The 54,211-nt window shown below is 37.0% G+C and carries 49 protein-coding genes, 3 tRNA genes and 1 pseudogene; 47 read left to right on the plus strand and 6 right to left on the minus strand.

The genetic code is table 11. The features are described 5' to 3' along the window. Positions 1-8: 8 nt before the first annotated feature. The 16 genes from JG537_RS08615 to JG537_RS08690 all read left to right on the plus strand — a co-directional run bounded on the left by JG537_RS08615 (position 9) and on the right by JG537_RS08690 (position 13,480). Positions 9-82: transfer RNA gene (locus JG537_RS08615), tRNA-Asn, on the plus strand. Between the two features lie 149 nt (positions 83-231). Further along, positions 232-708 carry a sigma-70 family RNA polymerase sigma factor gene (locus JG537_RS08620; RefSeq protein ID WP_199544946.1) on the plus strand — a complete coding sequence of 159 codons (477 nt, stop codon included), beginning with the start codon at positions 232-234 and terminating at the stop codon, positions 706-708. Positions 709-942: 234 nt separating this feature from the next. Further along, positions 943-1,209, plus strand: a complete 267-nt coding sequence (locus JG537_RS08625) for an ACT domain-containing protein (RefSeq protein WP_021141631.1) — start codon at positions 943-945, stop codon at positions 1,207-1,209. Positions 1,210-1,220: 11 nt separating this feature from the next. Beyond that, positions 1,221-2,558, plus strand: a complete 1,338-nt coding sequence (locus JG537_RS08630; RefSeq protein WP_093816022.1) for a PFL family protein — start codon at positions 1,221-1,223, stop codon at positions 2,556-2,558. A gap of 218 nt (positions 2,559-2,776) precedes the next feature. Continuing rightward, positions 2,777-3,481, plus strand: coding sequence for a histidine phosphatase family protein (locus JG537_RS08635; RefSeq protein ID WP_199544948.1), 705 nt, complete (start codon positions 2,777-2,779; stop codon positions 3,479-3,481). Then, positions 3,465-4,235: a M15 family metallopeptidase gene (locus JG537_RS08640; protein ID WP_132869749.1), complete on the plus strand. Its 771-nt coding sequence runs from the start codon at positions 3,465-3,467 to the stop codon at positions 4,233-4,235. Before JG537_RS08635 ends, JG537_RS08640 begins: the two co-directional genes overlap by 17 nt. Continuing rightward, a complete protein-coding gene (locus JG537_RS08645; protein ID WP_199544950.1) occupies positions 4,232-4,822 on the plus strand; it encodes a glycoside hydrolase family 73 protein in 591 nt (196 codons plus the stop codon). Before JG537_RS08640 ends, JG537_RS08645 begins: the two co-directional genes overlap by 4 nt. 134 nt (positions 4,823-4,956) lie before the next feature. Next, positions 4,957-5,991 carry a heat-inducible transcriptional repressor HrcA gene (gene hrcA, locus JG537_RS08650; protein ID WP_132869223.1) on the plus strand — a complete coding sequence of 345 codons (1,035 nt, stop codon included), beginning with the start codon at positions 4,957-4,959 and terminating at the stop codon, positions 5,989-5,991. Between the two features lie 45 nt (positions 5,992-6,036). After that, positions 6,037-6,576, plus strand: coding sequence for a nucleotide exchange factor GrpE (gene grpE, locus JG537_RS08655; protein WP_132869224.1), 540 nt, complete (start codon positions 6,037-6,039; stop codon positions 6,574-6,576). A gap of 89 nt (positions 6,577-6,665) precedes the next feature. Then, the gene (gene dnaK, locus JG537_RS08660) at positions 6,666-8,495 is read left to right on the plus strand and encodes a molecular chaperone DnaK (RefSeq protein WP_074870077.1); all 1,830 of its coding nucleotides are present in this window, start codon (positions 6,666-6,668) and stop codon (positions 8,493-8,495) included. Between the two features lie 353 nt (positions 8,496-8,848). Further along, positions 8,849-9,991, plus strand: a complete 1,143-nt coding sequence (gene dnaJ, locus JG537_RS08665; RefSeq protein WP_132869225.1) for a molecular chaperone DnaJ — start codon at positions 8,849-8,851, stop codon at positions 9,989-9,991. A gap of 61 nt (positions 9,992-10,052) precedes the next feature. Continuing rightward, on the plus strand, positions 10,053-10,823 hold the full coding sequence (locus tag JG537_RS08670; protein ID WP_132869226.1) for an alpha/beta fold hydrolase: 771 nt from the start codon (positions 10,053-10,055) through the stop codon (positions 10,821-10,823). 114 nt (positions 10,824-10,937) lie between these two features. Beyond that, a complete protein-coding gene (gene truA, locus JG537_RS08675) occupies positions 10,938-11,687 on the plus strand; it encodes a tRNA pseudouridine(38-40) synthase TruA (protein WP_074482805.1) in 750 nt (249 codons plus the stop codon). After that, complete coding sequence (locus JG537_RS08680) at positions 11,677-12,444, plus strand: bifunctional hydroxymethylpyrimidine kinase/phosphomethylpyrimidine kinase (RefSeq protein ID WP_199544951.1); 768 nt, start codon at positions 11,677-11,679, stop codon at positions 12,442-12,444. The genes truA and JG537_RS08680 overlap by 11 nt, the downstream gene beginning before the upstream one ends. Next, positions 12,431-12,898, plus strand: coding sequence for an ECF transporter S component (locus tag JG537_RS08685; protein WP_199544953.1), 468 nt, complete (start codon positions 12,431-12,433; stop codon positions 12,896-12,898). The genes JG537_RS08680 and JG537_RS08685 overlap by 14 nt, the downstream gene beginning before the upstream one ends. 18 nt (positions 12,899-12,916) lie before the next feature. Further along, positions 12,917-13,480 carry a TIGR01440 family protein gene (locus tag JG537_RS08690; protein WP_199544955.1) on the plus strand — a complete coding sequence of 188 codons (564 nt, stop codon included), beginning with the start codon at positions 12,917-12,919 and terminating at the stop codon, positions 13,478-13,480. 49 nt (positions 13,481-13,529) lie between these two features. Here JG537_RS08690 and JG537_RS08695 read toward each other — a convergent pair whose 3' ends face one another. Continuing rightward, positions 13,530-14,372: a mechanosensitive ion channel family protein gene (locus tag JG537_RS08695; protein ID WP_199544957.1), complete on the minus strand. Its 843-nt coding sequence runs from the start codon at positions 14,370-14,372 to the stop codon at positions 13,530-13,532. A 173-nt stretch (positions 14,373-14,545) separates the two neighbouring features. On the opposite strand from JG537_RS08695, the gene tig reads away from it, so the two are divergent. The 11 genes and pseudogenes from tig to JG537_RS08750 all read left to right on the plus strand — a co-directional run bounded on the left by tig (position 14,546) and on the right by JG537_RS08750 (position 25,017). Further along, positions 14,546-15,829 (plus strand): trigger factor, encoded by a 1,284-nt coding sequence (gene tig, locus JG537_RS08700; RefSeq protein WP_074482811.1) that lies wholly within the window; start codon positions 14,546-14,548, stop codon positions 15,827-15,829. Positions 15,830-16,023: 194 nt separating this feature from the next. Then, complete coding sequence (gene rpoE, locus JG537_RS08705) at positions 16,024-16,596, plus strand: DNA-directed RNA polymerase subunit delta (protein WP_074482812.1); 573 nt, start codon at positions 16,024-16,026, stop codon at positions 16,594-16,596. A gap of 280 nt (positions 16,597-16,876) precedes the next feature. Then, positions 16,877-18,481: a CTP synthase gene (pyrG, locus tag JG537_RS08710; protein WP_132868813.1), complete on the plus strand. Its 1,605-nt coding sequence runs from the start codon at positions 16,877-16,879 to the stop codon at positions 18,479-18,481. A 127-nt stretch (positions 18,482-18,608) separates the two neighbouring features. Next, positions 18,609-19,538 carry an alpha/beta hydrolase gene (locus JG537_RS08715; protein WP_199544959.1) on the plus strand — a complete coding sequence of 310 codons (930 nt, stop codon included), beginning with the start codon at positions 18,609-18,611 and terminating at the stop codon, positions 19,536-19,538. Positions 19,539-19,597: 59 nt separating this feature from the next. Further along, positions 19,598-19,683 (plus strand) — tRNA-Leu (locus tag JG537_RS08720). Positions 19,684-19,909: 226 nt separating this feature from the next. Continuing rightward, complete coding sequence (locus tag JG537_RS08725; protein ID WP_199544961.1) at positions 19,910-20,791, plus strand: class II fructose-bisphosphate aldolase; 882 nt, start codon at positions 19,910-19,912, stop codon at positions 20,789-20,791. 124 nt (positions 20,792-20,915) lie between these two features. After that, positions 20,916-20,988, plus strand: a tRNA-Thr gene (locus tag JG537_RS08730). A 174-nt stretch (positions 20,989-21,162) separates the two neighbouring features. Next, positions 21,163-21,351: a 50S ribosomal protein L28 gene (gene rpmB, locus JG537_RS08735; protein WP_002885786.1), complete on the plus strand. Its 189-nt coding sequence runs from the start codon at positions 21,163-21,165 to the stop codon at positions 21,349-21,351. 115 nt (positions 21,352-21,466) lie between these two features. Beyond that, positions 21,467-21,832, plus strand: coding sequence for an Asp23/Gls24 family envelope stress response protein (locus tag JG537_RS08740; protein ID WP_003063261.1), 366 nt, complete (start codon positions 21,467-21,469; stop codon positions 21,830-21,832). After that, entirely contained in the window at positions 21,832-23,496 is a 1,665-nt protein-coding gene (locus tag JG537_RS08745; protein WP_132869944.1) for a DAK2 domain-containing protein, read from the plus strand. The genes JG537_RS08740 and JG537_RS08745 overlap by 1 nt, the downstream gene beginning before the upstream one ends. A gap of 299 nt (positions 23,497-23,795) precedes the next feature. Next, a pseudogene (locus JG537_RS08750) lies at positions 23,796-25,017 on the plus strand (MFS transporter). A gap of 4 nt (positions 25,018-25,021) precedes the next feature. On the opposite strand, the gene JG537_RS08755 reads toward JG537_RS08750, so the two are convergent. Next, the gene (locus JG537_RS08755) at positions 25,022-25,894 is read right to left on the minus strand and encodes an Rgg/GadR/MutR family transcriptional regulator (RefSeq protein WP_199544963.1); all 873 of its coding nucleotides are present in this window, start codon (positions 25,892-25,894) and stop codon (positions 25,022-25,024) included. A gap of 196 nt (positions 25,895-26,090) precedes the next feature. Between JG537_RS08755 and ilvD the strand changes: the two genes are divergently transcribed. From ilvD to JG537_RS08785, 6 genes are all read left to right on the plus strand, one after another. Then, positions 26,091-27,812, plus strand: coding sequence for a dihydroxy-acid dehydratase (gene ilvD, locus JG537_RS08760; RefSeq protein WP_199544965.1), 1,722 nt, complete (start codon positions 26,091-26,093; stop codon positions 27,810-27,812). Positions 27,813-27,942: 130 nt separating this feature from the next. Beyond that, positions 27,943-29,646: an acetolactate synthase large subunit gene (locus tag JG537_RS08765; protein WP_199544967.1), complete on the plus strand. Its 1,704-nt coding sequence runs from the start codon at positions 27,943-27,945 to the stop codon at positions 29,644-29,646. Beyond that, positions 29,639-30,124 (plus strand): acetolactate synthase small subunit, encoded by a 486-nt coding sequence (gene ilvN / locus JG537_RS08770; RefSeq protein ID WP_132868801.1) that lies wholly within the window; start codon positions 29,639-29,641, stop codon positions 30,122-30,124. Before JG537_RS08765 ends, ilvN begins: the two co-directional genes overlap by 8 nt. 70 nt (positions 30,125-30,194) lie before the next feature. Then, positions 30,195-31,217 carry a ketol-acid reductoisomerase gene (gene ilvC / locus JG537_RS08775; RefSeq protein ID WP_132868800.1) on the plus strand — a complete coding sequence of 341 codons (1,023 nt, stop codon included), beginning with the start codon at positions 30,195-30,197 and terminating at the stop codon, positions 31,215-31,217. Between the two features lie 107 nt (positions 31,218-31,324). Next, positions 31,325-32,575 (plus strand): threonine ammonia-lyase IlvA, encoded by a 1,251-nt coding sequence (gene ilvA / locus JG537_RS08780; protein ID WP_199544969.1) that lies wholly within the window; start codon positions 31,325-31,327, stop codon positions 32,573-32,575. A 258-nt stretch (positions 32,576-32,833) separates the two neighbouring features. Further along, a complete protein-coding gene (locus JG537_RS08785; RefSeq protein ID WP_199544971.1) occupies positions 32,834-33,718 on the plus strand; it encodes an SPFH domain-containing protein in 885 nt (294 codons plus the stop codon). Positions 33,719-33,798: 80 nt separating this feature from the next. On the opposite strand, the gene JG537_RS08790 is transcribed toward JG537_RS08785, so the two are convergent. From JG537_RS08790 to JG537_RS08800, 3 genes are all read right to left on the minus strand, one after another. After that, positions 33,799-33,918 carry a putative metal homeostasis protein gene (locus JG537_RS08790; RefSeq protein WP_199544978.1) on the minus strand — a complete coding sequence of 40 codons (120 nt, stop codon included), beginning with the start codon at positions 33,916-33,918 and terminating at the stop codon, positions 33,799-33,801. 154 nt (positions 33,919-34,072) lie between these two features. Continuing rightward, positions 34,073-34,813, minus strand: a complete 741-nt coding sequence (locus JG537_RS08795) for an amino acid ABC transporter ATP-binding protein (RefSeq protein WP_132869579.1) — start codon at positions 34,811-34,813, stop codon at positions 34,073-34,075. Continuing rightward, complete coding sequence (locus tag JG537_RS08800; protein WP_132869578.1) at positions 34,813-36,384, minus strand: ABC transporter permease subunit; 1,572 nt, start codon at positions 36,382-36,384, stop codon at positions 34,813-34,815. Before JG537_RS08800 ends, JG537_RS08795 begins: the two co-directional genes overlap by 1 nt. A 136-nt stretch (positions 36,385-36,520) precedes the next feature. Between JG537_RS08800 and JG537_RS08805 the strand changes: the two genes are divergently transcribed. The 9 genes from JG537_RS08805 (at position 36,521) to sufB (ending at position 46,647) form a co-directional block, all read left to right on the plus strand. Continuing rightward, positions 36,521-38,413 (plus strand): DUF2207 domain-containing protein, encoded by a 1,893-nt coding sequence (locus JG537_RS08805; protein ID WP_199544980.1) that lies wholly within the window; start codon positions 36,521-36,523, stop codon positions 38,411-38,413. 51 nt (positions 38,414-38,464) lie between these two features. Next, positions 38,465-39,304, plus strand: coding sequence for an undecaprenyl-diphosphate phosphatase (locus JG537_RS08810; RefSeq protein ID WP_132869576.1), 840 nt, complete (start codon positions 38,465-38,467; stop codon positions 39,302-39,304). 102 nt (positions 39,305-39,406) lie between these two features. Continuing rightward, a complete protein-coding gene (mecA, locus tag JG537_RS08815) occupies positions 39,407-40,171 on the plus strand; it encodes an adaptor protein MecA (protein ID WP_199544982.1) in 765 nt (254 codons plus the stop codon). A gap of 1 nt (position 40,172) precedes the next feature. Beyond that, a complete protein-coding gene (locus JG537_RS08820; RefSeq protein WP_132869968.1) occupies positions 40,173-41,336 on the plus strand; it encodes a glycosyltransferase family 4 protein in 1,164 nt (387 codons plus the stop codon). A 113-nt stretch (positions 41,337-41,449) separates the two neighbouring features. Then, complete coding sequence (gene sufC / locus JG537_RS08825) at positions 41,450-42,220, plus strand: Fe-S cluster assembly ATPase SufC (RefSeq protein ID WP_132869443.1); 771 nt, start codon at positions 41,450-41,452, stop codon at positions 42,218-42,220. A 74-nt stretch (positions 42,221-42,294) separates the two neighbouring features. Continuing rightward, positions 42,295-43,557, plus strand: a complete 1,263-nt coding sequence (gene sufD / locus JG537_RS08830) for a Fe-S cluster assembly protein SufD (protein WP_132869442.1) — start codon at positions 42,295-42,297, stop codon at positions 43,555-43,557. Between the two features lies 1 nt (position 43,558). Next, positions 43,559-44,791, plus strand: coding sequence for a cysteine desulfurase (locus tag JG537_RS08835; protein ID WP_199544984.1), 1,233 nt, complete (start codon positions 43,559-43,561; stop codon positions 44,789-44,791). Further along, positions 44,778-45,224 (plus strand): Fe-S cluster assembly sulfur transfer protein SufU, encoded by a 447-nt coding sequence (gene sufU, locus JG537_RS08840; protein WP_199544986.1) that lies wholly within the window; start codon positions 44,778-44,780, stop codon positions 45,222-45,224. Before JG537_RS08835 ends, sufU begins: the two co-directional genes overlap by 14 nt. A 4-nt stretch (positions 45,225-45,228) precedes the next feature. Then, positions 45,229-46,647, plus strand: a complete 1,419-nt coding sequence (gene sufB / locus JG537_RS08845; RefSeq protein WP_199544994.1) for a Fe-S cluster assembly protein SufB — start codon at positions 45,229-45,231, stop codon at positions 46,645-46,647. 68 nt (positions 46,648-46,715) lie between these two features. On the opposite strand, the gene pbp3 is transcribed toward sufB, so the two are convergent. Then, entirely contained in the window at positions 46,716-47,948 is a 1,233-nt protein-coding gene (pbp3, locus tag JG537_RS08850; RefSeq protein ID WP_199544996.1) for a D-alanyl-D-alanine carboxypeptidase PBP3, read from the minus strand. Positions 47,949-48,137: 189 nt separating this feature from the next. Here pbp3 and JG537_RS08855 point away from each other — a divergent pair, with 189 nt between their 5' ends. The 5 genes from JG537_RS08855 (at position 48,138) to JG537_RS08875 (ending at position 53,852) form a co-directional block, all read left to right on the plus strand. Continuing rightward, entirely contained in the window at positions 48,138-49,793 is a 1,656-nt protein-coding gene (locus JG537_RS08855) for a peptide ABC transporter substrate-binding protein (protein ID WP_199544998.1), read from the plus strand. Positions 49,794-49,904: 111 nt separating this feature from the next. Further along, entirely contained in the window at positions 49,905-50,819 is a 915-nt protein-coding gene (locus JG537_RS08860; RefSeq protein WP_006530948.1) for an ABC transporter permease, read from the plus strand. Positions 50,820-50,830: 11 nt separating this feature from the next. After that, the gene (locus JG537_RS08865; protein ID WP_132869232.1) at positions 50,831-51,862 is read left to right on the plus strand and encodes an ABC transporter permease; all 1,032 of its coding nucleotides are present in this window, start codon (positions 50,831-50,833) and stop codon (positions 51,860-51,862) included. An 11-nt stretch (positions 51,863-51,873) separates the two neighbouring features. Further along, positions 51,874-52,920 (plus strand): ABC transporter ATP-binding protein, encoded by a 1,047-nt coding sequence (locus JG537_RS08870; RefSeq protein ID WP_199545000.1) that lies wholly within the window; start codon positions 51,874-51,876, stop codon positions 52,918-52,920. After that, complete coding sequence (locus JG537_RS08875; protein ID WP_132869234.1) at positions 52,920-53,852, plus strand: ABC transporter ATP-binding protein; 933 nt, start codon at positions 52,920-52,922, stop codon at positions 53,850-53,852. The genes JG537_RS08870 and JG537_RS08875 overlap by 1 nt, the downstream gene beginning before the upstream one ends. The last annotated feature ends 359 nt before the right edge of the window (positions 53,853-54,211 follow it).

Genomic DNA, 54,211 nt, shown 5'->3' on the forward strand with positions numbered 1-54,211 from the left:
AGCATTTATCCGCCATAGCTCAGTTGGTAGTAGCGCATGACTGTTAATCATGATGTCGTAGGTTCGAGTCCTACTGGCGGAGTTTTAAAGCGGTAGACGTAATGAGCAACCTTCGGGTTGCTTTTTTTGTGGCTTTAGGTATGATTTGGACATTTTTGTCATGTTCCTTTTTGACTTTTCCTTTTATAATGAATGTACCTTTAAGGGAATAATAAAAGGAGAAATGGATTAATGGATTTTGAAGCATATTTTCAAACGGTTTTACCAATTGTTTTAAAATTAAGACGTCACTACTTTGTAAAACTCTGGGATTATGAGGACTGGATACAAGAGGGACGGATTGTCTTCTTCCAACTCTTGCAGGCTCACCCTGATCTTTTTATCAATGAGGGGAAACGATACACTTATTTTAAAACAAAATTTTCAAATCATGTTAAGGATACTATCAGACATCAGGAGTCCTTTAAACGTAAGTTTAATCGTATGCCTTATGAGGAAATTGGTGAAATCAGTCATTCTGTGCCACAAGTTAGTTTTTTAGAAGTAGCTGATTATGTGGCCTATCGAGATAGTTTAGCTCGTTTGCGTGCAAGCTTGGGAGAAGAAGCCAAAGAGAAGTTAGCTAAGGTTATTCGTGGGGAACGATTTGAAGGGAAGAAAGCTTTTTTAACCGAAATTGCCCCTTACTTTGCGGATTTTAAACCATAAGTATCAATTGAAAAAAGATCAGAGATTTCTGATCTTCTTTTTTTTATTCTGCTTGGAAGAATGATTGGTAGAGTGCTCGCACGGCTTCTTTTAGATAGATTTATCAACAAAAACAGAATATTTGTCTAAAAATATCAAAAATAATTCGCTTTTAGCGAATTATTTTGCTAATTAAATGGAATTTTTCAGAAAATTGTGGTAAAATTGAACAAATATTAGTTTTGGAGGCTTCTCATGAAAGCAATTATTACTGTTGTCGGAAAAGATAAAGCAGGTATTGTAGCAGGTGTTTCAGCTAAAATTGCTGAATTTGGTTTGAATATTGATGATATTTCTCAGACTGTTTTAGATGATTTCTTTACAATGATGGCTGTTGTTTCATCTGATGAAAAACAAGATTTTACAAAATTACGTTCTGAATTTGAAGCTTATGGAGAAACTTTGAACGTCAAAATTAACATTCAAAGTGCAGCGATTTTTGACGCCATGTACAATATTTAAGGAGGCTAATTGTGGATATTAGACAAGTTACTGAAACGATTGCAATGATTGAAGAGCAAAATTTCGATGTTCGTACAATTACTATGGGAATTTCTCTTCTTGATTGTATTGATCCTGATATTAACAAAGCTGCCGATAAAATTTACAAAAAAGTTGTCGAAAAAGCTGGTTCACTCGTAAAAGTTGGTGATGAAATCGCCGCCGAACTTGGTATTCCGATTGTAAATAAACGTGTTTCTGTAACACCAATCTCAATTATTGGTGCTGCAACTGATGCGACAGATTATCTTCCTCTTGCCCATGCTTTGGATAAAGCTGCACATGAAATTGGTATTGATTTCATTGGTGGATTTTCTGCTTTGGTTCAAAAAGGTTACCAAAAAGGTGATGAAATTTTAATTAATTCTATTCCTCGTGCACTTGCTGAGACAGAAAAAGTATGTTCATCAGTCAATATTGGTTCAACAAAATCAGGTATTAATATGACAGCAGTTGCTGATATGGGACGTGTGATTAAAGAAACTGCTCAATTGTCTGATTTAGGCGCTGCGAAATTAGTTGTGTTTGCCAATGCGGTTGAGGATAATCCTTTCATGGCTGGTGCTTTCCATGGTGTTGGTGAAGCGGATGTTGTCATTAATGTCGGTGTTTCTGGTCCTGGTGTTGTCAAACGTGCTCTTGAAAAAGTTCGAGGTGAAAGCTTCGATGTTGTTGCAGAAACTGTTAAGAAAACAGCCTTCAAAATTACTCGTATCGGTCAATTAGTTGGTCAAATGGCTAGTGAACGTTTAGGGGTTAAATTTGGTATTGTTGACCTTTCACTTGCTCCTACACCAGCTGTTGGGGATTCTGTCGCTCGTGTTCTTGAAGAAATGGGACTTGAAGCAGTTGGTACTCACGGTACAACTGCAGCTCTTGCGCTTTTGAATGACCAAGTTAAAAAAGGTGGAATCATGGCTTGTAACCAAGTCGGTGGTCTATCAGGTGCTTTCATTCCAGTTTCTGAAGATGAAGGAATGATTGCTGCTGTTCAAAATGGTTCTCTTAATTTAGAAAAACTTGAAGCTATGACTGCTATCTGTTCTGTTGGTTTGGACATGATTGCTATTCCTGAGGATACACCTCATGAAACAATTGCTGCTATGATTGCTGATGAAGCGGCTATTGGTGTCATTAACCAAAAAACAACAGCTGTACGTATTATTCCAAAAGGTAAAGAAGGCGATATGATTGAATTTGGTGGTCTTCTCGGTGCCGCACCTGTTATGCGTGTTAATCACAATTCATCTGCTGATTTTATTCATCGAGGTGGACAAATTCCTGCGCCGGTTCATAGCTTTAAAAACTAACTTGTTGATTATTTTCAGTCATATAATATCTAGGGTAGAAAGATTTACTACCCTAGTTTTTTGTCTGAAAGGCTTCATCATTTTCTTAATCAAGATTGTGTTTTGAAGAAAGAAGCAATGAAAAAATATGATATAATAAAGTGGCATTAAGGTCTTAAAATTAATGTTGATTTTGTTATAGCTATCCCTGTTTGTTTCTAGTTTTTAGGAGGAAGCCAATGGTAAAAACAAGGTTGTATATTGCTCGTCATGGTAAGACAATGTTTAACACAATCGGTCGTGCGCAAGGGTGGAGCGATACTCCGCTGACGACTGAAGGTGAAAGTGGTATTCAGGAACTTGGTGTCGGATTAAAAGACGCTGGTTTAATATTTAAAGAAGCTTTTTCGAGTGATAGTGGGCGAACTTTGCAAACAATGGAAATTATTCTGCGAGAGTGTCATCAAGAAGATATTCCTTACACGCGTGATAAACGAATTCGCGAGTGGTGTTTTGGTAGTCTAGATGGTGGTTACGATGGTGAATTGTTTAATGGTGTTCTTCCTCGTGTTTTTGACAAGGATATGACTAAGCTCACTTATGAAGAATTGGCAGAAGGTATTTATAAAGTTGATACTGCTGGTTGGGCTGAAACCTGGGAAGTATTGAGTAGTCGGATTCTAGAAGGATTTACGGCTATCGCTAAAAAAGTTGAGGCATCAGGTGGTGGTAATGCCATTGTAGTTAGTCATGGCATGACTATTGGTACTTTTTTGTGGCTGGTAGATCCTACGACACCAAGAGGTTTGGGAATAGATAATGGTAGTGTGACAATTGTTAGTTTTGAGAATGGCAAATTTATTATTGAATCGATTGGAGATGTCAGTTATCGTCTCAGAGGTCGACAATTATTAGAAGAAAGAAAAGATGAGAAAAAAGCGTAGTTTACCAACCTTAATTTTAGGGTTATTAATTATTATCATTTTTGTTGCTGGAATTTTTATTTTTGTCCAAGGTGACCGATTAACACTAGGTAGAAATACTAAAAGTACTTCTGTGAGTCAAAATGTCTCTACGAAGTCTTCTTCAGTAACTGCTAAAACGAAAACATCTGATTTACCTAATGTTTCAAGTGATGATTGGGCATTGGTTTTGGTTAATCGCAATCATGTTACACCAGAGATGGATCCAGATTTGACACAAATTGACAACATTACTGTTGATTCACGTATTGCTGACAATGTTCGTAGTTTCTTAGCTGCAGCGCAAGCTATTGATGCTAATGAACATTTGATTTCTGGCTATCGAAGTGTTGCTTATCAAGAAGAATTGTTCAATTCATACGTTTCACAAGAAATGTCAGCTGATCCGAGTCTGACACAATCTGCTGCGGAGGACTTGGTTAAAACCTATTCTCAACCAGCAGGTGCTAGTGAGCATCAGACGGGACTTGCAATGGATATGAGTACAGTTAATTATCTCAACCAAAGTGATACTGACGTTGTTGAAAAAGTGAAAACTATCGCACCTGAATATGGATTTGTTCTTCGTTTTCCAAAAGGAAAAAGTGAGTCAACAGGTGTTGATTATGAAGATTGGCACTTCCGTTATGTTGGTAAAGAATCAGCAAAATACATGACTGATAATAATCTTAGCCTTGAAGAATACATTGCTTTGTTGAAGGAGAATAAACGATGAAATCTCGATTCTCTTTTGTTCAATTTCTTGTATTTTTGGCTGTTTTGGTTCTAGGTATTTTTTCACCGCTATATGCTCACCAAGCAACACCTAGTGCAAATAAAACACAAAAAGTTTCCTATAATAAGTCGGAATTTTTTGCTGACATTGCACCAACGGTTCAAGAAGTGGCAGAAGCTTATGGCGTGCGTCCGTCATTGGTGATGGCACAAGCAGCGTTAGAATCTGATTATGGTCAAAATTTGCTAGCTGTAAAATATCATAATCTCTTTGCTGTTTCTGCGCAGCCAGGAAATAAACCTGTGACTTTGAAATACAAACGTTATTTTGTCAATGAGTGGCAAACTGAAATTGGCCAATTTGCTGTTTATAAATCTTGGGATGATGCTATTTACGATTATTTTGATTTGCTGAAATCAGGTAAAATTCGCAATAGCGAGGGTGCTTATGATATTATGGTTTCTAATAAAGGTTATAAGAAACCTGCACAAGCATTACAGGATATGAACTTTAGTACAGACCCTAATTATGCTAGTAAATTGATTAATATTATTGAAGAAAATAGCTTAACGACATACGATAAATAACAGATTAGCACTCTATCAAAAAGAGTGCTAATTTTTTATGCTTTTTCCTTGACACTGCTTTTTAGAGGAGTATAATAGAATTATAAATTAGCAGTCGAGGTAAATGAGTGCTAAAAGTGGAAAGGGGCGAGGTTATGATTACGCAACGTCAAAGTGAAATTCTGAATCTAATCGTCGAATTATTTACGCAGACGCATGAACCTATCGGCTCTAAAACTTTGCAAGCTACTATTGATTCAAGTAGTGCCACGATTCGTAATGATATGGCTAAACTTGAGAAATTAGGTCTGCTTGAGAAGGCTCATACGTCTAGTGGACGAATGCCGAGTGCTGCTGGATTTAAGTACTTTGTTGAGCATTCATTGAGTCTTGATAGTATTGATGAACGTGATATTTATCAAGTGGTTAAGGCCTTTGATTTTGAAGCTTTCAAACTTGATGATATTTTACAAAAAGCTAGTCAGGTTTTGGCTGATATGACTGGTTATACATCAGTAATTTTGGATGTTGAGCCAGCTCGTCAAAAATTAACAGCTTTTGATATTGTTCAGCTATCAAGTCATGACGCTTTAGCTGTCTTGACCTTAGATGAATCCAAACCAGCAACTATTCAATTTGCTATTCCAAAGAACTTTATGTTAAAGGATTTGGTAACCTTGAAAGAAATCGTTGATGAACGTTTGCTAGGTCGCACGGTTATGGATATTCATTATAAGTTACGAACAGAAATTCCACAGGTTTTGCAAAAATACTTTACAGTCACGGATAATGTTTTAGATTTGTTTGACTATATTTTTGCAGAATTGTTCAGGGAATTAGTTTTTGTAGCTGGTAAGGTTAATTCGCTTGATTATGCAGATTTAGAAACTTATCGTTTCTTGGATGATGATCAAAGAGTGGCAGTTGCTCTTCGTTCTTCGATGAAAGAAGATGAAATTGCTAATGTTCAAGTTGCGGATAGTCAAGAACCAGCTTTAGCTAATGTGACTGTTTTGACACATAAGTTTCTGATTCCTTATCGTGGATTTGGGCTTCTTAGCTTAATTGGTCCTATTGATATGGATTATCGTCGAAGTGTTAGTCTGGTCAATGTTATCGGGCGTGTTTTAGCGATGAAACTTGGTGATTACTACAGATATCTTAATAGTAATCACTACGAGGTCAACTAAGTTTAGTAATTGAATTAAATTGATAAAAAGATAGGGAGGGACACAGTGTCAGAAGAAATCAAAAATGAAGAACTTCAAGAAGAAGTTGAAGTCACTGATGTTGTGACTGAAGAAAAAGTAGAAGAGCAGCCTCAAGAAGATGCTCAGAATGAAGAATTGCAAAAAGCACTTGAGCGTGCTGAGGATTTTGAAAATAAATACCTTCGTGCGCATGCTGAAATGCAAAATATTCAACGTCGTGCTAACGAAGAGCGTCAACAATTGCAAAAATATCGTTCACAAGATTTAGCTAAAGCAATCTTGCCAAGTTTGGATAATTTGGAACGAGCACTTGCTGTTGAAGGTTTGACTGACGATGTTAAAAAAGGTCTTGAGATGACACGTGACAGCTTGGTTCGTGCACTTAACGAAGAAGGTGTCGAAGAAGTTGTTGTTGAAAACTTTGACCACAATTTGCATATGGCGGTTCAAACACTTCCAGCGGATGATGAACATCCAGTGGATAGCATTGCTCAAGTTCTTCAAAAAGGTTATAAACTTCACGAACGCCTATTGCGTCCGGCTATGGTTGTTGTTTACAACTAATTATTAGTAACAACGACTTGACCGCAATGTCGTTAAACTATAACTGAAAGCATAAAACGATAAATTCATAATAAAAAGAGGGATAGAACATGTCTAAAATTATTGGTATTGACTTAGGTACAACAAACTCAGCTGTTGCAGTTCTTGAAGGAACTGAATCAAAAATTATCGCAAACCCAGAAGGTAACCGTACAACTCCATCAGTTGTTTCATTCAAAAATGGTGAAATCATTGTTGGTGATGCTGCAAAACGTCAAGCAGTAACTAATCCAGATACAGTAATCTCTATCAAATCTAAAATGGGTACTTCTGAAAAAGTATCTGCAAATGGTAAAGAATACACTCCACAAGAAATCTCAGCAATGATTCTTCAATACCTTAAAGGTTATGCTGAAGATTACCTTGGTGAAAAAGTGACAAAAGCAGTTATCACAGTTCCTGCATACTTCAACGATGCTCAACGTCAAGCAACTAAAGACGCTGGTAAAATTGCTGGTCTTGAAGTAGAACGTATCGTTAACGAACCAACTGCAGCTGCTCTTGCATATGGTCTTGATAAAACTGATAAAGATGAAAAAATCTTGGTATTTGACCTTGGTGGTGGTACATTCGACGTATCTATTCTTGAACTTGGTGATGGTGTCTTTGACGTACTTGCTACAGCAGGTGATAACAAACTTGGTGGTGATGACTTCGACCAAAAAATCATTGATTGGTTAGTTGCTGACTTCAAGAATGAAAATGGTATTGACCTTAGCCAAGACAAAATGGCTCTTCAACGTTTGAAAGATGCTGCTGAAAAAGCTAAAAAAGATCTTTCAGGTGTTACTCAAACACAAATCTCACTTCCATTCATTACTGCTGGTGCTGCTGGACCTCTTCACTTGGAAACAAGCCTTTCACGTGCTAAATTTGATGATTTGACTCGCGACCTTGTAGAACGTACTAAAACTCCAGTTCGTCAAGCACTTTCAGATGCAGGTCTTTCAATCTCTGAAATCGATGAAGTTATCCTTGTTGGTGGTTCAACACGTATCCCTGCCGTTGTTGAAGCAGTTAAAGCTGAAACTGGTAAAGAACCAAATAAATCAGTTAACCCTGATGAAGTAGTTGCTATGGGTGCTGCTATCCAAGGTGGTGTTATCACCGGTGATGTTAAAGACGTGGTCCTTCTTGACGTAACTCCATTGTCACTTGGTATCGAAACTATGGGTGGTGTCTTCACAAAACTTATTGACCGTAACACTACAATCCCAACTTCAAAATCACAAGTCTTCTCAACTGCTGCTGATAACCAACCAGCTGTAGATATCCACGTTCTTCAAGGTGAACGTCCAATGGCTGCTGATAACAAAACTCTTGGTCGTTTCCAATTGACTGATATCCCAGCTGCACCTCGTGGTATCCCTCAAATCGAAGTAACATTTGATATTGATAAAAACGGTATCGTGTCTGTTAAAGCTAAAGACCTTGGTACTCAAAAAGAACAACACATCGTTATCCAATCTAACTCAGGTTTGACTGATGAAGAAATTGAAAAAATGATGAAAGATGCAGAAGCTAACGCAGAAGCTGATGCTAAACGTAAAGAAGAAGTTGATCTTCGTAACGAAGTTGACCAAGCTATCTTTGCAACAGAAAAAACAATCAAAGAAACTGAAGGTAAAGGTTTCGATACAGAACGTGATGCTGCCCAAGCTGCTCTTGATGAATTGAAAGCTGCTCAAGAAGCTAACAATCTTGAAGATATGAAAGCTAAACTTGAAGCTCTTAACGAAAAAGCTCAAGCTCTTGCAGTTAAAATGTACGAACAAGCTGCTGCAGCACAACAAGCAGCACAAGGTGCTGAAGGTGCACAATCAACTGATTCATCAAACAATGGCGATGACGTTGTAGACGGCGAATTCACTGAAAAATAATTCATTTAAGAGATGTTACGAGTGAGTTTCCAAACTTACTCTAACAATCTTTAGTGACTTACTGGCTGGATGAGGCTGGTATGCCTCATTTCTCGGTAGGTTATAAAAATTCAGAGGTTGCAAAACATCAACCTCTGTTTTTGGATAAATAGAGAAGCTATTGAATTATTTTGAATGATGAAGAAAGGAAAAGTGTTCAGAAATGAACACGGGCTGAAAAGGCGTAAAAGTTATTTTATATATTTGAATACGCCTACGACTCTATGAAAAAAGATAAACTTTACCTAGATGCAAGCATCGTCGGACGGTTTCCTATTTTTCTTTGAGTCGCTTAACAGCTTAATATCATAATTATGAACAATACAGAATTTTACGATCGTTTGGGTGTGTCTAAAGATGCTTCGCAAGCTGAAATTAAAAAAGCTTATCGAAAAATGTCTAAAAAATATCACCCAGATATTAATAAAGAACCTGGCGCAGAAGAAAAATATAAAGAAGTTCAAGAAGCTTACGAGACTCTAGGTGATGAACAAAAACGTGCTGCTTATGACCAATATGGTCCTGCTGGAGCTAATGGTGGCTTCGGTGGTGGAGCAGGCGGTGGCTTTGGTGGCTTTGATGGCGGTGGTTTCGGTGGCTTTGAAGACATCTTTTCAAGTTTCTTTGGCGGAGGCGGCGGTATGCGAAATCCAAATGCGCCTCGCCAAGGGGATGACCTTCAATACCGTGTTAATTTGACATTTGAAGAAGCTGTTTTTGGTGTTGAAAAAGAAGTAACTTACAACCGTGAATCAACATGTTCAACATGTCACGGTTCAGGTGCAAAACCAGGAACTAGCCCTGTGACATGTAGTCGCTGTCATGGTTCAGGTGTTATTAACGTTGATACACAAACACCGCTTGGTATGATGCGTCGTCAAGTAACCTGTGATGTCTGCCATGGTACTGGTAAAGAGATTAAAGATCCATGTCCAACATGTCATGGTACTGGTCATGAAAAGAAAACACACAAAGTGTCTGTTAAAATTCCAGCAGGTGTTGAAACTGGTCAACAAATTCGCTTGCAAGGTCAAGGTGAAGCTGGATTTAACGGTGGCCCATATGGTGACCTCTTTGTTATTATCAATGTCTTGCCAAGTAAGCAATTTGAACGAAATGGTTCAACAATTTACTACAACATGAACATCAGTTTTGTTCAAGCAGCACTTGGTGATACAGTAGAAGTACCAACTGTTCATGGCGATGTTGAAATGACAATTCCAGCTGGTACTCAAACTGGTAAGACTTTCCGACTCCGTGGTAAAGGTGCTCCTAAATTGCGTGGTGGTGGTCAAGGTGACCAACACGTTACGGTTAATATTGTGACACCAACAAAACTTAACGATGCACAAGTTGAAGCTCTTAAACAATTTGCGCAAGCAGGTGGCGACAAAGTTGGAAATCTTAAGAAAAAAGGTTTCTTCAACAAAGTTAAAGACGCCTTTGATGGTGAATAATTGAAAACTAAAAAGAGGTTGGAATCTATTTTCCGGTCTCTTTTTTATAGAAGGGGAGATTATGAAAGAATACTTTATTGACGACCAAAATGCTTATATGCGCTATCAAGATTTTCCAGGTGACGGTAGTCCGATTTTATTTATACATGGTTTAGGCTGTGCTGGCTCTTTTGATTATGGGGAAGTTGTTTCTCAGGAATGTTTAAAAAATCATCGTTGTTTACTTATCGATTTATTGGGAGGAGGTTACAGCGATAAACCAGAAGGTTTTGACTATCGTGTCAGTTTACATGCTGCTTATTTGAAATCTTTTGTTGAATCATTGGATTTAACAAAGCTTACGATTTTTGGACATAGCTTAGGTGGGCCAATTGCTATTGAGTTAGCTAACCTTTGTTTAGATAGAGTTGAGAAGTTAATTCTAAGTGAACCTAATCTAGATGCGAGCGTTTCTGGAAGTTCAAGTTTTGAAATTGCGACATATTCTGAGAAAGATTTTATTGATTTTGGATTTTCTAAGGTGTTAGAAGATAGTCAAATATCTGGAAATAATATGTGGGCAGCAACCTTAGCACAGTGGGCACCTTATGCTGTTCATCGACTATCAGTTAATGCTGTGCAAGGTGGAGAGCAATCTTGGCGTCAGTTATTGTATGGGCTGAAATTATCAAAGACAGTTATTTTTGGAAGAAATTCTTTACCAGATGCTGATTATGCTAGCTTATCTGAGGCTAATATTCCTTTGGAAATTGTTGAAGAAGCAGGGCATTCAATGGCTTGGGAAAATCCTTCAGGACTTGCTAGAAGCATTGCTGCTTGTTTACAGGCTTAAAAAATTGAGACTGGACTCTGTTTTCCAATCTCTTTTTTTATGTTAAAATCTGTACGGGGACAGTCTGTTCTAAATTTTCTGGAAAGTCTCCTAGGAAGATGATAAAATACACACATGGTAAGATATAAAGCAACAATTTCTTATGACGGTAGACTTTTTGCTGGTTTTCAGCGTCAGCCGAGTGAACGTTCAGTTCAAGAAGAACTTGAAAAAACGTTACAAAGATTAAATAGCGGCAATCCTGTTAAAGTACATGGTGCTGGCCGTACGGATTCTGGTGTTCATGCTTATGGGCAAGTGGTTCATTTTGATTTACCACAATTGCGAGATGTGGAAAAATTACGTTTTGGTTTAGACACACAATCTCCAGAAGATATTGATGTTGTAAAAATTGAACAAGTCAGTGATGAGTTTCATTCTCGCTATAACAAGCACAGTAAAACTTATGAATTTTTAGTCGATGCTGGTCGTCCCAAAAATCCCATGATGCGTCACTATGCGACGCACTATCCATATCCTTTGGATTTGTCTTTGATGCAGGAAGCGATAAAGGATTTAGTTGGGACTCATGACTTTACGGGATTTACAGCTTCAGGGACTTCTGTAGAAAATAAAGTTCGTACGATTACGCGCGCAACGGTTACGATTGATGAAAAAACTGGCTTCTTTGTCTTTACTTTCAGTGGAAATGGTTTCCTTTATAAGCAGGTTCGTAATATGGTTGGAACTTTGCTGAAAATTGGGAATGGCCGTATGCCAGTTAGTCAGATTAGAACTGTTCTAGAGTCTAAAAATCGTGATTTAGCTGGTCCTACGGCAGCGGGAAATGGTCTTTATTTGAAGGAGATTATTTATGACGAATAAGTACGTTTTAGCGATTTCTGGGAATGACATTTTTAGTGGTGGTGGCCTTTATGCTGATTTGGCGACTTACACTACTAATCATTTACATGGTTTTTTAGCTGTCACTTGTTTAACAGCTTTAACAGATAAAGGTTTTGAGGTCTTTGCGACAGATGAGGCAATCTTTTCTCATCAATTAAATAGTCTCAAAGATGTTCCTTTTTCAGGGATTAAACTAGGTTTGCTACCAAACGTTAAAGTTGCTGATTTAGCGCTTGATTTTGTTAAAAAGCACACAGAAATTCCAGTGGTTTTAGACCCTGTTTTGGTTTGTAAAGAAAAACATGATGTTGAGGTTTCAGCTTTGCGTGATGAACTTTTGAAGTTTTTTCCTTATACCACAATTGTTACACCAAATTTGGTGGAAGCTGAGCTATTGACCCAAATGTCAATCAAATCTTTAGATGATATGAAAGCTGCTGCTAAATGTTTACATGAGTTAGGCGCTAAGAATGTTGTCATCAAAGGTGGCAATCGTTTGAGTGAGGAAAAGGCGATTGATGTCTTTTATGATGGTAAAGAAATTTCTATTTTTGAAACGCCTGTTCTTGATACGAATAATATTGGCGCTGGTTGTACTTTCGCATCAAGTATTGCAAGTCAAATTGTTTTAGGGAAATCTCCGAAAGAAGCTGTGGCATTGTCTAAGGACTTTGTTTTCCAAGCAATTCGTCATTCAGATCAATATGGGGTGAAACAAAATTATGAAGAAGACTAAGACACAAACGTTAACCCTCTTAGCTGTTTTGACTGCTTTAAGTGTGGTTCTAGCTTATATTCATATTCCAACACCGACAGGTTATTTAACACTTCTTGACGTTGGGATTTATTTCACGGCTTACTACTTAGGGGCAAAGTCTGGTGCTGTTGTTGGCGGTTTATCAGGATTTTTGATTGATCTATTGCTAGGTTATCCTCAATATATGCTTCATAGCTTGATTGCTCATGGCACTCAAGGTTATTTTGCGGGGTGGATTGGCAAAAAACGTTTTTTGGGACTTGTCTTATCTAGTATCGCTATGGTGGGTTGGTATTTCTTGGCAGCTCTACTTTTAGGGTATGGTTGGGGTGCAGCTTGGGCTAGCATTCCAGGGAATCTTTTACAAAACTTCTTTGGTATGTTAGTCGGTTATTTGGTTTATTACTTGGCTTATCGACGTTTTGAAAAGTAATTAAATTGGAGGCTTGAAATGAACTTAGAAGCATTAGCAAAACAAACACGAGCAATTGTTGTTGATATTATTGAACGATCTGCGATTAAAAAAGGACAAATTTTTGTGCTTGGTTTATCTTCTAGCGAGGTAGCAGGTGGTTTAATTGGTAAAAATAGCAGCGCTGAAATTGGTGAAGTGATTGTTAAAACAATTCTCGAAGAATTGAATGCGCGAGGAATTTACCTAGCTGTTCAGGGGTGTGAACATTTAAATCGTGCTTTAACAGTTGAACGTGAATTAGCTGAAAATAAAGATTTAGAGATTGTTAATGTTATCCCTAATTTACATGCTGGTGGTAGTGGACAAGTAGCTGCTTTTAAATTTATGCAAGACCCAGTTGAAGTTGAAGAAATTGTGGCCCACGCTGGTTTAGATATTGGAGATACTTTTATTGGTATGCATGTGAAGCGCGTGCAAGTTCCACTAATTCCTATCCAACGTGAATTAGGCGGTGCTCATGTTACAGCGCTTGCTAGCCGACCAAAATTAATCGGTGGGGCGCGTGCAACTTATACAGCAGATCCTATTCGAAAATTTTAAAAAAAGAAAAGGTTGAAGTTAAGTGGCTTCAACCTTTTTGATACTTAAATTATTTGGTAAGAGTTGGGTTAGCGTACATTGTTGGCAAATGAATGTCATTTTCCAAAAGAGCTTCCTGGTAAAGACGATAAAAGTTTGAGTAGATGTAACTTTGTTTACCGTTTTGAACGAAAATGTCAATACGGAACACCAACTGAGCTGTGCTGTTAGTACGTGGTCCAAGAATTGTTGGACTACCAACGATTTCAGGGTAATTTTCTAATTGCTCTTGGTTAATTGTTTTAATAATATCTGAAACTTTTTCTAAGTCAGTATGAGCGTAGATTGGAATATCGATTTGTACACGCATATCACCACGTGATTTATTTGAAACGACTGTAATGTTACGATTGGGGATAAAGTGCAAAGTACCATCGAAACCACGAATCTGTGTGGTACGGATACCAACACTTGAGATATTTCCTTCAATCGAACCGATGACTACTGAATCTCCAACTTCAAATTGATTTTCCAGAAGTATGAAAAATCCATTGACAAGGTCAGTTAAAAATCCTTGTGCACCAAGTCCAAGTGCAACACCAGCAAGTCCGGCCCCGGCAAGTAGACTAGAAACGGGAACGCCTATAATACTTAGTACCCAATAGAGTAAGAAAAAGTAAATCGTGTAGCTCATGATATTATGCAAGAGCTTGATAATTGTTTTTTGACGAGCTTCTGTTTGACGAGAAAGGGTAATTGATTTTTCGATTGCGTGTTTAAAAATAAAGTTCGCAACACGTTTAGCAATCAAGAAGAAAACAAAGAGTAGAAGTAATGAAACAAGTTTAGAAAATATTTCTACAGCAATTTCTTCTACTTGAAGTTGCTCGATATATTTTGAGATAATGTTCATATCCTTAGTTTATTAAAAAAATGAATCTCAGGCAAGCTTTTGGTGTGATTCGATTGGAAAACTGGAAAGAATTGGCAACTAAATTGCCGGTGATTTTTGCACAAAAAACTTTAAAAAGCCCGTAAAATATGGTAAACTAAACTGTATATAAAATTTTAAGGAGAAATGACTTCATGTCTGTATCATTTGAAAACAAAGCTACTAACCGTGGCGTGATTACATTCACAATCGGTCAAGATAAAATCAAACCAGCTCTTGATCAAGCTTTCAACAAAGTTAAGAAAAATTTGAATGCACCTGGATTCCGTAAAGGTCACATGCCACGTGCCGTATTTAACCAACAATTTGGTGAAGAAGCTCTTTACGAAGATGCATTGAACGCACTTCTTCCAGAAGCATACCAAGCAGCAGTTGCAGAACTTAGCCTTGATGTTGTTGCTCAACCAAAAATTGACATCCAATCAATGGAAAAAGGTCAAGAATGGACATTGACTGCAGAAGTTGTTACAAAACCAGAAGTTAAACTTGGTGACTACAAAAACCTTGAAGTTTCAGTAGAAGCTTCTAAAGAAGTAACTGATGCTGAAGTTGACGAAAAAGTTGAACGCGAACGCAACAACCTTGCAGAACTTATCGTTAAAGAAGGTGCTGCAGAACTTGGTGATACTGTTGTTATCGACTTCGTTGGTTCAGTTGACGGTGTTGAATTCGACGGTGGTAAAGGTGAAAACTTCTCACTTGAACTTGGCTCAGGTCAATTTATCCCTGGTTTCGAAGACCAATTAGTTGGTTCTAAAGCAGGTGAAACTGTAGAAGTTAACGTAACATTCCCAGAAAACTACCAAGCTGAAGATCTTGCTGGTAAAGCTGCTAAATTCGTAACAACTGTTCACGAAGTTAAAGCTAAAGAAGTTCCAGCTCTTGACGACGAATTGGCTAAAGATATCGATGAAGAAGTTGAAACTCTTGACGAATTGAAAGCTAAATACCGTAAAGAACTTGAATCAGCTAAAGAAATCGCATTTGACGATGCTGTTGAAGGTGCTGCTCTTGAATTGGCTGTTGCTAACGCTGAAATCGTTGAATTGCCAGAAGAAATGGTTCACGATGAAGTTCACCGCGCTATGAACGAATTCATGGGTAACATGCAACGTCAAGGTATCTCTCCAGAAATGTACTTCCAATTGACTGGTACAACTGAAGAAGATCTTCACAAACAATACGAAGCTGACGCTGACAAACGTGTTAAAACTAACCTTGTTATCGAAGCTATCGCTAAAGCTGAAGGATTCGAAGCTTCTGATGAAGAAATCGAAAAAGAAATCAACGACCTTGCTTCAGAATACAACATGGAAGTTGAACAAGTACGTAACCTTCTTTCAGCAGACATGCTTAAACACGACATCGCTATGAAGAAAGCTGTTGAAGTTGTAACAAGCACTGCTAAAGTAAAATAATTTATCCTTAGATAAATAGTTATAAAGTCAGGTAATCAGTAGATTACTTGGCTTTTTATGCCCTTTATCAGAAATTCTTATAAATCTTTTGACGAATTGGCAAAATTAGCGTAAAATAGAGAGTAACGAAAATTAAGATAATAGGGTTTTTGTGGCTGTTTGCTCATATCCTAAGATTAATAAGGAGAATTACCTTGGAATTAGAAGTATTTGCTGGACAAGAAAAAAGCGAACTCTCAATGATCGAAGTAGCTCGTGCTATTTTAGAAGAACGCGGACGTGATCATGAGATGTATTTCAGCGATCTTGTAAATGAGATTCAAAACTACCTCGAAAAATCAGACGCAGACATTCGTGAAGCTTTACCATATTTTTACTCTGCATTGAACGTTGACGGAAGCTTTATTCCACTTGGCGATAACAAATGGGGACTTCGTTCATGGTATGCTATCGATGAAATCGACGAAGAAATCATCACACTTGAAGATGACGAAAATGGTGCACCAAAACGCAAACGTAAACGCGTTAATGCCTTTATGGATGGTGATGAAGACGCTATTGATTATTCAGATGATGATCCAGAAGACGATGATTACTCTGCTAAATCTTCAGACATGGAATACGATGATGAAAATCCAGATGACGAAAAATCTGAAGTTGAATCATACGATTCAGAAATCAACGAAATCATCCCAGATGATGACTTGGATGAAGACGTTGATATCAACGAAGAAGATGATGAAGATGATGATTTAGACGAAGAATAATCGTTTCAAGCGCCGAAATTTAAATTAAAAAAACTTATTCATATCATTTGACAAAAGTCTCAGGATAGTTTATAGTATTATTCGGGCACCTCTTTTTTAGAGGTCGGAGAAAAGCTCCCTAACTTTTTAGGGAGCTATTTTTGTTTTCCTAAAAGTAAATGGCCATTTGCTTTTTTTCATTTATCGAATAATTTTGTTAATTATTTGATTTTCTTTCGCTTTCAATTTTTCAAGCACTTATCGTTTGCTATCATTTTTTATTTTAAAGGAGTTTTATTTAATGACTAAGTATATTTTTGTTACTGGTGGTGTTGTTTCTTCTATCGGTAAGGGAATCGTTGCTGCAAGTCTTGGTCGTCTTTTGAAAAATCGTGGTCTTAAAGTGACTATCCAAAAATTTGACCCATACATTAACATTGACCCAGGTACAATGAGTCCTTATCAACACGGTGAAGTTTATGTAACAGACGATGGTGCTGAAACTGATCTTGACCTTGGTCACTATGAACGTTTCATCGACATTAACTTAAATAAATATTCTAACGTTACAACTGGTAAAATCTACAGTGAAGTTCTTCGTAAAGAACGTAAAGGTGAATACCTTGGAGCAACTGTCCAAGTTATTCCACATATCACTGACGCATTGAAAGAAAAAATCAAACGTGCTGCAACAACTACTGACTCTGATGTTATCATCACAGAGGTTGGTGGTACAGTTGGTGATATCGAAAGTCTTCCATTCCTTGAAGCGCTTCGCCAAATGAAAGCAGATGTTGGTGCTGATAACGTTATGTACATCCACACAACACTTCTTCCATATCTTAAAGCTGCTGGTGAAATGAAAACTAAACCAACACAACACTCAGTTAAAGAATTGCGTGGACTTGGTATTCAACCAAATATGTTGGTTATCCGTACTGAAAAACCAGCTGGCCAAGGCATTAAAAATAAATTGGCGCAATTCTGTGACGTTGCTCCAGAAGCTGTTATTGAGTCACTTGATGTGGATCACATTTACCAAATTCCACTTAACATGCAAGCTCAAAACATGGACCAAATCGTTTGTGATCACTTGAAACTTGATGTACCAAAAGCTGATATGTCAGAATGGTCTGCAATGGTTGATAAGATCATGAACCTTAAGAAATCAACTAAAATTGCCCTTGTTGGTAAATACGTTGAATTGCCAGATGCTTACCTTTCAGTTGTTGAAGCACTTAAACACTCAGGTTATGTTAACGATACAGCTATTGATCTTAAATGGGTTAACGCTAACGATCTTACTGCTGATAACGTTGAAGAAATGCTTGGTGATGCTGATGGTATCATCGTACCTGGTGGATTTGGTCAACGTGGTACAGAAGGTAAAATCGAAGCTATCCGTTATGCACGTGAAAAAGATGTTCCTATGCTTGGTATCTGTCTTGGTATGCAATTAACATGTGTGGAATTTGCTCGTCACGTTTTGAATATGGAAGGAGCAAACTCAGCTGAGCTTGATCCAGATACTAAATACCCAATCATCGACATCATGCGTGATCAAATCGATATTGAAGACATGGGTGGAACACTTCGTCTTGGACTTTACCCATGTAAATTGAAACCAGGTTCACGTGCTGCACAAGCTTACAACAACCAAGAAGTTGTGCAACGTCGTCACCGTCACCGTTACGAATTTAATACTAAATTCCGTGAACAATTTGAAGCTGCTGGATTCGTCTTCTCAGGTGTATCACCAGATAACCGTTTGATGGAAGTTGTTGAATTGCCAGAGAAAAAATTCTTCGTGGCTGCTCAATATCACCCAGAACTTCAAAGCCGTCCAAACCGTCCAGAAGAACTTTACACAGCCTTCGTCACAGCGGCAATTGAAAATAGTAAATAATAGTAGAAATTACTAAATAATATACACCCTTCTAACCACTTCTAAGGTTTAGAGGGTGTTTTTTATTTAATGTTATTGTTACATTAGAAGTCTTCCCTTTTCAAGAAAAAATAGTATAATAGTGAGCATGAGAAAATTAAGAATAAGGAAACGTAGTATTTTGTTATGGATAATTGCTCTGGTGTTTGTAGCAAGTGTTGGAGCAAGTTTTTATTTCTTCCATGTTGCACAAATTCGCGAGGAAAAATCTTTTATTAACAATAAACCACGTCCAAAAGATAGTAGTCTATACACTTACGAACAAAGTTTTGATCAGTTAACAAAAGAAACGCGATGGATGACTAATCAAGGATTAAAGCAAGATGCTTGGTATGTTCCAGCAGCAACTGAAACAAATAAAACAGCAATTGTTGTTCACGGCTTTACAAGCGCAAAAGAAGATATGAAACCTTATGCCTGGATGTTTCATGAACTAGGTTACAATGTCCTTATGCCAGATAATATGTCCCATGGCGACAGTGAAGGTCAAATCATCGGGTACGGATGGAATGATCGTCTAAATATTGTAAAATGGGCGCAGTTATTGGTTGAAGAAAATTCTGATAGTCAAATTACGTTATTTGGAGTTTCTATGGGTGGAGCTTCTGTTATGATGGCTTCAGGTGAGGAAAACTTACCAAAACAGGTAGTTAATATTATTGAAGACTGCGGCTATAGTAGTGTTTGGGATGAGTTGAAATATCAAGCAAAAGCAATGTATAATTTGCCAGCCTTTCCAATTCTTTATGAAGTTTCTGCAGTATCAAAAGTTAGAGCAGGCTTTTCTTATGGGCAAGCAAGTTGTGTTAACCAATTAAAAAATAATACGCGACCAATTCTTTTTATCCACGGAAGTGAAGATTACTTTGTACCAACAAGTATGGTTTACAAAAACTATCGTGCAACAAAAGGCTATAAAGACCTTTATATAGCTAAAGGTGCTGCGCATGCCAAATCGTTTGAAAGTGATCCTAAAACATACATTGAAACAATTTCAGCTTTTTTGCAAAAAAAATGAAAAATAGTGTTGACAGGAATGTGAATAGCTGATATAATTTTATATGTTGTTAAGGAACAGCGGAAATGGCGGAATTGGCAGACGCGCAGGACTAAGGATCCTGTGATCGCTTTAGATCGTGAGGGTTCAAGTCCCTCTTTCCGCAGAGTAGACAAGCCAGAGAGTGCTTGTCTTTTTTTGTGCCTGTAAAATTATAGGTGAAAGCAATAAATGAAAGCTTTGAGAATATATGAAAATATTTTCTTTTTTACGCTGCTTTTTTCACAGAAAATTAGTCAAATTGTAAGTAAAGCTAGCAATCTTTTTTAATTTGTGATAGAATGTACATATAAAAAGGGTATATCCCAAAAAATAAATAGGAGGCCTATATAATGGCAATCGTTTCAGCGGAAAAATTTATCAAAGCTGCCCGTGAAAACGGATATGCGGTTGGTGGATTTAACACAAACAACCTTGAATGGACTCAAGCAATCTTGCGTGCAGCAGAAGCTAAAAAAGCTCCAATTCTTATCCAAACTTCTATGGGTGCTGCAAAATACATGGGTGGTTACAAACTTTGTAAAACACTTATCGAAAACCTTGTAGAATCAATGGGTATCACTGTACCAGTTGCTATTCACCTTGATCACGGTCACTTTGAAGATGCATTGGAATGTATCGAAGTTGGTTACACTTCAGTTATGTTCGACGGTTCACACCTTCCACTTGAAGAAAACCTTGAAAAAGCTAAAGAAGTTGTAGCTAAAGCTCACGCTAAAGGCGTTTCAGTTGAAGCTGAAGTTGGTACTATCGGTGGTGAAGAAGACGGTATCGTTGGTGACGGCGAACTTGCTCCAATCGAAGATGCTAAAGCTATGGTTGCTACAGGAATCGACTTCCTTGCAGCAGGTATCGGTAACATCCACGGTCCATACCCAGCAAACTGGAAAGGTCTTCACCTTGATCACCTTGAAAAATTAACTGCTGCTGTTCCAGGATTCCCAATCGTATTGCACGGTGGATCAGGTATCCCTGACGATCAAATTCAAGCAGCTATCAAACTTGGTGTAGCTAAAGTTAACGTTAACACTGAATGCCAAATCGCATTCGCTAAAGCTACTCGTAAATTTGTTGCTGAATACGAAGCAAACGAAGAAGAATACGATAAGAAAAAACTCTTCGACCCACGTAAATTCTTGAAACCAGGTTTCGAAGCTATTACTGAAGCTGTTGAAGAACGTATCGACGTATTTGGTTCAGCTAACAAAGCTTAATCAGACTTCGTTTCGTTGAAAAAACTTCCCTTTTGGGAAGTTTTTTTGTGCTCTCGATACATTTTATAGGAGAATTAACTCTTTTGTTGACATTTTTTTAGTGAGTGCTATAATGAACCTGTTAGCCGATTTAGCTCAGTCGGTAGAGCAACGCACTCGTAACGCGTAGGTCGTAGGTTCAATTCCTGCAATCGGCAGAAGAGGTAAAAAAGTCCCGATGGGGCTTTTTATTTTTGGAAAATAGAGAGCTTTTTCTAAAAATATTTTAATGATTATTGGCTAAAAAGCTTGCTAAAATATGGTCAATATGTTATCATTTTATGGTATGTGGTGTAAAACACCTATAATCTAAGTAGGAGGACGCAGATAAAATGGCTAAAGTTTGTTATTTCACAGGTCGTAAGACTGTATCAGGAAACAACCGTTCACACGCAATGAACAAAACAAAACGTGCAGTTAAACCAAATCTTCAAAAAGTTACTATTCTTGTAGATGGAAAACCTAAAAAAGTTTGGGCATCAGCTCGTGCGCTTAAATCTGGTAAAGTTGAACGCGTATAAAATAAAAGCCGAAAGGCTTTTTTCTTTGTTTTGTAGCCGGTAATTTTCCATAATTTTTTACAATACGGCTAATATATGGTAAAATAAACTGATAAAAACTTTTGAGGTAGTAAATATGACTGTGAAAATTAATACAAAAGATGGCCAAATTGAGTTATCTGACGACGTAATTGCAACTGTTGTTGGTGGTTCAGCAACAGAAATTTTTGGTGTTGTTGGTATGGCAAGTAAGAGTGCTCTTAAGGATAATTTTCAAGCGCTTCTGCGTAAAGAAAACTACGCAAAAGGTGTTGTTGTCAAATCAACAGAAAGTGGTATTTCAGTCGATGTTTACACTGTAATGTCATATGGTGTTAAAATTTCTGAGGTATCAAAAAACATTCAAGAACGTGTCAAGTTCAACCTCGAAAATCAACTTGGCCTTTCAGCAGACATGGTGAATGTTTACGTACAAAATATTAAAGTTGTAGGAGAAGATTAGTGTCAAATATTACAACAAGTTTATTCCAAGAAATGGTTCAAGCTGCTAGCACCCGTCTTGGAAATCAAGCAGAATATGTAAACTCCCTTAACGTTTTCCCTGTACCAGATGGTGATACAGGAACTAACATGGGAATGACAATTGAAAATGGTGCCAAAGAAGTTGCAGATAAACCTGCATCTACTGTTGGAGAAGTTGGACAAATCCTTTCAAAAGGTCTTTTGATGGGAGCACGTGGTAACTCAGGTGTTATTACATCTCAATTATTCCGTGGATTTAGTCAAGCAATCAAAGATAAAGAAGAATTGACTGGTAAAGATCTTGCTCATGCTTTCCAATCAGGTGTTGAAGTAGCCTATAAAGCTGTTATGAAACCTGTAGAAGGTACTATTTTGACTGTTTCTCGTGGTGCTGCTACAGCTGCGCTTAAAAAAGCTGAAGAAACTGATGATGCTGTTGAAGTTATGCGCGCAGCACTTGATGGAGCCAAAGGCGCATTGGCTAAAACACCAGAAATGCTTCCTGTTTTGAAAGAAGTTGGTGTTGTTGACTCAGGTGGTCAAGGTTTGGTCTTCATCTACGAAGGTTTCTTGGCTGCATTGACTGGTGAATACATTGCTTCTGAAGACTTTAAAGCAACTCCAGCAGTTATGACTGAAATGATTAACGCTGAACACCACAAATCAGTAGCAGAACACGTTGCAACTGAAGATATCAAGTATGGTTACTGTACAGAAATCATGGTTGCTCTTAAACAAGGTCCTACTTACGTTAAAGAATTCAACTATGAAGAGTTCCAAGGCTTTTTGAGTGGTTTAGGTGATTCTCTTATCTTAGTAAACGATGATGAAATTGCTAAAGTTCACGTCCATACAGAAGATCCAGGTCTTGTCCTTCAAGAGGGTCTTAAGTACGGTGCTCTTAAAAAAGTTAAAGTTGATAACATGCGTAACCAACACGATGCTGTTCTTGAGAAAACTCAAGCAGCACCTGTTAGCCAAGAAGAAAAAGACTTCGCTATCGTGGCAGTATGTGCTGGTGACGGATTAGCTGATATCTTTAAGTCACAAGGTGTTGACTACGTTATCTCAGGTGGTCAAACAATGAATCCATCTACAGAAGATATCGTTAAAGCAATTGATGCTGTTAACGCTAAAAATGTTATCATCTTGCCAAATAACAAAAATATCTTTATGGCTGCACAATCAGCAGCAGAAGTGTCTGAAGTTCCAGCCGCAGTTGTTGAAACACGTACTGTACCTCAAGGATTTACAAGTTTGTTAGCTTTCAACCCAACACAATCATTGGAAGAAAATGTTAAAGCTATGACGGCTAGCCTTTCTGATGTTGTTAGTGGTAGTGTGACACTTGCTGTTCGTGATACTTCTATCGACGGTCTTGAAATCCACAAAGATGACAACCTTGGTATGGTTGATGGTAAAATCGTGGTTTCAAACCCTGATATGACAGCTACTTTGAAAGAAACATTCGCGAAAATGATCGATGAAGATAGCGAAATTATCACTATCTATGTTGGTGAAGAAGGAAGTCAAGAATTGGCTGAAGAAATGGCTGATTACCTTGAATCAACTTACGAAGATGTTGAAGTTGAAATTCACGACGGTAAACAACCAGTTTATCCATACTTGATGAGTGTTGAATAATATAGTATTTAATAAAAGATAAAAGAAAGCATTTCGGTGCTTTCTTTTTTTGTGTTTTTGAAATATTCATATTTGAAAAAAACTGTAGATATAGTTTTACTGTGTTATGATTATTGAAAGAAGTTGAGGTAGTAAAATTGAAATTAAAGCAGATAAAAAGTAGTTCTAAAAGGTAGTTAAGTGAATTGAATAATTTCTTTGATGATTTATAGTCAAGAGTTTATTCTGAACTACTAAAAATTGAGTCAGATGAACAGACGAATTTTTAATTTGATTAATAGAATAAATATAGGAAATTTATGCGATATTTTTTTAAAAATAATAAACTTTTTTCACGTTTAGTGGGCATAAACTTGCTTTCAAAAGTTGGGGATAGATTATTTTATACAGCTATGTTAACTATAGCAGCTTCCTTGAAAGATGCTAGTTTAGCTGTTATGGTTGTGTCAGCTTCAGAAACTCTTCCAATTTTGATTAGTCTATTTTTAGGTCCTATTGCTGATAAGCAAGAACAGAAATTGCGTCAGTTAGTATCAAGTTCACTTTTTAGAGTATTGATGTACCTTGGTATTGCTTTTATTTTTAGATACCCACCGACCGTAATGTTAATTTTTTTAGCAGCGTTTTTTAATCTGTTATCAGATGTTAGCGGAAATTATTCAACGGCGTTATTCTCACCTTTTACCAAGACTTTGGTAAAACCAGAAAATATGCAGGAGGCACAAGGACTTGTTAGTTTAGGAACGCAACTTGTAACGATTTTATCTACTTTTATTGGTGCTTCTTTGTTATTAGTTTTTAGTGAATCTTCTTTAGCTGCGACAAATGCTATAGTTTTTTTAATAGTTGCTATATTTTATTGGATGATTCATCCACAACTTAAGATGTACGAGAGCAATATGACGATCTCCAAGGAAAAAAATGCTTTTCGGGTTGTTAAGGAGAATTTTAAATCATTTTTGACTGACCATGTATTTTTTATCAATTTGGTTCAGTTAGCAATGTTAAATGGTTTTTTTGGTGGTTTAACACCATTATTTGCCTTATTTATCAAAGAAAATTGTGAGCTTGCAACTCTAAGTAAGCCTTTAAAGATTTCAATTTTGTCGGGAATCATCATATTTTTTATGATTATAGGAAATGGTTTAGCAAATAAGATATTCAAAAAGCAATCTATTTTTATTATTAATATCTTGGCTGATTTAGCGATTTTATTAGTTGGACTTGGGTTTGTAATGAATAGTATTTGGATAATTTGGGGTGGAAATGCTTTTCTTGCTTTTTTATTAGGTATAGTTTCGCCTCGCTTTTCAGCGGATGTTGTGAATTGATATCCTGTTGAAAGAATTGGGGGGGATAGTGACTAGCGTTAACTCTCTTTTAGTATTAGCTCCTCCAGTTACAAGTTTAATATTTCCAACTCTATCAACTATTAATATTCACCTAGCTTATATTGGATTATTGGCATATGCTGTTTTACTTATTTTATTTAGTATGTTTATTTATAAAAAGAAGTCTTAACATTTCAAGACTTCTTTTTATAAAGTAATAATTGAAGATTTTCTTCAAGAAAATCTGCTATTTCTATGTAACCAAAATTTTTAAGGGAAAAAATATAGTTTTCTATGTTTTTGATATTATTTTCTCCTTCTTGGTAATTAAGCACCATTCTTAGAAACATAAGAATAGTTTTTACAAACATATCTTGAGAGTCTAATAATTTTTCAAGCTGGATAATGAAGTAATTAGCGTCACAGAATAATTGTCTTTCTAGTAGTGTAAAAATAATATTTAAATGTACGAGCTGTGCTCGATGTCTGTTGTTTGGAATGGATAAATAAATAGATTCTCTCTTAGTGAATGCTTTAGCAAGGAAGATAAGATCTTCATCTGATAAGATTTGTAAAGTGTTACCGAAGATAAAGAGTTCATACTCTGTCCATTCTTCGATACTATAAAGATAAGTTGTGATTAATTCTGCGTCTTTTTTTGATATGAAGTAATCTTGGTTTAAATTGTGAATAGCACAGTGGATAACTAATTTATTGAGCTGATTGTAGCTATCATTTGATTCAGTAAATTTATCATATGTGTATAAGATATTTTCAAGTCCTTTGATATCTTTTTTAGAATGATATTTTGCAACTTTTTGAGCAAGTTTAAAGAATGAAGAAGATTCATATTGGTGATAAGCTTGTTCAAACTCAGCTAAACTCATGTGTATCGCAGAAATAGCAATTAATAATTTATCAGCTGACAGCATGGTTTGACCATTCTCAAATTTTGATAACTGTGATTGTGAGAGATGTTCATTAGCAATATCTTTCATTTTTAAGCCTCTAGCTAATCTAAGATCACGAAATAGTTCTCCCAATTCAAAGTTATTTAACTGACTCAATATTATCTCCTTACACTTATGACTTCATATTTATTTATATTTTAGCAGAAAAAAATCTTTTCTCCAAGGAATGTTGATATATCAATATTCAATAGAAAGAAAATTGTTAACTAACAAAATTTTCTGAAAATTATCTTGACTTTATTTTATAAAGTGTTAACATGGAGTGTAAGATTTAATTGATAGGAGAAAACAGATGAGAAGTGACATGATTAAGGTAGGTGTGGATAAAGCACCAGCCCGTGGTCTTCTTTATGCAACCGGGCAAGTAAAATCTGCTAAAGACATGCAAAAACCATTTATCGCAATTTGTAATTCTTACATTGATATTGTTCCTGGACATGTTCATTTGCGTGAGTTGGCAGATGTCGCCAAGGAAGCTATCCGTGAAATGGGTGGTATTCCTTTTGAATTTAATACTATTGGTGTTGACGACGGAATTGCTATGGGGCATATTGGAATGCGTTATAGTCTTCCATCACGTGAAATCATTGCGGATGCTGCTGAAACAGTTATCAATGCGCATTGGTTTGACGGTGTTTTCTACATTCCTAACTGTGATAAAATTACGCCAGGGATGATTCTAGCTGCCCTTCGTACAAATGTTCCTGCAGTTTTCTGTTCAGGTGGACCAATGAAAGGTGGCGTTGATATGACTGGACATCAAGCGACTTTATCAAGCCTTTTTGAAGCGGTCGGAACATATCAAGCTGGCGATATGTCAAAAACAGAATTAGATTATCTAGAACAAAATGCTTGCCCAACATGTGGTTCATGTGCAGGTATGTTTACAGCCAATTCTATGAACTCTCTTATGGAAGTACTTGGTCTAGCTCTTCCAGGAAATGGTACTGTACTTGCTGTTTCTGATCAACGTCGTGAGTTGGTACGTCAAGCAGCAAAACATTTGATGGACAACGTTAAAAATAATTTGCGTCCACGTGATATTATCACTAAAGAAGCAATCGATGATGCCTTTGCTCTTGATATGGCAATGGGTGGTTCAACAAATACTGTTCTTCACACACTTGCTATTGCGCGTGAAGCTGGTATTGATTACAATTTGACAGATATTAACGAAATTGCTAAGAAGACACCATATCTTTCTAAAATTGCGCCATCAAGTGTTTACACAATGCATGATGTTCAAGAAGCTGGTGGTATTTCAGCAATCATCAACCAATTGATTAAAAAAGGTACAATCAAGGGTGATCGTATCACTGTAACTGGTAAAACATTGAAAGAAAATGTTGCAGGCGCTGAAATCAAGAATGAAGAAATCATTCATCCAATTGAAAGTCCTATTTCACCAGTAGGTGGTTTGTCTGTCCTTTACGGAAATATCGCTCAAGATGGTGCGGTTATCAAGGTTGGTGGAGTTGATCCATCCGTTAAAACTTTCCGTGGTAAAGCTATCTGCTGTGATTCACAAGATGAAGCACTTGAATTGATTGACAATGGTACTGTTAAAAAAGGTCATGTTGTTGTCATTCGTTACGAAGGTCCTCAAGGTGGTCCAGGCATGCCAGAAATGCTCGCACCAACTTCTAAAATCGTTGGACGTGGGCTTGGTAAAGATGTTGCCTTGATTACTGATGGTCGTTTCTCAGGAGCTACTCGTGGTATTGCCATTGGTCACGTTTCACCAGAAGCAGCAGAAGGTGGTAACATTGCCCTTATTGAAGATGGCGATGAAATTTATATTGATTTAACAAATCGAACAATTGATTTGCTTGTGGATGATGCCACATTAGAAGAACGTCGTAAACATTTGAAACCATTTAAGTTAAAAATTTCAAGCGGTTGGTTGCGTCGTTACACAGCTTTTGCGTCATCAGCTAACTTTGGTGGTTCAATGATGACTCAAGAAGAGTTTGAAGAACGTAAAGCGGAACGCGAAAGCCAAGAAAAAGAATAAAGTAAATTATTTTTGAAAGTGTTCAAATAATTGTTCACTTTCCCTTGCTTTATTTTTTTTAAATGTTATTATAGTAACAAGCTGTTAGAATTTTTAGATAATTCGGAATTTACATGAAAAGGAGGACTTTGTGAAACAGATTAGATTAAAAGAATCCAAGAATGGATCGGAATTGTTATTGGAAACCTTGGCTAGTCTGGGAATTGATACGATTTTCGGCTACCCGGGTGGAGCCGTTCTGCCACTTTATGACGCTATTTATAATTTTGATGGTATTCGCCATATTTTGGCACGTCATGAGCAAGGTGCCCTCCATGAAGCAGAAGGTTACGCAAAATCAACTGGTAAACTTGGTGTTGCCATTGTTACCAGCGGTCCTGGTGCAACTAATGCTATTACAGGTATTGCCGATGGTATGAGCGATAGCGTTCCAATGCTTATTTTCACTGGTCAGGTTGGCATGTCTGGTATTGGTAAAGATGCTTTCCAAGAGGCAGATATTATCGGTATTACAATGCCAATTACAAAATACAATTATCAGATTCGTGATGTTGCTGATGTTCCTCGAATTGTAACTGAGGCTGCTCACATTGCAACAACTGGACGACCTGGACCAGTAGTGATTGATCTTCCGAAAAATATTTCGGCTGCAAAAACATCATTCTATCATGATCCAACGGTTAATCTTCCAAGTTATCAACCGACGTTAGAACCAAATGTCTTGCAGGTCAAGAAAATTTTGACACAGTTGAAAAAAGCAAAACGTCCACTAATCATTGCTGGTGGTGGCGTCAATTATTCAGGTGCATCTGAGGAGTTGATTGCTTTTGCAGAACGCTATAATATCCCAGTTGTTTCAACATTGTTGAGCTTAGGTGTTATGCCAATTAATCATCCACTTTCTTTAGGGATGGGTGGTATGCATGGGTCATATGCTTCAAACATGGCATTGACACAATGTGATTTCATGATTAACTTTGGATCGCGTTTTGCAGATCGCTTGACAGGTAATCCTAAGACATTTGCTAAAAAAGCAGTTGTAGCACACGTTGATATCGATCCAGCTGAGATTGGTAAAGTGGTTAAAACACAGATTCCAATCGTTGGTGACGCCAAGCGTACATTACAAATTCTTCTAGATGAAGATGAAGTTAAAACACGTCACGATGATTGGACAGAATCAGTTCTAGCTAATAAAGCAAAAGCTCCATTTAGTTATGATTTTGATGAATCAGTGATTAAACCACAACACGCTATTGCTACAATTGGTAAAGTTACTGATGGTGATGCCATTGTCGTAACAGACGTTGGTCAGCACCAAATGTGGGCGGCTCAATTTTATCCATATAAAAATGAGCGTCAACTGATTACATCTGGTGGTCTTGGAACAATGGGATTTGGTATCCCAGCAGCAATCGGTGCCAAGTTAGCTAACCCTGATAAAGAAGTTATTCTTTTTGTCGGTGATGGTGGTTTCCAAATGACAAACCAAGAATTGGCATTATTAAATGGTTATGGTGTTCCGATTAAAGTGGTACTTATCAATAACCATTCACTTGGTATGGTTCGTCAATGGCAAGAATCATTTTACGATGAGCATCGCAGTGAGTCAACATTTGATGATGAACCAAACTTCCAAATGATGGCAGAAGCTTATGGAATTGCTCACTACAAGTTCACTAATCCAAATACGTTGGAAGAAGATTTGAAAGTAATTACTGAGAATAAACCAATGCTAATTGAAGTAGCTATTTCAAATCGTGAACATGTTTATCCAATGGTTCCTTCAGGTAAATCAAATAGTGAAATGTTGGGGGTGAAGTTTAATGCGTAGAATGTTGACAGCTAAGCTTCAAAATTCAACAGGTGTTCTTAATCGATTCACTGGAGTCCTGTCACGCCGACAGGTAAACATTGAGTCTATATCAGTTGGACATACCATGGAACCAAATGTTTCTCGCATCACTATTATTATTGATGTTGAGAATTTGGAAGAAGTCGAGCAAATCATCAAACAATTGAATCGATTGATTGATGTACTTCGAGTTCGTGATATTACGGACATTCCACATTTGGAACGTGAAGTGATTTTGGTTAAGGTTACAGCACCAACTAGCAAACGAGCTGAGATATTAGCCGTTATTCAACCTTTCCGCGCTAGTGTTGTTGACGTTGCGCCTAAATCAATTACGATTCAGGTGACTGGTGACGGAGATAAGATTGATGCTTTGCTTCGTGTTGTTAAACCTTATGGTATTCAGAATCTTGCTCGCACAGGTGCAACAGGATTCTCAAGAGATTTTTCTTGTTAAAAACATTTAATTTAGTTAACATTTGCCTTACTCGGGCAGTTAAAATAAAAATAGAAAAGAGATATTTATTATGGCAGTAACAATGGAATACGAAAAAGACGTAAAAGTAGCAGCTCTTGATGGTAAAAAAATTGCCGTTATCGGTTATGGATCACAAGGTCATGCTCATGCTCAAAACTTGCGTGACTCAGGTCACGATGTTATCATTGGGGTTCGCCATGGTAAATCATTCGATAAAGCAAAAGAAGATGGATTTGACACTTATGAAGTAGCAGAAGCAACTAAACTTGCTGATGTTATCATGGTATTGGCACCAGATGAAATTCAAGCTAAACTTTATGCTGAAGAAATTGCTCCAAACCTTGAACCAGGTAACGCTCTTGGTTTTGCACATGGTTTCAACATTCGTTTCGAATACATTAAAGCTCCTGAAACAGTAGACGTATTCATGTGTGCTCCTAAAGGACCAGGTCACCTTGTACGTCGTACTTACACTGAAGGATTTGGTGTACCTGCACTTTACGCTGTTTACCAAGATGCTACTGGTAATGCAAAAGATATCGCAATGGACTGGTCTAAAGGTATCGGTGCTGCACGTGTTGGACTTCTTGAAACAACATTCAAAGAAGAAACTGAAGAAGATCTATTCGGTGAACAAGCAGTTCTTTGTGGTGGTTTGACTGCCCTTATCGAAGCTGGTTTTGAAGTTCTTACTGAAGCTGGATATGCTCCAGAATTGGCTTACTTTGAAGTTCTTCACGAAATGAAACTTATCGTTGACCTAATCTACGAAGGTGGATTCAAGAAAATGCGTCAATCAATCTCAAATACAGCTGAATTTGGTGACTACGTATCAGGACCACGTGTTATCACTAAAGACGTTAAAGAAAATATGAAAGCTGTTCTTGCTGATATCCAATCTGGTAAATTTGCAGAAGACTTCGTTAACGACTATAAAGCAGGTCGTCCAAAACTTGAAGCTTACCGTAAAGAAGCAGCTGAACTTGAAATTGAAAAAGTTGGTGCAGAACTTCGTAAAGCAATGCCTTTCGTTAACCAAAACGATGATGATGCATTCAAAATTTATAACTAATTTTTGAAGAAGTCTACTTAATAAAAGGCCGATGTTAGTCATCGGTTTTTTATCTATTAATAAGCAAATTGTCATATAAAATATTTAGATATTAGAAGAGGTAGTTTATGATCTTAGCTAAGGATGTTGTTGACGCCTACGACGTCTTGAAAGATGTTGTTGAGCGTACACCCCTAGATTTTGACCGCTATTTGTCGGAAAAATATGGTGCAACTGTTTATCTTAAACGTGAAAACATGCAGAAAGTGCGTTCTTTTAAAATTCGTGGTGCTTATTACGCTATTCACCAATTATCAGATGAAGATAAAAAACGTGGTGTAGTTTGTGCTTCAGCTGGAAATCATGCTCAAGGTGTTGCTTTTACCTGCCATGAAATGAAAATTCCAGCAACAATTTTTATGCCTGTAACAACTCCCCAACAAAAAATTGGTCAAGTTAAATTCTTTGGTGGTCCTTATGTGACAATTAAATTGGTTGGAGATACTTTTGATGCTTCAGCACAAGCAGCTCAAGAATTTACAAAATCTGAAGGAATGACTTTTATTGATCCTTTTGATGATGAAAATGTTCAAGCAGGACAAGGGACTGTCGCCTACGAGATTTATGAACAAGCTCAAGAAGAAGGCGTTACCTTTGACCAAATCTTTGTTCCAGTCGGTGGTGGTGGTTTGATTTCTGGTGTAGCCACTTATATCAAAGATGTTGCTCCTGAGATTGAAGTCGTTGGTGTGGAAGCGTCAGGAGCTCGTAGCATGCGTGCTGCATTTGATAAAGGGCATCCTGTTAAATTGGAAGAGATTGATAAATTTGCCGACGGGATTGCTGTTCAAAAAGTTGGTGAGAAAACTTTTGAAGTTGCCCGTAAATATGTTGATAAATTAGTTGGTGTTGATGAAGGTTTGATTTCTGAAACACTTATTGACATGTATTCAAAACAAGGTATCATTGCCGAACCTGCGGGAGCATCTTCTATTGCAGCTCTTGAAGTCATGAAGGATGACATCAAAGGTAAAACAGTTGTATGTATTATCTCTGGTGGGAATAATGATATCAACCGTATGCAAGAAATGGAAGAACGTGCCCTTATTTATGATGGGGTGAAACACTATTTTGTGGTTAATTTCCCACAACGTCCAGGAGCACTTCGTGAATTTGTAAATAACATTCTTGGTCCAAATGATGATATTACGCGTTTTGAATATATCAAACGTGCTAATAAAGGAACTGGTCCAGTTCTCATTGGGATTACTTTAGGGGATAAGAATGATTATAATGATTTTATTGATCGTCTGTCAGGTTTTGATCCTTCATACATCAATTTGCACGGAAATGAAAGCCTCTATAATTTGTTAGTTTGATGAAAAAATAAACTTCTGTTCTCTCTTAAAATTATTATTATATTGACAAGCAAACCTAGTTGAACTTTCCGGTTTAACTAGGTTTTTATGTGGATTTTCCTTGACTTTTTGAGAAAATAAAATATAATTGTATTAACCAAAAGGTACAAAAGTGGAGGTTTGGTATTTAGGCCTTGTTTTATTATTTTTTGTGCCTTTACAGCAATTAGTTGTGACTAGATGTCTAGAAAAAAGAAATAGTTTCAAAGGAGAATAATTATGTTTTTGATTGTTGTTACAATTGTTATCTTGCTAATCTTAGGTGTGATTGCAAGCACACTTTATGTTGTTCGTCAACAAACAGTAGCTATCATTGAACGTTTTGGAAAATATCAAACAACTTCTGGTAGTGGTATTCATGTTCGTTTGCCATTTGGTATTGATAAGATTGCTGCACGTATTCAATTGCGTCTTTTGCAATCTGAAATTGTGGTAGAAACAAAAACGAAAGATAATGTTTTTGTTACTTTAAATGTGGCTACTCAATACCGTGTTAATGAACAAAATGTTACAGATGCTTACTACAAACTTATGCGTCCTGAAGCTCAAATAAAATCATATATTGAAGATGCTCTTCGCTCATCAGTTCCCAAATTGACTTTGGATGAATTGTTTGAGAAAAAAGATGAAATTGCTCTTGAAGTGCAACATCAAGTAGCTGAAGAAATGTCAACTTATGGTTATCTTATCGTGAAAACATTGATTACTAAAGTTGAACCAGATGCTGAAGTTAAGCAATCAATGAATGAAATCAATGCGGCACAACGTAAACGCGTTGCAGCTCAAGAATTAGCTAATGCAGATAAAATTAAAATTGTAACGGCCGCCGAAGCAGAAGCTGAAAAAGATCGTCTTCACGGTGTTGGTATTGCTCAGCAGCGTAAAGCAATTGTTGATGGCCTTGCTGAATCTATTCAAGAATTAAAAGACGCAAATGTTGGTATGACAGAAGAACAAATTATGTCTATTCTTTTGACTAACCAATACCTTGATACTTTGAATACTTTTGCGGCTAAAGGCAATCAAACACTCTTCTTACCAAATCATCCAGAAGGTATTGAAGATATTCGCACACAAATTTTGTCATCATTGAAAACTAAATAATAAAAAAAAGTCCCTATTGCAGACGGAAGGAATTGCAATAGGGACTTTTTGTCTGGCATTGTTAGGGATTGAAATAGGAGTTAAATATTTCTTTTATACCGTTTATATTCATGGATTATTTTCAGAGCACGTTTCCGTGTTTTGATATTGGGACTTTTAAGTCTGCGATAAGCAGATGCTAAATCAGTTTTTTCAGCCATATCAACCTCCTTAAAATTAGATTATTAACGTTAACATTGAGTAGTATAGCACAAAACACTTAACTGGTAAAGCATTTTGTGTATTTTAAGATAATATATTGATATTTTGGCTCAAAAAAACAACCTTCTAAGATATAGAAGATTGTTTTTAACATTATTTCAAGAAGCGTTGTAAGAAAACTTTTGTACGCTCTTGTTGAGGATTTTCAAAGATTTGTTCAGGTGTACCTTCTTCAGCGATAACGCCTTTATCCATGAAGATGACGCGATCTGAGACTTCTTTGGCAAATTCCATTTCGTGAGTAACGATAATCATTGTCAAACCTGATTTAGCAAGATCTTGCATTGTTTTAAGAACTTCACCAACCATTTCTGGGTCAAGTGCTGAAGTTGGTTCGTCAAATAGCATTGCTTCAGGGTTAACTGACAAGGCACGGGCAATAGCCACACGTTGTTTTTGACCACCAGAAAGTTGTTTTGGTTTTGCTTTCCAGTATTGTTCTGTCATTCCAACTTTTGTGAGGTTTTCTTTGGCAATGGCTTCTGCTTCACTGCGAGAACGTTTTAGAACAGTTGTTTGAGCAACAATAGCATTTTCCAAAACGTTTAAGTTTTCAAAAAGGTTGAATGATTGGAAAACCATTCCAAGTTTTTCACGGTATTCTGTCAAATTGTAGTTTTTTTCGAGAACGTTTTGACCGTGGAAGAGGATTTTACCAGCAGTTGGTTCTTCTAAAAGGTTAATAGAACGAAGAAATGTTGATTTTCCTGAACCTGATGAACCAATGATTGAAATAACCTCACCTTTTTTAACTGAAAGTGAAATATCTTTAAGGACTTCATTTTGTCCGTAAGATTTTTTCAAATGTTTAATATCAATAATAGCTTGTGACATTATTTCACCTCTTTCGTTTGGTTTTGGTTAGCACCAGTTGTGTAAGTGTCGGCATCGAAGCGTCGTTCAATAAAGCGTAGGATGCGTGTCACTGTGAAGGTGAGAACAAAGTAGATAATCGCGATAATAGTAAATGTTTGGAAGTATTGATATGTTTGTGTTGCAACAGTATTACCTGAAAAGTAAAGTTCAACAACTGAGATAACATTCAATACTGAAGTATCTTTGATGTTGATGACAAATTCGTTACCTGTTGCTGGCAAGATATTGCGAACAACTTGAGGAAGAACGATTTTGCGCATTGTTTGACCGTGGGTAAATCCAAGTGCTGTAGCTGCTTCGAATTGACCTTTATCAACAGCGAAGATACCACCACGAACGATTTCACTCATGTAAGCACCAGTGTTGATTGAAACGATAAAGATTGCAGCTAGTGTACGGTCGATTGAGATACCAAAGGCTTGAGCTGTACCATAGTAGATAACCATTGCTTGTACGATCATCGGAGTACCACGGAAAATTTCAATGTAAACGCTAAGCAACCAGCCAAAGGCTTTTTGAAGTCCTGCAAGAACTTTATTCGTAGCTTTTGGAGCTGTGCGGTAAACACCAATCAATAGACCAATGAAAAGACCAACAACTGTACCAATAATAGAGATGAGAAGTGTAACCCCTGCACCACGTAGGAATTGGTTCCAGTTTTTCTTGAAGATTCCCCACATGTCAGTAAAGAAATTACTCTTTTGATCTTTTTCAGTTTTATCAGCTGGTTGTTTTTCAATCATGTCATCCATGAGTTGGAGACGATCATTTTCAGAGATGCCAGCTAAAACAGCATTAACTTTTGCCAATGTTTCTGTATCATCTTTACGAAGACCGACAGCAATAGCAGTGTCTGCTTTAGATGTTGCAAATCCTTTGCCTTCTTCAAAGGCAATCATCTTGAAGTCGCTGTTAGCATTTTCAGCAGAGATAGCATCAGGACGTTCAGAAACGTAACCATCAATAATACCAGATTCAAGTGCTTGACGCATTTGATTGAAGTCACCCATAGCAGTTTCTTTTGAAACATCTTTGATTTGGTCAATCAAGTTGTAAAGGTAGACACCTTGTTGAGAAGTTAATTTTGCACCTGCAAAATCTTTAAGTGAAGACGCTTGTGCAAAATCACCTTTTTTAGAAACAACGATAACTGGGTAGCTTGTATAGTAACTATCTGAGAATGCAATTTCTTTCTTACGTTCAGCTGTAGGACTCATTCCGGCAGCAATCATGTCAATCTTTCCGGAAGTAAGTGCGGGAATCAATCCTGTCCAAGTAGTTTTGACAACGAGGAGTTCCTTGCCTAAGCTATCTGCTATTTTCTTAGCTATTTGGACATCGTATCCGTTAGCATACTGGCTAGTTCCTTCGATAGGAACAGCTCCATTAGAATCGTCATCTTGTGTCCAGTTGAATGGGGCATAGGCTGCTTCCATACCAACACGAAGATATTCGTCAGCGTTTGCGCTAGTCATTCCTCCAAAGAGAAGAAGAAGGGCTGCAAAACAACTTAAAAGTAACTTTTTCATTTAAGACTCCTGTCTATTCTTGTACCTTACTATTTTACAGGAAATAGGGTCTGATTTCAACACGATACGCTTAAAAATAGAATATTTATACAACAGATTATGATAAAATAGTGGGAGAAGAAAGGAGTAGGAGATCATGAAAAAATTAAGACTGATTTTGGTTGCAATCATCACATTTTTAGGATTATCTGTTCAAGTTTTTGCTGACAGTGATGTTGACTACAGCATCAGCAATTATGATGGTGTCTTAACAGTACATGAGGATAATACTGCTGATTTTTATCAGACAATTACTTATCGATTTGATTCCTCTTATAATGGTCAGATTGTGACTTTGGGAGAAGCAGGTCATATGCCTGATGGTTTTTCTGTTAACAATCAGCCAGAAGTTTCTGCTGAAGTTAATGGAGGCGATAAAACTGTTCGGTCTGTGGTAAGCGATCTTGGTGATGGTTATCAGGTAAAAATTTATAATTCTGGTTATAGTGGAGATGTAGTGACTGTTAAGTTACACTGGAAATTATCGCATTTACTTTTCCCTTATCAAGACGTCGCTGAACTCAATTGGGTACCAATTAGTGATTGGGATGAAACCTTGAAGCATGTCACTTTTACTGTTGTCACTGATAAGACGACGACTAATCGTAATCTCTGGGCTCATAGAGGTTATCTAAAATCAGCGGTTGTAAACAAATTACCCGATGGTTATCAAATTACTACTGAAAATGTCGATGGGAAATTAGAGCTACATGCTTATTGGGATAAAGCCATTTTGACAAATGCTACAAGGTTAGCAAATAACCGTAAGGCAGATATCATTAAGCAAGAAAATAAAATTGCTCGAAGGAGCCGATTGCTTAAACTGGTACTATTTAAGCTCGTTCCTGCTGTGATTGTTGTTTTAATCGGATTAGCTTGGTTTTTCTTCTTCAAAGGAAAACGAATGGCTAAAAAGTACGAAAAGTTTAGTCGCGATACTCGTTCCTATGAAGCGCCTGAAGATTGGTCACCTTTGCTAATTATGCAATACATTTACGATGTTGATTTGCAAGATACTGATACAAAAGGAAGTCCAATTTCACAAAAATTCAAATTTGAGACAGCTATGCAAGCGACATTGCTTGATTTGATTGATCGTCATATTATTACAGCAAATGATGAGGAATTGACTTGCCATCTTGATAAGCCAATGACTGATTATGAATCAGAAGTTATTGATATGGCATTTGGCGATAAAGGAACCGTGAAAATTGAAGAACTGTTTGCTGATTATCGCTTTGATGATGAGCTTGTTGATAGCTATAAGAAAAAATATAAAGGTCACACCTTAGAAACAAAACTAAACAATCTTGGTGAAGCTTTCAACAAACGCTATCTTGGTAAGTTGGAACAGATTACGGATTTAGTAGATCAAGAAATATCAGATAAAGGTCTACCAGAAATTCGTGAAAATTTAACTGATGTCATTGCTAATAAATTTGAATATGCCAAGGGTCTCCTATTCCTTACAGTAATACCAATTTTTGCTGGCTTAGTTTACCTTTTGTTTAATGCAAATTTGGCTTTTCTTACATACGGTTTATTATTACTTTTAGTTGTTTTAAGTTTAGTTATTATCATGGTTAAAGCGCACTACTATAAGGTCCATGGTATGATAACCGCTATAGGTCAAGAACGAATTCAAGCTTGGGTTAGCTTTACCAATATGATGCGAGATATTAATAAATTCGATAAAGTTGACTGGCAAGGAGTCATCGTCTGGAACCGTATTTTGGTTTATGCAACGCTATTTGGCTATGCTAAGCAAGTTCAAAAATATCTCAAAATTCATGATATTAAACTTGCTAGTGAGTCTGATTTTATGATGAGCCCTGAACTTGGTTACTTAATTGGTATGCAAACACATCGATTAGGAATGGCTAGTTTGAATGCTGATTCAGCTGCACACTTTTCTGTTTCATCCGGTAGTTCCGGCTCTAGTGGAGGATTCTCCGGAGGCGGCGGTGGCGGAGGCGGCGGAGCGTTTTAAAAATGCCCCAAATCTGCTATAATTGAAGGGATATTAAATTAAGGAGAGCTTATGTTATTTTTCGAACTACTAAAGGCTATCTTTTTAGGGATAGTTGAGGGAATTACAGAGTGGTTACCTGTTTCAAGTACAGGACACCTGATTTTGGTTCAAGAGTTTATCAAATTGAATCAAGATAAAGCGTTTTTGGACATGTTCAACATTGTCATTCAATTGGGAGCAATCTTAGCTGTTATTGTGATTTACTTTAAACGTTTGAATCCATTTCAGCCTGGAAAAACAGCGCGTGAAGTTCAGTTAACATGGCAACTATGGTTAAAAGTTGTCATTGCATGTATTCCATCAATTTTGATTGCAGTGCCTTTTGATGATTGGTTCGAAGCACACTTTAACTACATGCTTCCAATCGCAATTGCCTTAATTGTTTACGGGATTGCATTTATCTGGATTGAAAAACGAAATGCTAATATTGAACCTGAAGTGACTGATCTTACTCGCATGCCTTATTTGACAGCGTTTTGGATTGGATGTTTCCAAGTGCTAAGTATTGTTCCGGGAACAAGTCGTTCAGGAGCAACAATTCTTGGGGCTATTATTGTGGGGACAAGTCGTTCAGTTGCTGCTGACTTCACTTTCTTCCTTGCTATTCCAACAATGTTTGGTTACAGTGGTTTGAAAGCCATTAAATTCTTCTTGGACGGAAACGTTCTTAACTTTAGCCAATTCTTGATTTTGATGGTGGCTAGCGTAACAGCTTTCCTTGTCAGTCTTTATGTTATCCGCTTCTTGACTGATTATGTTAAAAAACACGATTTCACTATTTTTGGTAAGTATCGTATCGTTTTAGGGACAATTCTTATTTTATATAGCATTGTTAAAGTTATCTTTTAAAATGCCAGCAGCCCTTGTCAGGGCTGCTTTTTGTGACGTAAAAATTGAAAAAACATGACTTTTCCTGTATAATAAAATGACTACTCGTGCGAGGTATATAGTATGGAAATGAAACAGATTAGCGAGACAACGCTAAAAATAACGATTAGTATGGAAGATTTAGAAGAACGTGGAATGGAGTTGAAAGATTTTTTGATTCCTCAAGAAAAGACAGAAGAGTTCTTCTACTCAGTAATGGATGAATTAGATTTACCGGATAATTTCAAAGATAGCGGAATGCTTAGCTTCCGTGTGACACCACGTAAAGACCGTATTGATGTCTTTGTCACAAAATCTGAAATTAATAAAGATATTAACTTTGAAGATTTGGCTGCATTTGATGATGTCTCAAATATGTCGCCTGAAGAATTCTTCAAAACTTTGGAACAAACCATGTTGTCTAAGGGAGATACAGAAGCTCACGAAAAATTAGGTAAAATTGAAGAAATGATGGAAGGCGCTGTTGAAGAAGTCTTAACAGAACATGCTCAACAATCTGAAGCAACAGAAACTGAAGAAGAAGTTAATCCATCAGATTATGTTCACTATGTATTGGATTTTCCAAGTTTAGAGGCAACAGTTGCTTTTGCTAAAGCAATTGATTTTCCAGTGGAAGCGTCAGAACTTTATAAGATGGATGGGGCTTACTACATGACAGTCCTTATTGATTTGCAAAATCATCCTTCTTATTATGCAAATTTGATGTATGCTCGCATGTTGGAATATGCTGGCGCTGGAACAAAGACACGTGCTTATTTACAAGAGCATGCAGTTGAATTATTGACGGATGATGCCGTCGCAAAATTAAAAATGATTGAGTTGGTATAGTATGGCACCCTTTACAATTGAATATGTTTTAGTTTTAATTGGCGCATTTTTGTTATCACTTTTCTTGACGCCGATTGTTCGTTTTATTGCTTTCCGCGTTGGTGCCGTTGACAATCCAAATGCTCGTCGTGTTAATGAAGTCCCTATGCCAAGTAGTGGTGGTTTAGCGATTTTCTTAGCCTTCTTGATATCATCTTTAATTTTTATGCCAATGGTTTTGAAGCAACCGATTTGGACGATTTCTTATTTTGATTATATTTTGCCAGTTGTTATTGGTGGATTTATCATTACAGCGACTGGTTTTATCGATGATATTTATGAATTGAAGCCAAAAACAAAAATGGCAGGGATTATTTTAGGAGCTGTCATTGTTTGGGCATTTACGGATTTCCGCTTTGATAGTTTTAAAATTCCTTTTGGTGGACCGTTATTACAGTTTAATTCGATAGTAACCTTTTTCCTAACTGTCTTTTGGATTATTTCAATTACAAATGCCATGAATTTGATTGATGGTTTAGATGGTCTGGTGAGCGGTGTTTCTATCATTAGCCTGATTACAATGGCTTTGGTATCTTATTTCTTTTTACCACAAACTGACTTTTATTTAACGCTGACAATCTTGCTGTTGATTGCCTGTATTGCTGGTTTTTTCCCATATAATTACAACCCAGCTATTATTTATTTGGGGGATACAGGAGCATTATTCATTGGATTTATGATTGGTGTATTATCTCTTCAAGGGTTGAAAAATTCGACAGCTGTTGCGGTGGTTACACCTGTTATTATCTTAGGGGTTCCTATCTTAGATACAACTGTTGCGATTATTCGCCGTAAATTATCTGGACGTCCTGCGACAGAAGCAGACAAGATGCATTTGCACCATCGTCTTTTAGCTATGGGATTCACGCATCGAGGTGCTGTTTTGGTTGTTTATGGTATTGCTATCCTTTTCTCACTCATTGCTCTTTTACTTAATGTTTCAAGCAGACTGGGTGGAGTATTGTTGATGATCGGTTTAGCGTTTGCCTTAGAGGTCTTTATCGAAGGATTGGAAATTTGGGGAGTTGGTAGAACACCTCTCTTTGACACCTTGAAATTTATCGGAAATAGCGATTACCGTCAAGCAACTATGCTTAAATGGAAAAATCGCAAAAATAATAAGTAAATGAAAAGCCTATTATGGCTTTTTTTTGATATAATGATTAGTAACCCTATAGAACTGCGGTAATTTTCAGAAAAAAGTTACTGCTGCATTTGATTAATTGGAGGAACGTACACATGTCTGTACTTGAAATAAAAGATCTTCATGTCTCAATTGAAGATAAAGAAATTCTTAAGGGTGTTAATTTAACCCTTAAGACTGGAGAGATTGCTGCGATTATGGGCCCTAACGGGACTGGTAAATCAACGCTTTCAGCTGCGATTATGGGTAATCCAAATTATGAGGTTACTCAGGGTGAAATTTTGCTTGATGGTGAGAATATTCTCGAACTTGAAGTTGATGAACGAGCTCGCCTTGGTTTATTCCTTGCTATGCAGTATCCATCTGAAATTCCAGGAATTACGAATGCTGAATTTATTCGTGCAGCTATGAATGCTGGAAAAGAAGATGATGAAAAAATTTCTGTCATGGATTTCATCACAAAACTTGATGAAAAAATGGAATTTTTGGGCATGAAAGAAGAAATGGCAGAACGTTACCTTAACGAAGGTTTCTCAGGTGGTGAGAAAAAACGTAATGAAATTCTTCAATTATTGATGCTTGAACCCAAATTCGCTCTTCTTGATGAAATCGACTCTGGTCTTGATATCGATGCTCTTAAAGTTGTTTCAAAAGGGGTTAACGCTATGCGTGGCGAACAATTTGGAGCAATGATTATCACTCACTATCAACGACTTCTTAACTATATTACACCAGATGTTGTACACATTATGATGGATGGTCGTGTTGTCCTTACAGGTGGTGCAGAACTTGCTGCCCGTCTTGAAAAAGAAGGCTATGCGAAAATTGCCGAAGAACTTGGAATAAAATACGAAGAAGAAGTGTAATTGATGATGTCAAGTCTACTATTATAGTAGACGATACTCGTATGTAGGATATAAAAAGGAGTAAACATCAAATTATGACGAAAGAATCAGTTTTAAATTTTTCACAAGCAAAAGCAGAACCTTTGTGGTTGCAAGAGCGACGCTTAGCTGCTTTTGATCATATAGATAAATTACCATTACCAGAGGTCAACCGTGTTAAATTTCATCGTTGGAATTTAGGTGATGGAAGTATTTCAGAGGATGTGGCATTGGCTAATGTCCCTGATTTTACAGCTCTTGGAGATAATCCAAAACTTGTTCAAGTTGGAACTCAGACCGTTCTTGAACAGTTACCTGTTGACTTGATGTCAAAAGGTGTTGTTTTTACAGATTTTTATGGTGCTTTGGAAGAAATTCCTGAAGTTATTGAAAAATATTTTGGTAAAGCGCGTGGTGACCTAGAAGATAAATTAGCAGCTTATCACACTGCTTACTTCAATAGTGCTGCTGTACTTTACATCCCAGATAATGTGGACATTGAGGAACCGATTGAAGGTCTATTTTTTCAAGATAAGGCTAGTGATGTTCCATTTAATAAACATGTCCTTATCATTGTTGGTAAAAATAGTCACATTAGTTACTTAGAACGCTTTGAATCAATTGGTGAGGGTGATGCTAAGGCAACAGCAAATATCTCTGTTGAAGTTATAGCATTGGATGGTAGTCAAGTGAAATTTTCTGCTATTGACCGCCTAGGAAATAATGTGACAACTTATATTAGTCGTAGAGCTTATCACGGTAAAGACGCTGTAGTTGATTGGGCTATTGGCATCATGAATGAAGGTAATGTGATTGCTGACTTTGATTCAGACTTGTACGGAGATGGTAGTCAAGCTAATCTAAAAGTAGTAGCTGCTTCATCAGGTCGCCAAGTACAAGGTGTGGATACACGTGTTACAAACTATGGCTGTCATTCAGTTGGGCATATTTTGCAACACGGTGTCATTCTTGAACGTGGGACTCTTACTTTTAATGGAGTAGGTCATATTGTTAAGGGAGCAAAAGGAGCAGACGCTCAACAAGAAAGTCGTGTCCTTATGCTTTCAGATAAAGCACGGTCAGATGCTAATCCAATTTTATTGATTGATGAAAATGATGTTACAGCGGGGCATGCTGCGTCAATTGGGCAAGTTGATCCAGAAGATATGTATTATCTAATGAGTCGTGGTATTGATAAGGAAACAGCTGAACGCCTAGTTATTCGTGGTTTCTTAGGTACTGTTATCACTGAAATTCCTGTCAAAGAAGTTCGTGATGAAATGATTGCTGTACTTGATAGCAAGTTGGAGCAACGTTAATATGACAACATTAAATCCTCATAAAATCGCTCAAGACTTTACTATACTTGACCAAGTTGTTAATGATGAACCGTTGGTTTATCTAGACAATGCGGCAACGACTCAGAAACCACAAGAAGTTCTTGATGCGCTTAATCAGTACTACCATACTATTAATGCCAATGTTCACCGAGGTGTTCATACATTAGCTGAACGTGCAACAGCTGCTTATGAAGCTAGCCGTGAAAAAGCACGTCAATTTATTAATGCTAAATCAATTAAGGAAGTTTTGTTCACTCGTGGAACAACAACTGGTCTTAATTGGATTGCACAATTTGCCCAAGAAGTTCTTCAGAAAGATGATGAAGTCCTTATCTCTGTTCTTGAACATCATGCGAATGTTATTCCATGGCAACAAGCATGTCGCAAAACAGGAGCAAAATTAGTTTATGTTTATTTGAAAGATGGTCAACTAGACATGGATGACTTACAAAATAAACTTTCAAATAAGACTAAGTTTGTAAGTATTGCTCATGTTTCAAATGTATTAGGTTCAGTTCAACCAATTAAAGAAATTACTAAGTTAGCACATCAAGTTGGTGCTTATATGGTTGTTGATGGTGCTCAATCTGCGCCTCATATGGCGATTGATGTCCAAGATTTGGATTGTGATTTCTTTGCTTTTTCTGGGCATAAAATGCTTGGGCCAACGGGTATTGGTGTTCTCTATGGTAAGGAAGAATTGCTTAATCAAATGTCACCAGTTGAATTTGGTGGTGAAATGATTGATTTTGTTTATGAACAAGAAGCCACTTGGAAAGAATTACCATGGAAGTTTGAAGCAGGAACACCAAATATTGCTGGAGCCATTGCTTTAGGAAAAGCATTTGATTATTTGAATAACCTTGGTATGGATGCTGTTCATGCTCATGAACAAGACCTAGTCGATTATGTTTTACCGAAATTACAAGCAATTGAAGGTTTAACAGTCTACGGACCACAAGATCCTAGCAAGCATACTGGTGTTATTTCTTTCAATCTTGATGGCTTACATCCACATGATGTGGCGACGGCTTTGGATTACGAAGGTGTCGCTGTTCGAGCAGGACACCATTGTGCACAACCTTTGATTACTTACCTAGGTATTCATTCGGCAGTACGTGCAAGTTTTTATATCTATAATACGAAAGAAGATTGTGATAAACTAATAGAAGCAATTCTCAAAACAAAGGAGTTTTTCAATGGCACTTTCTAGATTAGATAGTCTTTATATGGCAGTTGTTTCAGATCACTCAAAAAATCCGCATCATCATGGCAAATTGGAAGATGTTAATCAAGTTAATCTTAATAATCCGACTTGTGGTGATGTGATTTCATTATCAGTGAAATTTGATGGTGATCGCATTTCTGACATTGCTTTTGCTGGTGATGGTTGTACCATTTCAACAGCTTCATCAAGTATGATGACTGATGCTGTAATTGGTAAAACAAAAGAAGAAGCCCTTGAACTTGCCGAAATTTTTTCAAAAATGGTTCAAGGTGAAAAAGACGATGCTCAAAAAAGATTAGGCGAAGCTAGTTTCTTAGCAGGAGTTTCAAAATTTCCGCAACGCATTAAATGCTCAACTCTTGCTTGGAATGCTCTTAAAAAGGCTATTGAAAACGATAGTAAGAATACAGAAAGGTAATTAGATGCCTGAAAAAAATGAAAAAGTAACACCAAAACCAATTGATATTGGTGAATATCAATATGGCTTTCACGATGATGTAACACCAGTCTTTTCAACAGGAAAAGGAATTAGTGAAGATGTTGTTCGTGAATTATCTGCTGAAAAAGGCGAGCCAGAATGGATGCTGGAGTTCCGTTTGAAATCATTGGAAATCTTTAACAAAATGCCAATGCAGGATTGGGGACCAGATTTATCAGATATTGATTTTGATGAGATTACTTACTATCAAAAAGCATCTGATAAACCTGCACGCTCATGGGATGATGTCCCAGATAAAATTAAAGAAACCTTTGAGCGTATTGGGATTCCAGAAGCAGAACGTGCCTACTTGGCTGGTGCTTCAGCTCAGTATGAGTCTGAAGTCGTTTATCATAATATGAAAGATGAATATGATAAATTAGGTATTATTTTCACTGACACAGATTCTGCTTTGAAAGAGTACCCAGAACTCTTCAAGAAATATTTTTCTAAATTAGTCCCACCAACAGATAACAAGTTAGCTGCTCTAAATTCAGCTTTTTGGTCAGGTGGCACCTTCATTTACGTGCCAAAAGGGGTCAAAGTTGATATTCCTTTGCAAACTTATTTCCGCATTAATAATGAAGCTATGGGACAATTTGAACGTACCCTTATTATTGTTGATGAAGGGGCAAGCGTTCATTACGTCGAAGGATGTACAGCTCCAAATTATTCATCAGCTAGTCTTCATGCTGCAATCGTTGAAATCTTTGCACTCGAAGGTAGTTATATGCGTTATTCAACTATTCAAAACTGGTCAGATAATGTTTATAACTTAGTAACAAAACGTGCTACAGCTAAGAAAAATGCAACGGTTGAGTGGATTGATGGTAACCTTGGTGCTAAGACAACTATGAAATATCCATCTGTTTACCTTGATGGTGAAGGTGCGCGCGGAACAATGTTGTCAATTGCCTTTGCTAATAAAGGGCAACACCAAGATACGGGTGCTAAAATGATTCACAATGCTCCACATACGTCATCATCAATTGTTTCAAAATCAATTGCTAAAGGTGGCGGAAAAGTTGATTATCGTGGACAAGTAACATTCAATAAAAATTCTAAAAAATCAGTTAGTCACATTGAATGTGATACGATTTTGATGGATGATATTTCAAGTTCTGATACAATTCCATTTAATGAAATTCATAATTCGCAAGTTGCACTCGAACACGAAGCGAAAGTTTCAAAAATTTCAGAAGAGCAGCTCTATTATTTGATGAGTCGTGGGCTTTCTGAACAAGAAGCAACAGAAATGATTGTTATGGGATTTGTCGAACCATTTACCAAAGAACTTCCAATGGAATACGCGGTTGAACTTAACCGTTTGATTAGTTATGAAATGGAAGGTTCTGTTGGATAAGATAATAAAAAGAGGCAATTGTAATTGCCTCTTTTTATTATATATAATAGGAAAAGTAATAGTAGTTTTTATAGGTTTTCGTTGACGTAAGTGACGAAGTGATTCCACCAAACTTTAAGAAAAATACTTTTTTTTACCTCTTTTTTAGCAAGTGCTGGTACGCTTGGTTTTGAGTCGAGGTATCCAGTTCCTACGATTTGTTTATCATCATAGATGAAAGAGTCAACTTTGTCACCTTTGTTAATAGTCGCTTCGTATCCTTTAGATTTTGTTGAGAATGTTGCTGAAACGTCAGTGTCAATACGATGAACAACTTTTAACTCTTGAGAAGCAACAGCGGGTACAGATTTTTCTTTACCATCTTTTACCTTTGCTTTGCTATTTTTAGTTGACTCACCAGCATCAACAAGAGTAGTCATTTCATAATGCGATTTAACATATTCAAGAAGATCATTCGTAGCTTTAAATCGGGCAAATTCATCTTCTTGCCAATTATCTGCATTCATAACAACAGAGATAATGCGCATACCATTTTCAGTTGAGGTTGCAACAAATGAAGCTCCAGCTAGTTCAGTTGTACCTGTTTTTAGACCGTCAACACCATCACGTTCATAAGGCATTCCTTTAAGCATGTAATTGTAAGTATTCATTGTCGAACCGTCAAAATCAGCAGTAGTTTGCTCAGTGATTTTAAGAACAGCTGGATACTCAGTAATTAAGTGCTGGGCAATGATTGCCACATCACGAGCGCTCAACATGTTTTCATCGGTTGAGCTAGAACCTGGATAAATGTTATCGCCTAAATAACTATTATTAAGGCCTGAAGCATTAAATAATTTAGCATCATTAATTCCCCATTCCTGGAGTTGAGCTTGCATCATATCAACGAACTTACTTTCGGTACCACCAATTTGTTCAGCTAAAGCAATAGCAGCACTGTTGGCGCTAGCTACCATAGCTGCATTAACCAGTTGCTCGACAGTGTATTCTCGAGCTTCCATAGGAACATTACTAGCATCTGAATTAGCTGTTAAATCATACGCATAATCAGAAATAGGAACTTTAGTATTCCAGCTTAGATTTCCTTTATCGATTTCTTTGTAAGTTAAATAAACTGTTAATATTTTAGTCATAGAAGCAACACCATCGGGTGTAGTTGCATCTTTTTCATATAATACTTTTCCTGTAGAGGCTTCAACAGCGATAGCATGTTCGGCGGCTACATCGAAGTTATCATCTGCAGCAACCTTGCTCCCAACGAAGGCCAATAGTACGGCCAAGACAGCAAAAACTTTCTTCATTGTTCCATCCTTTGTTAAAAAAATTCAACATAATAATTATACCATATAAATAGTGTGTTAGGTAATCTGACAAAAAATTCAGAAAAAACTATTCTCTTCAGAAAAAACTATTTTCTTTAAGGAAACTTTATGATATAATTTTATTTGTCAAATAATATAATTTAGAGAGAACAACTAGGAGGGCGTCACATGTCACTAAAAGGTAAAACATGGAAACGCGTCGGTCTTGGGGCTGTAGCCTTAGTCTCAACAGCTGTATTGGCAGCTTGTGGAGGAAAAAGCTCATCAACTTCTTCAAAAACTGATGAGATTAATTGGTACACTCCAACTGAAATTAGCACTTTGGACATTTCGAAAGTTACAGATACTTATTCTTCAATTGCTATCGGTAACTCAGGAAGTAACTTGCTTCGTCGTAACGAAGATGGTGAATTAAAACCTGATTTGGCAGAAAAAGTAGAAGTATCTGAGGATGGTTTAACATACACTGCAACATTACGTGATGGTCTTAAATGGTCTGATGGTAGTGATTTAACTGCAGATGATTTTGTTTACACTTGGCAACGTATTGTTGATCCTGCAACTGCTTCAGAGTATGCTTATCTTGCATCAGATGCACATGTTTTAAATGCTGCGGAAGTTATTAATGGTACGAAGAGTGTTGATGAATTGGGAGTTAAAGCAGACGGTAACAAAGTAATCTTTACACTATCAAGCCCATCTCCACAATTTATGAGTCTTCTTACATTTGCTAACTTCGTCCCACAAAATAAATCTTTTGTGGAAAAAGCAGGTAGTGACTACGCTACAACTTCTGAAAAAGCACTTTATTCAGGTCCATATACAGTGAAAAAATGGAATGGTTCTAATGGTTCATTCACACTTGAGAAGAATAAATACTATTGGGATGCCAAAAACGTTAAATTGAAAAAAGTTAACGTCCAAGCTGTTAAAAAACCTGATACTGCTGTACAAATGTACAAAGATGGTGAGCTTGATACAGCAAACATCTCAGGTACAGAAGCAATTTTTAAAGCAAATAAAAGCAATAAAGATGTTGTGGATGTTCCAGAAGCAACATCAGCATACCTCGTTTACAACGAAACAGGTTCTGTTAAAGCTTTAGCTAATACTAAGATTCGTCAAGCGCTTAACCTTGCAACAAATCGTGAAGGTGTTGTTAAAGCAGCTATCGATACTGGTTCAAAAGCAGCAACAGCTCTTGTTCCAACAGGACTTGAAACCTTAGAAGATGGTACTGATTTATCTAAATACGTATCACAAGATTACACTTATGATGCAAAACAAGCAGCAAAACTTTTCAAAGAAGGTCTTGCTGAAATCGGTGAAAAATCAGTTAAATTGACAATTACAGCTGATTCTGATACACCAGTTGCCAAAGCGTCAGTAGACTACATCAAACAAACATGGGAAGATGTTCTTCCAGGATTAAAAGTAGAAGAAAAATTCGTAACATTCAAACAACGATTGCAAGATTCTAAAACACAAAACTTTGATGTTGTTCTATCACTTTGGGGTGGTGACTATCCAGAAGGATCTACATTCTATGGATTGTTTACATCTGATTCAGCCTACAACTACGGTAAGTTTAGCGATGCGATATATGATGCAGCCTACCAAAAAGCATTGACTACAGATGCTTTGGATCCAGTAGCTGCTGCAGATGATTATAAAGCTGCTGAAAAAGCACTTTATGATAATGCACACTATAACCCACTTTACTTCCGTAACACAAAAGCACTTCAAAATCCGTCAATCAAAGGTCTTGTTCGTAACTCAACTGGTTTGCAAGTTGACTTTACATATGCCTATAAAGACAAATAATCTTTAATAAGTATGAATAATGGGCAAGAATTGGTTGCGGCCAATTCTTGCTTTTGTTGACAGGTAAAACTTTTCCCCTGCCAACAAAAGCAAATAAGAGAAGGAAATATTATGGTAAAATACATTCTTAAACGTGTTGCTATTCTTCTTGTAACACTCTGGGTAGTTGTTACCCTGTCGTTTTTCCTCATGCAAGTTATGCCTGGGACACCTTACAATAACCCAAAATTAACTGATGAGATGATTGCTTTAATGAACAAACAATATGGGTTGGATAAACCAGTTTGGCAACAATATCTTACATATCTATGGAATATTCTCCATGGTGATTTTGGTACAAGTTACCAATCAATTAACCAACCAGTCGGTCGTTTGATTTCACAACGCTTGGGTGTTTCAATTCAACTTGGTGTTCAAGCCCTAATCGTTGGTCTTCTTGCTGGTCTTGCGGTTGGTGCTGCATCAGCACGTAATAAAAATAACTGGATTGATGGAGTACTTAGTGTCATCTCTACACTTGGTATTTCAGTACCATCATTCATTATCGGTCTATTCTTATTGGTAACTCTTGGTTTCAAATGGAGCTTGTTCCCACTTGCTGGATGGGGTTCATTTGAACAAACAATCATGCCATCTATTGCTTTGGCAATTCCAGTATTTGCTCAAGTAACACGTTTCTTCCGTGGACAAATGATTGAAACATTGAGTTCTGACTACATTCAGTTGGCAACAGCTAAAGGTTTGAATAAACGTCAAGTGACACGTAAACACGCGTACCGTAACTCAATGATTCCAGTATTGACTTTGGTTGGGCCTATGGCAGCAAACTTGCTAACAGGTTCAGCTTTGATTGAACAAATTTTCTCAATTCCAGGAATTGGTCAACAATTTGTAACATCAATCCCAGCTAAAGACTACCCAGTAATTATGGGAACAACAATCGTTTATGCAATGATGTTAATGGTTGCTATCTTGGTAACAGATATTGCAACAAGTATTGTTGATCCACGTGTACGCTTGCAATAAGGAGACTATTCATGGCAGATAAAACAAGAGAATTTAAACTTGTTGGTGTTGGTTCAGCCAGCTCACAAGAAAAAATCGAAAAGCCAGCTCTTTCTTTTATGCAAGATGCATGGCGCCGTTTGAAGAAAAATAAATTAGCCGTTGTTTCAATGTGGTTCTTGGGAATCCTATTAGTATTCTCGATGATTTCAGTGTTTTTGGTACCACGTGATGACGCTAATGCTTTCAACACAAAAGAAGTTACAACTTACCGTAACCTTCCACCAAAAATCAGTGATAACCTTCCGTTTTGGAATGGTAAAATTACGTATTCTGGTAATACGGAAGCTAACGATGCTTATGCAGACCAAGGTGTTCCAGAAGGAACTAAATTCATTCTTGGTACTGATAACCTAGGACGTAGCGTTGCAAAACGTATCATCGTAGGTGTTCGTATCTCACTTCTTATTGCTATTGTTGCAACATTGATTGACCTTTTGATTGGGGTAACTTACGGTTTGATTTCAGGATATGTTGGCGGCCGTGTCGACATGGTTATGCAACGTATCATTGAAGTTATTTCATCAATCCCTAACTTGGTTATTGTAACAATGCTTGGTCTTTTGCTTGGTAATGGTGTTACATCAATTATCATTTCAATTGCCATCGTTGGTTGGACATCAATGGCTCGTCAAGTACGTAACCTAACACTTTCTTACCGTGAACAAGAATTTGTCCTTGCAGCTCGTTCATTAGGTGAAAGTGCTCCTAAAATCGCATTTAAACATATCCTTCCAAATATTTCTGGGATTATTATCGTTCAAATCATGATGACAGTTCCAAGTGCCATCATGTATGAAGCTGTTCTTTCAGCTATCAACCTAGGGGTAAAACCACCAACAGCATCACTAGGTTCATTGATTACTGATGCTCAAGAGTACTTACAATACTACCCTTATCAAGTAACTCTACCAGCCCTTGCTTTGGTATTAATCTCACTTGCTTTCATCTTGTTAGGTGACGGTCTTCGTGATGCATTTGATCCAAAATCTGGTGATCGTTAGGAGGAAAAAATATGAGTGAAGAAACAATTTTACAAGTTAAAAACCTCCATGTAGATTTCCAAACCTACGCTGGAGAAATTAAAGCCATTCGCGACGTCAATTTTGATTTGAAGAAAGGCGAAACACTTGCTATCGTAGGTGAATCTGGATCAGGTAAATCTGTAACGACTAAAACTTTGATGGGCCTATCTGCTTCAAATGCTACAATTACAGGTGAAATCGACTTTAAAGGTAAAAAACTTACTGAATTAAAAGAAGACGAATGGATCAAAGTTCGTGGAAATGAAATTGCAATGATTTTCCAAGATCCAATGACAAGTCTTGACCCAACTATGAAAATTGGTCAACAAATTGCTGAACCAATTATGATTCACGAAAAAGTTTCAAAACAAGAAGCTTGGAATCGTGCACTAGATTTGATGAAAAATGTTGGTATTCCAAATGCTGAAGAGCATATCAATGATTACCCACACCAATGGTCAGGTGGTATGCGCCAACGCGCTGTAATTGCAATTGCGCTTGCTGCTAACCCAGATGTGTTAATCGCTGACGAACCAACAACTGCATTGGACGTTACTATTCAAGCCCAAATCCTTAACTTGATGAAGAAAATTCAAAAAGAACGTGGCTCATCAATTATCTTTATTACGCACGACCTCGGTGTTGTTGCGGGTATGGCTGATCGTGTAGCAGTTATGTATGCTGGTAAAGTTATTGAATATGGATCTGTAGATGAAGTGTTCTATAACCCGCAACATCCATACACATGGGGCTTATTAAATTCTATGCCAACTACTGATACAGAAGCTGGTAGCCTACAATCAATCCCAGGTACACCACCAGATCTTCTTAATCCGCCTAAAGGTGATCCTTTTGCACCACGTAACGAGTTTGCTTTGGATATCGATTACGAAGAAGAACCACCAATGTTTAAAGTTAGTGACACACACTACGCTGCAACATGGTTGTTAGATGAACGTGCACCTAAAGTAACACCACCATTACCAATTCAAAAACGTTGGGAAAAATGGAAAGAACTTGAAGGGAGAAAAGCTTAATGACTGAAAATAGAAAAAAGCTTGTTGAACTTAAAAATGTTTCTTTAACTTTCAATGAAGGTAAAAAGAACGAAGTAAAAGCCATCAACAACGTCAGCTTCGATATCTATGAAGGTGAAGTCTTTGGTTTAGTTGGTGAATCAGGTTCTGGTAAAACAACTGTTGGACGTGCTATCTTAAAACTTTACGATATTAGTGATGGTGAAATCGACTTTAATGGAGAAACAGTTTCTAACCTTAAAGGTAAAGAATTGCATGAATTCCGTAAAAATGTGCAAATGATTTTCCAAGATCCACAAGCTAGTCTTAATGGACGTATGAAAATCCGTGATATCGTTGCTGAAGGTCTTGATATCCATAAACTAGTAAATAGTAAAGAAGAACGTGATGAAAAAGTTCAAGAATTACTAGCCTTGGTTGGATTGAATAAAGACCACATGACTCGTTATCCACACGAATTTTCAGGTGGTCAACGTCAGCGTATTGGTATTGCTCGTGCACTTGCTGTACAACCCAAATTCATCATTGCTGATGAACCAATTTCAGCACTTGACGTATCTATTCAAGCTCAAGTTGTTAACTTGATGCAAAAACTCCAACGTGAAAAAGGACTAACATACCTCTTCATCGCCCATGATTTGTCAATGGTTAAATACATTTCAGATCGTATCGGCGTAATGCACTGGGGTAAAATGCTTGAAATTGGGACATCTGAAGATGTTTACAATAACCCAATTCACCCATACACTAAGAGTCTGTTATCTGCAATTCCAGAACCAGATCCAGAATCTGAACGTGAGCGTGTGCACCAAGTGTACGATCCAAGTGCAGAACTTGATGGTCAAGAACGCGAAATGCGTGAAATTACACCAGGTCACTTTGTACTTTCTACAGAAGCTGAAGCTGAAGAATATAAAAAAGCATTATCATAATTATAAAGGGAGCTTATAGCTCCTTTTTTGTGTGTAAAATTGTATAGGAGTCATTTTAGTTGCTTTTACTGGAAATAAGTATTAGAATGGCATTGTGATTGGTTGCTGGTAATCAGCACGATAGATGAATATTAGTAATAATTGAAAAAATCAAAGAAATTTTCATAAAAGCATTGACACTCTATAGTAAATTTAGTATACTAATATAGCTGTTGTCCGAGAGGGTAGCGGTAACAGATTTGAAACAAGTTTGAAAAAACCTTGAAAAAGGTATTGACAGCGAGTTTTAAATTTGATAGAATATAGAAGTTGTCTCTGATGAGACAAAGACCTTTGAAAACTGAACAATACGAACCAAA

Source organism: Streptococcus vicugnae (assembly GCF_016461705.1).
Classification (GTDB): domain Bacteria; phylum Bacillota; class Bacilli; order Lactobacillales; family Streptococcaceae; genus Streptococcus; species Streptococcus vicugnae.

What these genes read in the sequence shown, in the direction of transcription:
- JG537_RS08620 (WP_199544946.1), top strand. Translation starts at nt 232, where the DNA reads ATGGATTTTGAAGCATATTTTCAAACGGTTTTACCAATTGTTTTAAAA.
- JG537_RS08625 (WP_021141631.1), top strand. Translation starts at nt 943, where the DNA reads ATGAAAGCAATTATTACTGTTGTCGGAAAAGATAAAGCAGGTATTGTA.
- JG537_RS08635 (WP_199544948.1), top strand. Translation starts at nt 2,777, where the DNA reads ATGGTAAAAACAAGGTTGTATATTGCTCGTCATGGTAAGACAATGTTT.
- JG537_RS08640 (WP_132869749.1), top strand. Translation starts at nt 3,465, where the DNA reads ATGAGAAAAAAGCGTAGTTTACCAACCTTAATTTTAGGGTTATTAATT.
- JG537_RS08645 (WP_199544950.1), top strand. Translation starts at nt 4,232, where the DNA reads ATGAAATCTCGATTCTCTTTTGTTCAATTTCTTGTATTTTTGGCTGTT.
- hrcA (WP_132869223.1), top strand. Translation starts at nt 4,957, where the DNA reads ATGATTACGCAACGTCAAAGTGAAATTCTGAATCTAATCGTCGAATTA.
- dnaK (WP_074870077.1), top strand. Translation starts at nt 6,666, where the DNA reads ATGTCTAAAATTATTGGTATTGACTTAGGTACAACAAACTCAGCTGTT.
- dnaJ (WP_132869225.1), top strand. Translation starts at nt 8,849, where the DNA reads ATGAACAATACAGAATTTTACGATCGTTTGGGTGTGTCTAAAGATGCT.
- JG537_RS08670 (WP_132869226.1), top strand. Translation starts at nt 10,053, where the DNA reads ATGAAAGAATACTTTATTGACGACCAAAATGCTTATATGCGCTATCAA.
- truA (WP_074482805.1), top strand. Translation starts at nt 10,938, where the DNA reads ATGGTAAGATATAAAGCAACAATTTCTTATGACGGTAGACTTTTTGCT.
- JG537_RS08680 (WP_199544951.1), top strand. Translation starts at nt 11,677, where the DNA reads ATGACGAATAAGTACGTTTTAGCGATTTCTGGGAATGACATTTTTAGT.
- JG537_RS08685 (WP_199544953.1), top strand. Translation starts at nt 12,431, where the DNA reads ATGAAGAAGACTAAGACACAAACGTTAACCCTCTTAGCTGTTTTGACT.
- JG537_RS08690 (WP_199544955.1), top strand. Translation starts at nt 12,917, where the DNA reads ATGAACTTAGAAGCATTAGCAAAACAAACACGAGCAATTGTTGTTGAT.
- JG537_RS08695 (WP_199544957.1), bottom strand. Translation starts at nt 14,372, where the DNA reads ATGAACATTATCTCAAAATATATCGAGCAACTTCAAGTAGAAGAAATT.
- tig (WP_074482811.1), top strand. Translation starts at nt 14,546, where the DNA reads ATGTCTGTATCATTTGAAAACAAAGCTACTAACCGTGGCGTGATTACA.
- pyrG (WP_132868813.1), top strand. Translation starts at nt 16,877, where the DNA reads ATGACTAAGTATATTTTTGTTACTGGTGGTGTTGTTTCTTCTATCGGT.
- JG537_RS08715 (WP_199544959.1), top strand. Translation starts at nt 18,609, where the DNA reads ATGAGAAAATTAAGAATAAGGAAACGTAGTATTTTGTTATGGATAATT.
- JG537_RS08725 (WP_199544961.1), top strand. Translation starts at nt 19,910, where the DNA reads ATGGCAATCGTTTCAGCGGAAAAATTTATCAAAGCTGCCCGTGAAAAC.
- rpmB (WP_002885786.1), top strand. Translation starts at nt 21,163, where the DNA reads ATGGCTAAAGTTTGTTATTTCACAGGTCGTAAGACTGTATCAGGAAAC.
- JG537_RS08740 (WP_003063261.1), top strand. Translation starts at nt 21,467, where the DNA reads ATGACTGTGAAAATTAATACAAAAGATGGCCAAATTGAGTTATCTGAC.
- ilvD (WP_199544965.1), top strand. Translation starts at nt 26,091, where the DNA reads ATGAGAAGTGACATGATTAAGGTAGGTGTGGATAAAGCACCAGCCCGT.
- ilvN (WP_132868801.1), top strand. Translation starts at nt 29,639, where the DNA reads ATGCGTAGAATGTTGACAGCTAAGCTTCAAAATTCAACAGGTGTTCTT.
- ilvC (WP_132868800.1), top strand. Translation starts at nt 30,195, where the DNA reads ATGGCAGTAACAATGGAATACGAAAAAGACGTAAAAGTAGCAGCTCTT.
- ilvA (WP_199544969.1), top strand. Translation starts at nt 31,325, where the DNA reads ATGATCTTAGCTAAGGATGTTGTTGACGCCTACGACGTCTTGAAAGAT.
- JG537_RS08785 (WP_199544971.1), top strand. Translation starts at nt 32,834, where the DNA reads ATGTTTTTGATTGTTGTTACAATTGTTATCTTGCTAATCTTAGGTGTG.
- JG537_RS08790 (WP_199544978.1), bottom strand. Translation starts at nt 33,918, where the DNA reads ATGGCTGAAAAAACTGATTTAGCATCTGCTTATCGCAGACTTAAAAGT.
- JG537_RS08795 (WP_132869579.1), bottom strand. Translation starts at nt 34,813, where the DNA reads ATGTCACAAGCTATTATTGATATTAAACATTTGAAAAAATCTTACGGA.
- JG537_RS08800 (WP_132869578.1), bottom strand. Translation starts at nt 36,384, where the DNA reads ATGAAAAAGTTACTTTTAAGTTGTTTTGCAGCCCTTCTTCTTCTCTTT.
- JG537_RS08805 (WP_199544980.1), top strand. Translation starts at nt 36,521, where the DNA reads ATGAAAAAATTAAGACTGATTTTGGTTGCAATCATCACATTTTTAGGA.
- JG537_RS08810 (WP_132869576.1), top strand. Translation starts at nt 38,465, where the DNA reads ATGTTATTTTTCGAACTACTAAAGGCTATCTTTTTAGGGATAGTTGAG.
- mecA (WP_199544982.1), top strand. Translation starts at nt 39,407, where the DNA reads ATGGAAATGAAACAGATTAGCGAGACAACGCTAAAAATAACGATTAGT.
- JG537_RS08820 (WP_132869968.1), top strand. Translation starts at nt 40,173, where the DNA reads ATGGCACCCTTTACAATTGAATATGTTTTAGTTTTAATTGGCGCATTT.
- sufC (WP_132869443.1), top strand. Translation starts at nt 41,450, where the DNA reads ATGTCTGTACTTGAAATAAAAGATCTTCATGTCTCAATTGAAGATAAA.
- sufD (WP_132869442.1), top strand. Translation starts at nt 42,295, where the DNA reads ATGACGAAAGAATCAGTTTTAAATTTTTCACAAGCAAAAGCAGAACCT.
- JG537_RS08835 (WP_199544984.1), top strand. Translation starts at nt 43,559, where the DNA reads ATGACAACATTAAATCCTCATAAAATCGCTCAAGACTTTACTATACTT.
- sufU (WP_199544986.1), top strand. Translation starts at nt 44,778, where the DNA reads ATGGCACTTTCTAGATTAGATAGTCTTTATATGGCAGTTGTTTCAGAT.
- sufB (WP_199544994.1), top strand. Translation starts at nt 45,229, where the DNA reads ATGCCTGAAAAAAATGAAAAAGTAACACCAAAACCAATTGATATTGGT.
- pbp3 (WP_199544996.1), bottom strand. Translation starts at nt 47,948, where the DNA reads ATGAAGAAAGTTTTTGCTGTCTTGGCCGTACTATTGGCCTTCGTTGGG.
- JG537_RS08855 (WP_199544998.1), top strand. Translation starts at nt 48,138, where the DNA reads ATGTCACTAAAAGGTAAAACATGGAAACGCGTCGGTCTTGGGGCTGTA.
- JG537_RS08860 (WP_006530948.1), top strand. Translation starts at nt 49,905, where the DNA reads ATGGTAAAATACATTCTTAAACGTGTTGCTATTCTTCTTGTAACACTC.
- JG537_RS08865 (WP_132869232.1), top strand. Translation starts at nt 50,831, where the DNA reads ATGGCAGATAAAACAAGAGAATTTAAACTTGTTGGTGTTGGTTCAGCC.
- JG537_RS08870 (WP_199545000.1), top strand. Translation starts at nt 51,874, where the DNA reads ATGAGTGAAGAAACAATTTTACAAGTTAAAAACCTCCATGTAGATTTC.
- JG537_RS08875 (WP_132869234.1), top strand. Translation starts at nt 52,920, where the DNA reads ATGACTGAAAATAGAAAAAAGCTTGTTGAACTTAAAAATGTTTCTTTA.